General features: G+C 43.7%; 57 protein-coding genes (1 of these 57 only partly in view). 34 read left to right on the top strand and 23 right to left on the bottom strand.

Annotated elements, in window-relative coordinates:
• From atpF to HGT73_RS10635, 10 genes are all read left to right on the top strand, one after another.
• Positions 1-147, top strand: partial view of a F0F1 ATP synthase subunit B gene (gene atpF, locus HGT73_RS10680; protein ID WP_071432987.1) — the 3' portion only. Its footprint begins 324 nt before the window's first position; only the last 147 of its 471 coding nucleotides appear in the window; the start codon falls outside the window, past its left edge; its stop codon occupies positions 145-147.
• 14 nt (positions 148-161) lie between these two features.
• Complete coding sequence (gene atpH / locus HGT73_RS10675) at positions 162-695, top strand: F0F1 ATP synthase subunit delta (protein ID WP_214214662.1); 534 nt, start codon at positions 162-164, stop codon at positions 693-695.
• 14 nt (positions 696-709) lie between these two features.
• Entirely contained in the window at positions 710-2,251 is a 1,542-nt protein-coding gene (gene atpA / locus HGT73_RS10670; protein WP_214214660.1) for a F0F1 ATP synthase subunit alpha, read from the top strand.
• Positions 2,252-2,302: 51 nt separating this feature from the next.
• Positions 2,303-3,169, top strand: coding sequence for a F0F1 ATP synthase subunit gamma (gene atpG / locus HGT73_RS10665; RefSeq protein WP_214214658.1), 867 nt, complete (start codon positions 2,303-2,305; stop codon positions 3,167-3,169).
• A 30-nt stretch (positions 3,170-3,199) separates the two neighbouring features.
• On the top strand, positions 3,200-4,597 hold the full coding sequence (gene atpD, locus HGT73_RS10660) for a F0F1 ATP synthase subunit beta (RefSeq protein WP_214214657.1): 1,398 nt from the start codon (positions 3,200-3,202) through the stop codon (positions 4,595-4,597).
• A 23-nt stretch (positions 4,598-4,620) separates the two neighbouring features.
• Positions 4,621-5,040 carry a F0F1 ATP synthase subunit epsilon gene (locus tag HGT73_RS10655; RefSeq protein ID WP_214214655.1) on the top strand — a complete coding sequence of 140 codons (420 nt, stop codon included), beginning with the start codon at positions 4,621-4,623 and terminating at the stop codon, positions 5,038-5,040.
• Between the two features lie 154 nt (positions 5,041-5,194).
• Positions 5,195-6,571: a bifunctional UDP-N-acetylglucosamine diphosphorylase/glucosamine-1-phosphate N-acetyltransferase GlmU gene (gene glmU, locus HGT73_RS10650; RefSeq protein WP_214214654.1), complete on the top strand. Its 1,377-nt coding sequence runs from the start codon at positions 5,195-5,197 to the stop codon at positions 6,569-6,571.
• A gap of 35 nt (positions 6,572-6,606) precedes the next feature.
• The gene (gene glmS / locus HGT73_RS10645; RefSeq protein WP_214214653.1) at positions 6,607-8,439 is read left to right on the top strand and encodes a glutamine--fructose-6-phosphate transaminase (isomerizing); all 1,833 of its coding nucleotides are present in this window, start codon (positions 6,607-6,609) and stop codon (positions 8,437-8,439) included.
• Between the two features lie 316 nt (positions 8,440-8,755).
• The gene (locus HGT73_RS10640) at positions 8,756-9,190 is read left to right on the top strand and encodes an AAA family ATPase (protein WP_338110777.1); all 435 of its coding nucleotides are present in this window, start codon (positions 8,756-8,758) and stop codon (positions 9,188-9,190) included.
• 157 nt (positions 9,191-9,347) lie between these two features.
• Positions 9,348-10,178: an alpha/beta fold hydrolase gene (locus tag HGT73_RS10635; RefSeq protein WP_214214645.1), complete on the top strand. Its 831-nt coding sequence runs from the start codon at positions 9,348-9,350 to the stop codon at positions 10,176-10,178.
• A gap of 779 nt (positions 10,179-10,957) precedes the next feature.
• Here HGT73_RS10635 and HGT73_RS10630 read toward each other — a convergent pair.
• The 5 genes from HGT73_RS10630 to HGT73_RS10610 are packed head-to-tail and all read right to left on the bottom strand — an operon-like array spanning position 10,958 to position 16,401.
• The gene (locus HGT73_RS10630) at positions 10,958-11,485 is read right to left on the bottom strand and encodes a fimbrial protein (RefSeq protein WP_214214643.1); all 528 of its coding nucleotides are present in this window, start codon (positions 11,483-11,485) and stop codon (positions 10,958-10,960) included.
• Between the two features lie 13 nt (positions 11,486-11,498).
• Positions 11,499-12,575: a fimbrial protein gene (locus HGT73_RS10625; RefSeq protein ID WP_214214641.1), complete on the bottom strand. Its 1,077-nt coding sequence runs from the start codon at positions 12,573-12,575 to the stop codon at positions 11,499-11,501.
• A 10-nt stretch (positions 12,576-12,585) separates the two neighbouring features.
• Positions 12,586-13,326: a fimbrial biogenesis chaperone gene (locus HGT73_RS10620; RefSeq protein WP_214214639.1), complete on the bottom strand. Its 741-nt coding sequence runs from the start codon at positions 13,324-13,326 to the stop codon at positions 12,586-12,588.
• A gap of 15 nt (positions 13,327-13,341) precedes the next feature.
• Positions 13,342-15,792, bottom strand: a complete 2,451-nt coding sequence (locus HGT73_RS10615; protein WP_214214637.1) for a fimbria/pilus outer membrane usher protein — start codon at positions 15,790-15,792, stop codon at positions 13,342-13,344.
• 51 nt (positions 15,793-15,843) lie between these two features.
• Entirely contained in the window at positions 15,844-16,401 is a 558-nt protein-coding gene (locus HGT73_RS10610; RefSeq protein WP_214214635.1) for a fimbrial protein, read from the bottom strand.
• A 798-nt stretch (positions 16,402-17,199) separates the two neighbouring features.
• Here HGT73_RS10610 and HGT73_RS10605 point away from each other — a divergent pair.
• The 4 genes from HGT73_RS10605 (at position 17,200) to HGT73_RS10590 (ending at position 21,368) form a co-directional block, all read left to right on the top strand.
• Positions 17,200-17,706: a phenolic acid decarboxylase gene (locus HGT73_RS10605; RefSeq protein ID WP_214214633.1), complete on the top strand. Its 507-nt coding sequence runs from the start codon at positions 17,200-17,202 to the stop codon at positions 17,704-17,706.
• A gap of 343 nt (positions 17,707-18,049) precedes the next feature.
• Positions 18,050-19,642, top strand: a complete 1,593-nt coding sequence (locus HGT73_RS10600; RefSeq protein WP_214214631.1) for a carboxylesterase/lipase family protein — start codon at positions 18,050-18,052, stop codon at positions 19,640-19,642.
• A 209-nt stretch (positions 19,643-19,851) separates the two neighbouring features.
• Positions 19,852-20,526 (top strand): hypothetical protein, encoded by a 675-nt coding sequence (locus HGT73_RS10595; protein ID WP_214214629.1) that lies wholly within the window; start codon positions 19,852-19,854, stop codon positions 20,524-20,526.
• A gap of 344 nt (positions 20,527-20,870) precedes the next feature.
• Positions 20,871-21,368, top strand: coding sequence for a DUF1543 domain-containing protein (locus tag HGT73_RS10590; protein ID WP_214214628.1), 498 nt, complete (start codon positions 20,871-20,873; stop codon positions 21,366-21,368).
• 217 nt (positions 21,369-21,585) lie between these two features.
• Here HGT73_RS10590 and HGT73_RS10585 read toward each other — a convergent pair whose 3' ends face one another.
• Positions 21,586-21,807, bottom strand: a complete 222-nt coding sequence (locus tag HGT73_RS10585) for a hypothetical protein (RefSeq protein WP_214214625.1) — start codon at positions 21,805-21,807, stop codon at positions 21,586-21,588.
• 272 nt (positions 21,808-22,079) lie between these two features.
• Between HGT73_RS10585 and HGT73_RS10580 the strand changes: the two genes are divergently transcribed.
• The 3 genes from HGT73_RS10580 (at position 22,080) to HGT73_RS10570 (ending at position 24,394) form a co-directional block, all read left to right on the top strand.
• Positions 22,080-22,529: a DUF4385 domain-containing protein gene (locus tag HGT73_RS10580; RefSeq protein WP_214214624.1), complete on the top strand. Its 450-nt coding sequence runs from the start codon at positions 22,080-22,082 to the stop codon at positions 22,527-22,529.
• Positions 22,530-22,625: 96 nt separating this feature from the next.
• Entirely contained in the window at positions 22,626-23,480 is an 855-nt protein-coding gene (locus HGT73_RS10575) for an alpha/beta hydrolase (RefSeq protein ID WP_214214623.1), read from the top strand.
• A gap of 113 nt (positions 23,481-23,593) precedes the next feature.
• Positions 23,594-24,394 (top strand): glucose 1-dehydrogenase, encoded by an 801-nt coding sequence (locus HGT73_RS10570; RefSeq protein WP_214214622.1) that lies wholly within the window; start codon positions 23,594-23,596, stop codon positions 24,392-24,394.
• A gap of 45 nt (positions 24,395-24,439) precedes the next feature.
• Here HGT73_RS10570 and HGT73_RS10565 read toward each other — a convergent pair whose 3' ends face one another.
• The 3 genes from HGT73_RS10565 to HGT73_RS10555 all read right to left on the bottom strand — a co-directional run bounded on the left by HGT73_RS10565 (position 24,440) and on the right by HGT73_RS10555 (position 27,249).
• Entirely contained in the window at positions 24,440-24,703 is a 264-nt protein-coding gene (locus HGT73_RS10565; protein WP_214214621.1) for a hypothetical protein, read from the bottom strand.
• 89 nt (positions 24,704-24,792) lie between these two features.
• Entirely contained in the window at positions 24,793-26,028 is a 1,236-nt protein-coding gene (locus HGT73_RS10560) for an MFS transporter (protein ID WP_241608511.1), read from the bottom strand.
• A 210-nt stretch (positions 26,029-26,238) separates the two neighbouring features.
• Entirely contained in the window at positions 26,239-27,249 is a 1,011-nt protein-coding gene (locus tag HGT73_RS10555; RefSeq protein ID WP_214214618.1) for a CorA family divalent cation transporter, read from the bottom strand.
• 143 nt (positions 27,250-27,392) lie between these two features.
• Between HGT73_RS10555 and HGT73_RS10550 the strand changes: the two genes are divergently transcribed.
• Both HGT73_RS10550 and ppk2 read left to right on the top strand, forming a co-directional pair.
• Complete coding sequence (locus HGT73_RS10550; protein ID WP_214214616.1) at positions 27,393-29,003, top strand: inorganic phosphate transporter; 1,611 nt, start codon at positions 27,393-27,395, stop codon at positions 29,001-29,003.
• 8 nt (positions 29,004-29,011) lie between these two features.
• Positions 29,012-29,932, top strand: a complete 921-nt coding sequence (gene ppk2, locus HGT73_RS10545; protein ID WP_214214614.1) for a polyphosphate kinase 2 — start codon at positions 29,012-29,014, stop codon at positions 29,930-29,932.
• Between the two features lie 48 nt (positions 29,933-29,980).
• Here the strand turns inward: ppk2 and HGT73_RS10540 are convergent, their stop codons facing one another.
• Positions 29,981-30,166, bottom strand: coding sequence for a hypothetical protein (locus tag HGT73_RS10540; RefSeq protein WP_214214612.1), 186 nt, complete (start codon positions 30,164-30,166; stop codon positions 29,981-29,983).
• Positions 30,167-30,833: 667 nt separating this feature from the next.
• Between HGT73_RS10540 and HGT73_RS10535 the strand changes: the two genes are divergently transcribed.
• Together HGT73_RS10535 and HGT73_RS10530 are read left to right on the top strand one after the other, a co-directional pair.
• Positions 30,834-32,309: a phosphoethanolamine transferase gene (locus HGT73_RS10535; RefSeq protein ID WP_214214610.1), complete on the top strand. Its 1,476-nt coding sequence runs from the start codon at positions 30,834-30,836 to the stop codon at positions 32,307-32,309.
• 4 nt (positions 32,310-32,313) lie between these two features.
• Positions 32,314-32,568 carry a hypothetical protein gene (locus HGT73_RS10530; RefSeq protein WP_214214608.1) on the top strand — a complete coding sequence of 85 codons (255 nt, stop codon included), beginning with the start codon at positions 32,314-32,316 and terminating at the stop codon, positions 32,566-32,568.
• Between the two features lie 144 nt (positions 32,569-32,712).
• Here HGT73_RS10530 and HGT73_RS10525 read toward each other — a convergent pair whose 3' ends face one another.
• Both HGT73_RS10525 and HGT73_RS10520 read right to left on the bottom strand, forming a co-directional pair.
• A complete protein-coding gene (locus tag HGT73_RS10525; protein ID WP_214214606.1) occupies positions 32,713-33,987 on the bottom strand; it encodes an O-antigen ligase family protein in 1,275 nt (424 codons plus the stop codon).
• A complete protein-coding gene (locus tag HGT73_RS10520; protein ID WP_214214604.1) occupies positions 33,971-34,642 on the bottom strand; it encodes a hypothetical protein in 672 nt (223 codons plus the stop codon). Before HGT73_RS10520 ends, HGT73_RS10525 begins: the two co-directional genes overlap by 17 nt.
• Before the next feature lie 387 nt (positions 34,643-35,029).
• Here HGT73_RS10520 and HGT73_RS10515 point away from each other — a divergent pair, with 387 nt between their 5' ends.
• From HGT73_RS10515 to HGT73_RS10500, 4 genes are read left to right on the top strand one after another with little or no spacing between them, the layout of a single operon-like run.
• On the top strand, positions 35,030-35,590 hold the full coding sequence (locus HGT73_RS10515) for a peroxiredoxin (RefSeq protein ID WP_214214602.1): 561 nt from the start codon (positions 35,030-35,032) through the stop codon (positions 35,588-35,590).
• Positions 35,591-35,601: 11 nt separating this feature from the next.
• Positions 35,602-36,822: a protein-disulfide reductase DsbD family protein gene (locus tag HGT73_RS10510; protein WP_214214600.1), complete on the top strand. Its 1,221-nt coding sequence runs from the start codon at positions 35,602-35,604 to the stop codon at positions 36,820-36,822.
• Positions 36,812-37,357: a sigma-70 family RNA polymerase sigma factor gene (locus HGT73_RS10505; RefSeq protein WP_214214599.1), complete on the top strand. Its 546-nt coding sequence runs from the start codon at positions 36,812-36,814 to the stop codon at positions 37,355-37,357. Before HGT73_RS10510 ends, HGT73_RS10505 begins: the two co-directional genes overlap by 11 nt.
• Positions 37,350-37,976 (top strand): NrsF family protein, encoded by a 627-nt coding sequence (locus tag HGT73_RS10500; RefSeq protein ID WP_214214593.1) that lies wholly within the window; start codon positions 37,350-37,352, stop codon positions 37,974-37,976. The genes HGT73_RS10505 and HGT73_RS10500 overlap by 8 nt, the downstream gene beginning before the upstream one ends.
• A gap of 44 nt (positions 37,977-38,020) precedes the next feature.
• Here the strand turns inward: HGT73_RS10500 and HGT73_RS10495 are convergent, their stop codons facing one another.
• Complete coding sequence (locus HGT73_RS10495; protein ID WP_214214587.1) at positions 38,021-38,209, bottom strand: YqaE/Pmp3 family membrane protein; 189 nt, start codon at positions 38,207-38,209, stop codon at positions 38,021-38,023.
• A gap of 247 nt (positions 38,210-38,456) precedes the next feature.
• Between HGT73_RS10495 and HGT73_RS10490 the strand changes: the two genes are divergently transcribed.
• Positions 38,457-39,695 (top strand): MFS transporter, encoded by a 1,239-nt coding sequence (locus tag HGT73_RS10490; RefSeq protein WP_214214586.1) that lies wholly within the window; start codon positions 38,457-38,459, stop codon positions 39,693-39,695.
• A 42-nt stretch (positions 39,696-39,737) separates the two neighbouring features.
• On the opposite strand, the gene HGT73_RS10485 is transcribed toward HGT73_RS10490, so the two are convergent.
• The 4 genes from HGT73_RS10485 to HGT73_RS10470 form a co-directional block, all read right to left on the bottom strand.
• Complete coding sequence (locus tag HGT73_RS10485) at positions 39,738-40,847, bottom strand: L-dopachrome tautomerase-related protein (RefSeq protein WP_214214584.1); 1,110 nt, start codon at positions 40,845-40,847, stop codon at positions 39,738-39,740.
• A gap of 49 nt (positions 40,848-40,896) precedes the next feature.
• Complete coding sequence (locus HGT73_RS10480) at positions 40,897-42,198, bottom strand: cation:dicarboxylate symporter family transporter (RefSeq protein ID WP_214214582.1); 1,302 nt, start codon at positions 42,196-42,198, stop codon at positions 40,897-40,899.
• A 134-nt stretch (positions 42,199-42,332) separates the two neighbouring features.
• The gene (locus HGT73_RS10475; RefSeq protein WP_214214580.1) at positions 42,333-43,049 is read right to left on the bottom strand and encodes a PDC sensor domain-containing protein; all 717 of its coding nucleotides are present in this window, start codon (positions 43,047-43,049) and stop codon (positions 42,333-42,335) included.
• Positions 43,050-43,082: 33 nt separating this feature from the next.
• Positions 43,083-43,802, bottom strand: coding sequence for a FadR/GntR family transcriptional regulator (locus HGT73_RS10470; protein ID WP_214214576.1), 720 nt, complete (start codon positions 43,800-43,802; stop codon positions 43,083-43,085).
• Positions 43,803-44,154: 352 nt separating this feature from the next.
• Here HGT73_RS10470 and HGT73_RS10465 point away from each other — a divergent pair, with 352 nt between their 5' ends.
• Entirely contained in the window at positions 44,155-45,342 is a 1,188-nt protein-coding gene (locus HGT73_RS10465) for an aminotransferase-like domain-containing protein (RefSeq protein WP_214214574.1), read from the top strand.
• 95 nt (positions 45,343-45,437) lie between these two features.
• On the top strand, positions 45,438-46,307 hold the full coding sequence (gene rluF, locus HGT73_RS10460) for a 23S rRNA pseudouridine(2604) synthase RluF (protein ID WP_214214572.1): 870 nt from the start codon (positions 45,438-45,440) through the stop codon (positions 46,305-46,307).
• A 196-nt stretch (positions 46,308-46,503) separates the two neighbouring features.
• Here rluF and HGT73_RS10455 read toward each other — a convergent pair whose 3' ends face one another.
• Positions 46,504-46,842 (bottom strand): hypothetical protein, encoded by a 339-nt coding sequence (locus HGT73_RS10455; RefSeq protein WP_214214570.1) that lies wholly within the window; start codon positions 46,840-46,842, stop codon positions 46,504-46,506.
• A gap of 166 nt (positions 46,843-47,008) precedes the next feature.
• Here HGT73_RS10455 and HGT73_RS10450 point away from each other — a divergent pair, with 166 nt between their 5' ends.
• Entirely contained in the window at positions 47,009-47,776 is a 768-nt protein-coding gene (locus tag HGT73_RS10450; protein WP_407073159.1) for a MetQ/NlpA family ABC transporter substrate-binding protein, read from the top strand.
• 58 nt (positions 47,777-47,834) lie between these two features.
• Here the strand turns inward: HGT73_RS10450 and HGT73_RS10445 are convergent, their stop codons facing one another.
• Positions 47,835-48,032, bottom strand: a complete 198-nt coding sequence (locus HGT73_RS10445) for a hypothetical protein (protein ID WP_214214566.1) — start codon at positions 48,030-48,032, stop codon at positions 47,835-47,837.
• Between the two features lie 139 nt (positions 48,033-48,171).
• Here HGT73_RS10445 and HGT73_RS10440 point away from each other — a divergent pair, with 139 nt between their 5' ends.
• The 4 genes from HGT73_RS10440 to ssuD all read left to right on the top strand — a co-directional run bounded on the left by HGT73_RS10440 (position 48,172) and on the right by ssuD (position 51,796).
• Complete coding sequence (locus tag HGT73_RS10440; RefSeq protein ID WP_214214564.1) at positions 48,172-48,891, top strand: dienelactone hydrolase family protein; 720 nt, start codon at positions 48,172-48,174, stop codon at positions 48,889-48,891.
• Between the two features lie 163 nt (positions 48,892-49,054).
• Positions 49,055-49,843, top strand: a complete 789-nt coding sequence (gene ssuC / locus HGT73_RS10435) for an aliphatic sulfonate ABC transporter permease SsuC (protein ID WP_214214562.1) — start codon at positions 49,055-49,057, stop codon at positions 49,841-49,843.
• A gap of 5 nt (positions 49,844-49,848) precedes the next feature.
• Positions 49,849-50,619, top strand: a complete 771-nt coding sequence (locus HGT73_RS10430) for an ATP-binding cassette domain-containing protein (RefSeq protein WP_407073158.1) — start codon at positions 49,849-49,851, stop codon at positions 50,617-50,619.
• A 28-nt stretch (positions 50,620-50,647) separates the two neighbouring features.
• On the top strand, positions 50,648-51,796 hold the full coding sequence (gene ssuD, locus HGT73_RS10425) for an FMNH2-dependent alkanesulfonate monooxygenase (protein WP_214214558.1): 1,149 nt from the start codon (positions 50,648-50,650) through the stop codon (positions 51,794-51,796).
• 468 nt (positions 51,797-52,264) lie between these two features.
• On the opposite strand, the gene HGT73_RS10420 is transcribed toward ssuD, so the two are convergent.
• From HGT73_RS10420 to yihA, 4 genes are all read right to left on the bottom strand, one after another.
• On the bottom strand, positions 52,265-53,209 hold the full coding sequence (locus tag HGT73_RS10420; protein WP_214214553.1) for a sulfonate ABC transporter substrate-binding protein: 945 nt from the start codon (positions 53,207-53,209) through the stop codon (positions 52,265-52,267).
• Positions 53,210-53,561: 352 nt separating this feature from the next.
• Entirely contained in the window at positions 53,562-54,158 is a 597-nt protein-coding gene (locus tag HGT73_RS10415) for an NUDIX domain-containing protein (RefSeq protein WP_214214551.1), read from the bottom strand.
• A gap of 101 nt (positions 54,159-54,259) precedes the next feature.
• Positions 54,260-55,600: a carbohydrate porin gene (locus HGT73_RS10410; protein ID WP_214214545.1), complete on the bottom strand. Its 1,341-nt coding sequence runs from the start codon at positions 55,598-55,600 to the stop codon at positions 54,260-54,262.
• 490 nt (positions 55,601-56,090) lie between these two features.
• Positions 56,091-56,720, bottom strand: coding sequence for a ribosome biogenesis GTP-binding protein YihA/YsxC (gene yihA, locus HGT73_RS10405; protein WP_214214536.1), 630 nt, complete (start codon positions 56,718-56,720; stop codon positions 56,091-56,093).
• Between the two features lie 444 nt (positions 56,721-57,164).
• Between yihA and yihI the strand changes: the two genes are divergently transcribed.
• A complete protein-coding gene (yihI, locus tag HGT73_RS10400; protein ID WP_214214534.1) occupies positions 57,165-57,668 on the top strand; it encodes a Der GTPase-activating protein YihI in 504 nt (167 codons plus the stop codon).
• Positions 57,669-57,671: the final 3 nt, after the last annotated feature.

Here is a 57,671-nt window from a genome sequence, read left to right as displayed (position 1 = left end):
ATTGATGCTGAGCGTAAACGTGCCCGTGAAGAGCTACGTAAGCAAGTTGCGTTACTGGCTATCGCGGGAGCTGAGAAAATCATCGAGCGTTCCGTAGATGAAGCTGCTAATAGCGACATCGTTGATAAACTGGTCGCTGAACTGTAAGGAGGAAGGGGCTGATGTCTGAACTTATTACTGTAGCTCGCCCCTACGCCAAAGCAGCTTTTGACTTTGCTGTTGAGCACCAAGCTATTGATCGCTGGCAGAGCATGCTAGCATTTGCCGCAGAAGTCGTTCGTACGCCGCAGCTCGCTGACTTACTTTCAGGTGCAACCGCTCCTGAAAAAGCAGCTGCTACGGTGAACGCTGTGTGTGGTGATCAGCTTGATGCCCATGGTCAGAACCTGGTGAAGGTAATGGCTACAAATGGTCGTTTGACCGCGCTTCCTGCAGTTTTGGAAAGCTTTATTCAATTACGTGATGCGTATGAAGCAACGGCGGAAGTCGACGTTATCTCTGCAAGCGCATTGAATGAAGCGCAACTGGCTAAAATCAGTGCTGCGATGGAAAAACGTTTATCACGCAAAGTTAAGCTGAATTGCAAAATCGATAAGTCTGTAATGGCAGGCGTCATCATCCGTGCGGGTGATACGGTCATTGACGGAAGTATCCGTGGCCGTCTAGATCGTCTGACAGACGTCTTGCAGTCTTAAGGGGACTGGAGCATATGCAACTGAATTCCACCGAAATCAGCGAACTGATCAAGCAGCGTATTGCTCAGTTCGATGTAGTGAGCGAAGCTCACAATGAAGGTACTATTGTTTCTGTAAGTGACGGGATTATCCGTGTTCATGGCATTACTGATGTCATGCAGGGTGAGATGATTGCCCTACCGGGTAACCGTTATGCTATCGCACTGAACTTAGAGCGCGACTCTGTTGGTGCAGTAGTAATGGGTCCTTACGCTGATCTTGCCGAAGGCATGAAAGTGAAGTGTACTGGCCGTATTTTAGAAGTTCCTGTTGGACGTGGCCTGCTAGGCCGTGTTGTTAACACCCTAGGCGCACCTATCGATGGTAAAGGACCTGTTGAAAACGACGGTTTCTCTCCAGTTGAAATGATTGCACCAGGCGTTATCGACCGTCAATCTGTTGATGAGCCTGTACAAACAGGTTACAAAGCAGTTGATGCGATGATTCCAATCGGCCGTGGCCAGCGTGAGCTGATCATCGGTGACCGTCAAACCGGTAAAACGGCAATGGCGATCGATGCAATCATCAACCAACGTGACTCAGGCATCAAATGTGTGTATGTCGCTATCGGTCAAAAAGCCTCTACTATCTCGAACGTTGTTCGTAAATTAGAAGAGCACGGTGCGCTGTCTAACACTATCGTTGTTGTCGCTTCTGCTTCAGAATCAGCAGCACTGCAATATCTTGCGCCTTATGCAGGATGTGCGATGGGTGAATACTTCCGTGACCGTGGTGAAGACGCACTGATCGTTTATGATGATCTGTCTAAGCAAGCTGTTGCTTACCGTCAAATTTCACTGTTGCTACGTCGTCCACCAGGACGTGAAGCATTCCCTGGTGATGTTTTCTATCTCCACTCTCGTCTGCTAGAGCGTGCTTCACGTGTTAGCGCTGAGTATGTTGAAAACTTCACTAAAGGTGCAGTGAAAGGTAAGACCGGTTCATTAACCGCGCTGCCAATCATCGAGACTCAAGCGGGTGACGTTTCTGCGTTCGTTCCGACTAACGTAATTTCTATTACCGATGGTCAGATCTTCTTAGAATCGAACTTGTTCAACTCCGGTATCCGTCCTGCCGTTAACCCAGGGATCTCTGTATCTCGTGTGGGTGGTGCAGCGCAGACCAAAATCATCAAGAAACTGTCTGGTGGTATTCGTACCGCACTAGCACAGTATCGTGAATTGGCAGCATTCTCCCAATTCGCCTCAGATCTTGATGAAGCGACACGCAAGCAATTAGATCACGGTCAGAAAGTGACTGAATTGCTGAAGCAAAAGCAATACGAGCCAATGTCTGTTTCTCAACAGGGTCTGGTTCTGTTTGCGGCTGAGCGTGGCTTCTTGGGTGATGTTGAACTGTCTAAGATCGGCAGTTTTGAATCTGCTCTGTTAGCCTATGCCGCTCGTGAGCATGCGGAACTGATGCAGGAAATCAACCAATCTGGTAATTACAACGGCGAAATCGAAGAGAAGTTTAAAGCTCTCCTCGAAACGTTCAAGAAAACCCAGTCCTGGTAATGTCTTGCGGCTTGCTGATAAAGCAGGCCGCCTGACTTTGAGGAGAAGCTCATGGCCGGCGCAAAAGAGATACGTAGTAAGATTGGAAGCGTAAAAAATACGCAGAAAATCACCAAAGCGATGGAAATGGTAGCCGCCTCCAAAATGCGTAAATCGCAGGAACGCATGGCTGCCAGCCGTCCGTATGCAGAGACTATTCGCAAAGTGATCGGTCACTTAGCGTTAGGAAATCTGGAATACAAGCACCCTTACCTGGATGAGCGTGACGTTAAGCGCGTCGGCTATTTGGTCGTTTCTACTGACCGCGGGCTTTGTGGTGGCTTGAACATTAACTTGTTCAAAAAGTTAATGACTGAAATGAAAGCATGGTCTGATAAAGGTGTTCAGAGTGATCTGGCGATTATCGGATCGAAAGGGCTGTCATTTTTTAAAGCTGTCGGCGGTAATATCGTCGCTCAAGCGAGTGGTTTAGGTGATAAACCTGCATTGGCCGATATCATTGGTCCAGTACAGGTCATGTTGCAGGCCTTCGACGAAGGTCGTATCGATAAGCTTTATGTCGTTAGCAATAAATTTAACAACACGATGTCCCAGACCCCAACCGTTACCCAGATGCTGCCGTTACCGCCAGCTGAAGGCGAAGCAGAGTTGAAGGCGAAAACGTGGGACTACCTGTACGAACCCGATCCGAAAGCGTTGCTGGATACTTTGCTGCGCCGTTATGTCGAATCTCAGGTTTATCAGGGTGTCGTGGAAAACCTGGCCAGCGAGCAGGCCGCACGTATGGTGGCGATGAAAGCTGCAACCGATAACGGCGGAGAGCTGATCAAAGAGCTCCAGTTGGTTTACAACAAAGCTCGTCAGGCCAGCATCACCCAGGAACTTACCGAGATCGTCTCGGGGGCCTCCGCGGTTTAACCAGGTAACGAATTAGGTAGAGGATTCAAGATGGCAACTGGAAAGATTGTCCAGATTATCGGCGCGGTCGTTGACGTCGAGTTCCCTCAAGATGCAGTACCGAAGGTATATAATGCTCTTGAGGTTAAAAATGGTGACGCTCGCTTAGTGCTGGAAGTTCAACAGCAGCTGGGTGGTGGTGTCGTTCGTACCATTGCAATGGGTACTTCTGATGGCCTGAAGCGTGGTCTTCAGGTGACTGACTTGGCTAAACCTATTCAGGTTCCAGTCGGTAAAGCAACTCTCGGACGTATCATGAACGTTCTTGGCGAACCTATCGATATGAAAGGTGACATCAAGAACGAAGACGGTAGCACTGTGGAAGTTAACGCTATCCACCGCGCTGCACCAAGCTACGAAGAGCTGGCGAACTCCACTGAGCTTCTGGAAACGGGTATCAAGGTTATTGACTTGATCTGTCCGTTTGCGAAGGGGGGTAAAGTTGGTCTGTTCGGTGGTGCGGGTGTAGGTAAAACCGTAAACATGATGGAACTGATCCGTAACATCGCGATCGAGCACTCAGGTTACTCAGTGTTTGCCGGTGTGGGTGAGCGTACTCGTGAAGGTAACGACTTCTATCACGAAATGACTGACTCTAACGTTATCGATAAAGTAGCGCTAGTATACGGTCAGATGAATGAGCCACCAGGAAACCGTCTGCGCGTTGCGCTGACCGGACTGACTATGGCTGAGAAGTTCCGTGACGAAGGTCGTGACGTGCTGTTGTTTGTTGACAACATCTACCGTTACACCCTAGCCGGTACCGAAGTTTCAGCACTGTTAGGTCGTATGCCTTCAGCAGTAGGTTACCAGCCAACCTTGGCAGAAGAGATGGGTGTTCTTCAAGAACGTATCACTTCGACTAAAGCGGGTTCAATCACCTCTGTTCAAGCGGTCTACGTTCCTGCGGATGACTTGACTGACCCATCACCTGCGACCACCTTTGCTCACTTAGATTCAACAGTGACACTGAGCCGTCAAATCGCATCTCTGGGTATCTACCCAGCGGTTGACCCACTGGATTCTACCAGTCGTCAGCTGGATCCATTAATCGTGGGTCAAGATCACTATGATACGGCACGTGGTGTTCAGTCATTACTGCAACGTTACCAAGAGCTGAAAGATATCATTGCTATCCTTGGGATGGACGAGCTGTCTGAAGACGACAAACTGCTAGTTTCTCGTGCTCGTAAGATTCAGCGCTTCCTGTCTCAGCCGTTCTTCGTTGCGGAAGTCTTTACTGGCGCACCAGGTAAGTATGTTTCTCTGAAAGATACTATCCGTGGCTTTAAAGGCATCATGGAAGGTGAATTCGATCACCTGCCAGAACAAGCTTTCTATATGGTCGGTGCCATTGAAGAAGCTGTTGAGCGTGCGAAGAAACTGTAATCACAGTTTCCAGGAGAATAGTTATGGCTAAAAGTTATCACCTGACTGTTGTTAGCGCAGAGAAAGAGATGTTCTCGGGTGCTGTACAACATATCCAGGTGTCAGGTAGCGAAGGTGAGCTGGGTATTTTTCACGGCCATACTCCGTTACTGACCGCCATTAAGCCTGGTTTGGTTCGTATCGTTAAACAAGATAACAGCGAAGAGATCATTTATCTCTCCGGCGGCATCTTGGAAGTTCAGCCTAATGACGTTAACGTGATGGCGGATACCGCTATCCGTGGTGAAGATTTAGATGAAGCGCAAGCGCTTGAAGCGAAGCGTCACGCTGAAGAGTCAATGAGCAAAAACAACACCGATGTTGATTATGCTCTAGCGTCTGCGGAACTGGCGAAAGCGATTGCCAAGCTGCGGGTCATTGAACTGACCAAAAAAGCGATGTAATCAGGCCTAGTGCTCTGAATCATGCCAGCCCTTACCGGCTGGCATTTTTTTTGTCGTTTTTCTTAACAATATCTAATTTTAGTCAGCGTCATATGGTGTATTCTGTCCCGCAAAGCGAATAACCTTTCAAGTGAACAAAAGAATTAGGATCTGTATGTTTAATGAAGCGATGAGTGTCGTGATCCTTGCTGCTGGCAAGGGGACCCGGATGTACTCCGACCTACCCAAAGTGTTACATAGCTTGGCAGGAAAGCCGATGGTGCAACACGTCATTGATACAGCCAAAGTTCTTGAGGCGAAAAATATCCATCTTGTTTATGGTCATGGTGGGGAGTTACTTAAAGCGCGCTTAACCGATCCGGCACTGCACTGGGTATTGCAAGCAGAACAGCTAGGAACAGGGCATGCCATGCAGCAGGCCGCTCCAGCTTTTGGGGATGATGAAGATATCCTTATGCTGTATGGAGATGTTCCCCTAATTGCCGAAGAGACCTTACGTCGGTTACGGGAAGCTAAACCGCAAGGCGGCATTGCCCTACTTACGGTTATTACCGATAATCCTACCGGCTATGGCCGCATTCTGCGTGACAATACGACGATCACCGGCATTGTTGAACAGAAAGATGCCTCATCGCAACAGCTCACAATCAAAGAAGTGAATACCGGTATATTACTTGCCAACGGCGCCGATCTTAAACGATGGTTAAGCCAGCTGAACAATAACAATGCCCAAGGTGAATACTATATTACCGATATTATTGAGCTTGCTTACCGTGAAGGCCGAGACATTTGTGCAGTACACCCGACTAAACAGAGTGAAACGGAAGGTGTGAATAATCGTTTACAGCTTTCACAATTGGAGCGTATCTATCAACGAGATCGTGCGGAACAGTTATTATTAGCCGGGGTGATGCTACGCGACGCCGCGCGGTTCGACCTGCGCGGTAATTTGACTCATGGCCGCGATATCGATATCGATTGTAATGTAATTATCGAAGGTGATGTCGTGCTGGGCAACAACGTCAAGATTGGTGCTGGCTGTATCATCCGTAACAGCGTGATCGGTGATAACTGTGAAATTAGCCCTTACAGCGTGATTGATGGCGCTGAGTTATCAGCGCAATGTACTGTCGGGCCTTTTGCTCGCTTACGTCCAGGGTCTGAACTCGCGGAGCAGGTTCATGTTGGAAATTTCGTTGAAGTTAAAAAGTCGAAGTTAGGCAAAGGCACAAAAGCGGGCCATTTAAGCTATCTCGGCGATGCGACGATTGGCAGTGATGTGAATATCGGCGCAGGGACTATCACCTGTAATTATGATGGTAAATATAAGTACCAAACGGTAATTGGTGACCAGGTGTTTGTGGGATCAGATACTCAACTTATTGCACCGGTTACGGTCGGTGACGGCGTGACTATTGCTGCGGGAACTACGGTGATGCGTGATATTGCCCCAGCATCGTTAGCCTATAACGCTAAAGAGCAGTTAAGCAAAGCCGGTTGGCAGCCCTCAAGAAAGAAAAGCCATTCGTGAAAACGGCTTATATTCAAACAGTTTAGGATAATGCTATGTGTGGAATAGTGGGTGCGGTAGCACAACGTGATATTGCTGAAATTTTAGTAGAAGGTCTGCGTCGTCTCGAATATCGCGGTTATGATTCTTCTGGCTTGGCAGTGGCTGACCAACAGGGCCATTTAACCCGAGTGCGTCGTTTAGGTAAGGTACAAGCGCTGGTGGATGCTCTTGAGCAACAACCGGTGGCAGGTGGCACAGGAATTGCCCATACGCGTTGGGCGACACATGGGGTTCCCTCCGAAGTAAATGCTCACCCTCATGTATCCCATAATATTGTATTGGTCCATAACGGTATCATTGAAAACCACGATGAGCTACGCCCGCAGCTTCTCGCTGAAGGTTATACCTTTACCTCCCAAACAGATACCGAAGTGGTTGCTCACTTAGTCCACCAGCAGCAGAAACTTCATGGTGGTTCGTTACGGGAAGTGGTTCAGCGTGTGATAAAACTCCTGCGCGGTGCGTATGGCATGGTCATTATGGATAGCAACGACCCCTCAGTACTAGTAGCTGCCCGTTCAGGTAGCCCGTTAGTGATTGGTTTGGGGGTTGGTGAGAATTTTGTGGCATCCGACCAGCTGGCGTTACTACCGGTCACGCGTCGCTTTATCTTTTTAGAAGAAGGTGATGTGGCTGAGGTCACTCGCCGTACCGTCTCTCTATTTCAACGTGATGAAACGCCGGTTACCCGTGCGGTGATTGAGTCTTCTGCGCAATATGATGCGGGAGATAAAGGCCTTTATCGTCACTATATGCAAAAAGAGATCTACGAGCAGCCGATTGCCATTAAAAATACCTTACAAGGGCGTTTTCACGATGGGCAGATCGATCTTAGCGAATTAGGTGAAGCCGGCCTAGCCTTACTTGCGCGTGCCAAGCATATTCAAATTGTTGCCTGTGGGACCTCTTATAATTCAGGATTAGTGTCGCGTTATTGGTTTGAAGCGATCGCCTGCGTGCCTTGTGACGTCGAGATTGCGTCAGAATTTCGTTATCGCAAATCGGTCGTCCGCCCAGACAGCCTACTGATCACATTATCGCAGTCTGGCGAAACGGCGGACACCCTTGCAGCACTGCGCTTATCTAAAGAGATTGGTTACTTAGGGTCATTGGCTATTTGTAACGTTAACGGTTCTTCATTAGTTCGCGAATCGGATATGGCGTTAATGACCAAAGCGGGTACTGAGATTGGTGTTGCCTCGACCAAAGCTTTTACTACGCAATTAACCGTGCTGTTGATGCTGGTGGCACAAATGGCACGTCTAAACGGCAAGCCAGAAACGGTCGAGCATGAGATTATCCATGCACTTCAAGCCTTACCCGGACGTATTGAACAGTTTTTATCAAAAGATAAAAATATCGAAAGCCTGGCGGAAGACTTCTCAGATAAACACCATGCGCTGTTTTTAGGCCGTGGTGATCAATATCCTATCGCGATGGAAGGAGCATTGAAGCTTAAAGAGATCTCCTATATCCATGCGGAGGCTTATGCCGCAGGCGAGTTAAAACACGGCCCGCTGGCGCTAGTCGATGCCGATATGCCGGTGATTATCGTTGCGCCGAATAACGAGCTACTGGAAAAGCTGAAGTCAAACATTGAAGAAGTGCGTGCACGGGGTGGTTTACTCTATGTTTTCGCCGATCAAGATGCTGGGTTCAACGATAGCCCGAATATGAAAATCATTCCTCTACCGCATGTCGAAGATGTTCTTGCACCCATTATTTATACTATCCCGCTGCAATTACTTTCTTACTATATTGCACTAATTAAAGGGACGGATGTCGATCAACCGCGTAATTTAGCGAAATCGGTGACGGTGGAGTAGCGGTAAGGACAAATGCAGCTTTAAAGATGGGATGACAGAAGAGTTATAAAATGAAAAAAGCTCAGTTTTGCTGGTTGAAAAGCATACTGGGCTTTTTTTATAGATAGATCTTAGCAGTCCCTTTCCGAACATTAAATTGTGCGCTGCATTAAAGAAGGCTATGTACGGTGAAATTATAGTTTTATAAAAAATTAAAGTTTGATGAAACTCATTAGAGCTCAATATTTTTATCAAGCTGCGCAATCAATAATCAATAATCAATAATCAATAATCAATAATCAATAATCAATAATCAATAATCAATAATCAATAATCAATAATCAGAGATCAGACAATCATCGCCGGAAACGCTTTGCCATGGCGAGACAAGGTGGCTTTTTCAGAATTAATGCTCAGCTGGGAATTGCGCTCTTGGCATCTAGCCGTAGATAGTAAGCACCCTTATTTCTTCGATAGGCGGATTCCTGATATTGCTGGCTATCTCACAACCTGTGACATCCCTATCCCTAAGCATATAGAAAAAGCCATCAGTCTATTTCGTTATGCCAGAACTGTATTTATAGCCCCTCCTTGGAAAGGTATATTCGTACAGGACGCGGAAAGGAAACAGTCCTATAGGGAGTCAGTCAAAACATTTGATGCAATGGTTGAATGCTACAATCGATACAAATACGAGCTTATAGAATTACCACGTACTCGAGTAGAGGAACGAGCTGAATTTATTTTATCTAGTTTGGATGACCGTATCTAAAAAATGGCAATATCGTGATCAGTATGTTGCCGAATGATTTAACATAACCCATTAAAGTGGACGCTTACAGCCGTAGCTATAAATGGGTATCTCATGTTGCAATCTTTTCTATACTTACTACGTTTATAATAAACATACTAAGATGAAGGGGTAACAGATGAGTTACGTAACAACTAACGATGGCGTGGAAATTTACTATAAAGACTGGGGTCCGAAGGACGGGAAAGTGATTTATTTTCACCACGGATGGCCTCTAAGTAGCGATGATTGGGATGCACAAATGCTATTCTTCGTGAATAAGGGTTTCCGTGTTGTCGCGCACGATAGACGCGGGCATGGCCGCTCTAGTCAAGTTTCTGATGGCCATGACATGGATCATTATGCCGACGATGTTGCTGCGGTCGTAAAACACCTTGGGGTCGAAGGTGCAATGCATGTTGGTCACTCAACTGGTGGCGGAGAAGTCGTCCGTTACATTGCTAGACATGGCGAAGATAAAGTATCAAAGGCTGTTTTAATTAGTGCAGTACCTCCGATCATGGTCAAGACTGAAACAAACCCTCAAGGTTTAGACAAATCGGTATTTGATGGCATGCAAGCTCAGTTAGCCGCAAACCGTAGTCAGTTCTATTATGATGTACCAGCAGGACCATTTTATGGGTTCAATAGAGATGGAGCGCAACCTTCCCAAGCCGTTATCTATAACTGGTGGCGTCAAGGAATGATGGGATGTGCAAAAGCACACTATGACGGCATTGTAGCGTTCTCTCAGACGGATTTTACTGACGACCTGAAAGGTATTTCCATTCCTGTGCTCGTTATCCACGGAGATGATGATCAAGTGGTTCCTTATGATGACTCTGGCAAGTTATCCGCGTCATTAGTCAAAAACGGAAAACTGCATACTTACCAAGGTGCTCCGCATGGTATCCCTACCACTCATGCTGAGAAGGTAAATAAAGATCTCCTAGATTTTATCAATAGCTAAACTTAGTGATTAATAACCGAACGATCGTTATGAATGATAGTTCGGTTAGTTCTTTGCATGACCTATTTAACACAAGGCCTTCTTACGCATACCGCTCAAACGCCTTAGAATCGGTTAAATAAATCCTGATCCTATGAATCGTTATTCATCCAAGTGACTGACGGATTATTTCAGGTTTATTTAATGACCGAATCCACGAGATTCTGTCAGTTCACTGCTTTAAAACGGTAAAGTAATAAACCTAATCAGTAATATTATGTTGCTTGATAAAATATGAAACTTCAATGTTTTTTATTAAACTATAATGTCACTGTCCATTAGTTCTATTTACTGTATCAGTGTGGCTGATATATAGAATTTTTTCTCTATTATTACTTAAAAATTGTGAATGATTATGGTTTCACAATGAATTATCGAGTTTAGGTTAGCGTTAATAACATCCTTCCAATACCTGAAGTTCTTAGTCAGGTGTTGGGCCTCGATATCGTTATATTTGAAGAAATGGTCAATTCCTCTGAAATTATAATGACTAAGTATGGCGACCAAACACTCCATGATGTCCAAATAGTCTCTGCGGGAAACCTGACTCGAGTAATATTCTTGTCAGAAGACCTCTAGTCGTTGGCAAAAAGGAAAAATAGTACGTAAATCTACTTTAGAACCATTTTATCATTCCACCGCTTTAAAGAAAAAAGCCCAGAAAATTAAGCTGGGCTTTTTGAATACTGTCCGCAGAAGCAGAAAAGGCCGTACTCATACCGACTCTTTTTCTTGAACGGTCAAAGATACTCAATCATATAATTTAGCGTGGCATGAAATTTACCTGGCATCATTGTTTTTCCTGCGATAGGAACGACAGTCGCCTTATATTTTAGCGCCATTGTATCTTGGTTGATCTTATGGGCCTTCGTGGGCTGATTCAGGCGGATCGGGGTATCGTCACCTTCGGTAAATGTTAATCCGAGTCCTGGATCACTCTCTCCGTCATCGGATTCAGTGATGATGTGATCCGCTTGATTAGGCACTTCGTTTCCTGAAAAAACCACCGTTAAATGCTGATAAATACTGTTATCACAATTTTTTAAATGAATCGAAAAAGGAACGGTGCGACGCGAGCCTGAGGCCAACTCTTGAACAAAAAATCGCTTGAGATCAATATCGCGATCCGCATTATCAATTTCACAGGCTTGAGCAATCACTCTGCCCTTAATGGTCAGATCTCCCCCTTCGGTAGTGACCGTTTTGCCTTTAGCCATGAAAGAAAATAGGCAACAAAAACCCCATAGGGTGAGTGTGAGTAACTTCATCGATATACTCTGATTAATTAAAGTCGATAATAATGGAGGCGCTTGTTTCAAACTCACCTTCAGGAACCGCGTTGCTAGCAGGATCAGCAATCGGCGCTGCGGATAACTGCCATAGAGCGGTATGCTCGCTATATTGATTTCCCTCGTGGGTGAGCTGATAACGTTGCTCGGGAACGACAACCCCTGCAGGCTGGCGAAGAACTACCCCTAAAGCACTGTGATCCCCCGAACCTTGGGTGGCAAAATATTGGTGATTAAAAGCGGCTGTACCGGCTGCGCCAGGTTTAATCGAAGCTTGTAAAAGTAAATTCCCCGACATAAAGCTACCGCCGGCACAGCGAATTTTTACATTAAAGGGCTGGGCATAAGCGTTCCCATCTAAACGTTTACTGTTTGCGGGGATATCCCCTAAATTAACTTCGATGGGTAGTCCGTCGTTAATAACACAACGATCTTGTATCGATATTTTCCCTGCAGGTAAGACAAGTTCAGAAATCGGTTGAGGGCCAAATGCCGAAGAGGTCTTTCCCGTGCGGGCATACAGTTTCGTTAATACTGTCCGGTCGACTGACGCGCCATTCACGAAATTATCGAGCATTAAAAAAGTGAGTCGGCCTCGTGACCCTGTGGATACCGTCGTGACGGTACCGTTATCGCTAGGATGGCATTGCTGAGCAACACTTGCGCTATTCTCGACATTATTAAACGGAACGGTGACTAATCCTTTGCCAGAAATAAAGATTTCAATTTTAACGGCCAAAAATTCATTAATACGATAAAAATCTTTATAGCCGGGTACTTCGGTTAGTCCTGGCGCTATATCCGCACGAAAATATGTGTGCTGAATGCCTGCCATCTCGGTTGAACAGTAGCGTTTTGCCGAATACTGACTGCCGAGATTATATTCTTTCGGCGAAGACTGGCCGCCCTGCGTTGTACCAGGCGAAAAAATATTTTCTAAGTTTGGTAAACTGGGGCTATATGCCCCACCATCAGGGATAACTTCACCATCTATATAAGCATACGCACTGGCAGAATATAGGCCAAAACAATATAGGCTTAAAACAACTGCCTTAGTTAGAAAATTCATGGAAATACCCTTATTTCACTGCGAGGCACTGTTGACCTTGGCAATGAAAAGGGATCATCGGATGGCCGCCAAAATCGTTTACATAAAAAAGATAAAAATCGCTGACCATTGACTGATGGGTACCGAATTCAGCTTTCCCGAAAGGCGCTAATGTTAAGCCGGTAAAATCGGTGAGCATTTTATTATTATCAATGGATTTGTCTTTTGATAGCCCAAGCAGTATCACGTAATACGGTGTAGGGTTGGAGACTTGCCATTTCTTATCAGAGAGCCGGGTAAACTGTAATTTTTCCTGCCAAGGTTTAGTGTGTATCTGGGTTTTTAACGACTCAGGGCGGTAAAACACTTTAATTCTCGACTGTAATGTCATCTGCAAGGTATTAGTATGTTTAGGTTTCGGTGGGATTTCACGAACATTGAGATAAAACATCGTCTCACGATCCTGTGGTAACTGCTTGGCACCGGGTAGCACATTTATTTGAACACTCTCCTTCTCTCCAGGATCAATACGTTGGATCGGTGGTGTCACAATTAAAGGTGTGGTGATTTTTTGGTGATCGCTATTTTCCATCCAGCTTTGTGCTAAGAAGGGAAGCTCTTTATTGTTATTCACTAATTCAGCACTCGCCGATCCCTCTGCGGCATCGATAATTATACGAGTACGATCAATAGAAATACCCGCATAGGCATTGAGGGTACATAGGGTTAAAACGACGCTACCCATTAGGCGTCTACATAGAGTTAATTTCATCTTTAAATCCTAATATTATGAGAGTGGACTGACGCTGCCAGTCGGGACTGTAATAGAGTGTTTTTTATGGTTTTCGTCGGTACTGATGAGCTTTTCACCTGGGTGAACGCCGGTTAACCAGACCATACCGTTATCGTCACTGATACCGACGGTTTGACCTGCCATATTGACCAATTCCGTTCCTAAGGTCAGCGGCTGATTATTTTCATCGGTAAGCGCTAAATAGAAATTAGAACCGCCACGGACATCAAAATGTTCATAACCGATAGCGCCTTCCGTTAACGTAATACTGCGCACCGTGTGCTGGCTATGGCGCTTAGCGGTTAATGAATCGCTATCAATATGAGTATCAATCGTTTGATAGCTCATCACGCCAGGCAATACGGCTAACCCCATGCCGTTACTACGTGCTTGATGATGATTAAAGGTAATTCCACTTATATGATTGGTATCCGCCAAGATACGCGTATCATTGCCGGTATAGCTGCCACCATTAGTGCCAATACCATAGCGAGTCAGAATGGCATTGCCTCTCAAGGAGACGGCACCATAAATACCTTGTTGTTCTTGGTAATTAAGGCTGGACTCGACATCGGCTAATGACGAATGATGATGATAGATCCCATCAGCTTGTACTCTTCCTACCGATGAACGGCCAGTCCGAATTCGCCAAAAATCCTGTTCATTGATATAGCTGCTATAACTGGTCGCAAGCGTAGTGCTTTTACCGTTATGCTGCATATCATAGCCAACTCTTCCCGTCTCGCCGAATGGCACGCTAAGCGTCAGAGATAGGCTGTTCTCGGACTGTTTTTCAAAACTTGAGTGATAAAAAGAAAGCCCAGTTGTCACTGGATAATAAGTCCACAACATAAAAGTATGTCCAAGGGACACACCATAGTTTGATTGGCGTTTCTGATCCCAATAATAATTACGCTGATAATTCAGATAGAGAGATGTACGCCATTGCTGAGAGTCTTCCCAGAGGGTGGTATTCGTAATCAGCCTAATTTGTTGTTTATCACGATGATCATGCTGTCCAGGTAAATACTTTTCATTGATGTAATAACTTAAGCTACGGAAATTACCATCGCTAAAGCGGTAACCCGCCAAGGTTACTGAGCTATTTATCCACTCTATCCTTCGTGAGTAGTTAATATGAAAAGAGTGACCTTTTAAGGACTGGTTTTCTTTAGGTAAGCTGCTATTAGAATGGATGACATCAAAAGATAATGCACCCCATTGCTTAAAATCTCGACCGATACCTATTGCTGCTGCGTAATACTCGCTGCCCGCCAGTTGCCCGCCACCATAAAGTGAAAAACCATTGCTAATACCGTAAGAAAAATCCCCGGAATAAAGGTTACCGCCATAGGTTTTATGCACTTTATCCGCGAGGCCGGACGCACGACCAGTATAGACGTGGTATCGCACCTGACCGGGGCGAGTTAAGTACGGTAGACTCGACGTTGCGACTTGAAATGTCCTGACTTCACCGGTTTGCTCAGTAATTTTTACGTCTAGCACTCCACGCAGGCTTGAGGGTAACGTCGTAATATTAAATGGTCCTGCAGCAACATGTGTTTGATATAACACTTGTCCTTGGTGCATGATGGTGACCAAAGCATTCGTTTGTGCAACCCCTCTAACCTCTGGTGCATATCCCTGCAGATCGGGAGGTAACATACGTTCGTCAGACGTTAGACTCATTCCGGTCAAACGAATATTATCGAAGAGATCAGAATCTAAGGTGATCTCGCCAACATTCATTTTTGCATTTAATGCACGTACCGGTGTAAAAGCGTAGAGTTGTTGCCAGCTAAAATGATGCTGTTGCTCTTGCGTACTACTTTGATAAGCTGCGCGCAATCGCCAGCTTTGAACATTAGCGCCGACTTGTCCATAGGCAGAAATATTCTGGCGGTCATGCTGAGAATCAAGTGAATGAGTGACTTCTGCATTGGCATTATAGTCAACGATAAAGCCATTGATTCCATCATCCCAGTTTTCAGGGAGTGTCCAGTCACTGTTAGTGTATTTTAGCCATATTTGGGGGATATTAATAATTAGCTGGCCATTTTTATTTTTTATACTAACGCCTGGGATTTTCGATATATCAACGCGACCATTTTTAACTGCCATTACATAGGACAGCGCTTTTTTATTTAAGGTTAATTTTGGTAAGAAGGATGACTTAATCAACGGCGTACTTTTATTACTCTCTCCCTCCTCACTGTAATAGATAGAAGACTCTCCAATTTCTCGGCTATTGACCACAACGGTTAGATGATACTGACCCGGCGCAATATAGTTTCTGACCGTAAATCGTTCCGGATGTAACGTGCTTCGATCGCTCATATCAATCATGTCAGTATTGAACTCAAGGCCTGCTTCGGCAGCATCGGCGAGCGAGTGCATTAATGACAGTAATAATACGAGAGATAAATGATAATCGTTAATTTTCATAGTCGGCCAAGAGATAGACCAAGTGGTCTTCTCACTTGGCCTATTTTCTAATTAGTTATAATCAATTTGGAAATTGATAGTCGATTCAAACTGACCTGGTGTCGGGATGATTTCTTTTGCTACACGTTGGACGTAAGCTTTGAATGGAATACTATTATCACCGTTAACTAGGTTAGTTACCGACGTTGCCTCACCCCAAGTCACCGTTTTTCCATCATGGGCGATCAAGCCAATACCCGCACCGGATGCATCACCGGTAGTGAAAGCGGCCAAACTTGAGTTCGCCTCTTCATTTTGCGCAGGGGTATAGGTCACCGTGGCATGTTTCAGCGTTGTTGTGTCACAGCCTTGCAGTTCGATATTTTTCTCCGTTAACCCAACATGTGTATCTGGTGTAAGAGAGCCGATAGGAATTTGTCCAAATTCAACCTCGATAGGGTCTTGTCCCGGTTTTAAACCACAAGTTGAAGCGACCAATTCACCGGAGAAATGAATTTTCCCGGTAGTCGGAACATTTGTATTATCAGTCGGGGTTTCACCATCCGCTAATGCAGCATGCGAAAAAGTTAATGCCATAATTACAGCACCCAGTGTTAGCTTAAAATTCATTTAATTTTGCCTTGGTAAAAATACGTAAATAATTAACTCATCGTACTTACAGTTTTTTTAATTATTAAGTCGATGGGTCGGCTTGGGGGCGGAAATATAATGTTAGCCAATAGATTAGGCAATAGTTAATTTACGTTATTAACTACTTCGGAGCTTTGTATGAATAATGTTAAGATTATTACAGAAAAACTGGTGTTTATCTCTAGTTTTTTGGTTTAAATTGGTTTTTTATACTATTATTTCCATTAATCATAGTTCTTTATTGTTTTGTTGATGTGAATCAAGTTTTGCAGGCTCTTTTTATTATTGGGGTGCGTTTAGTTAGCGTGGAAATTATCCCATCGGTTAATATCATTGTGTATTATTTCTTATAAATTAAAATGGTGTACTTTAATCGCCGATTTTTTTTAATATTAATAATATTAATTATAAATATTTTTTTAATATTATAATTACGCTTTATAGGCATAGTTGGAGTGATTAACTCATTTCGTTTGTCGGGAGATTTGGCTACAACCGGAAATCAGATAATGTGGTAGATTTTTCAAGATCTGAGTCATCAATATGTTCCTTTGGCGCCGAATAAATCAGAATGATTTTTCTGGAAAAACGCTAAATCCGTGGCCAGTTTTTCTTGACCACTACAGATACCTCCGCGTATGGCTAAAATAGGGAAGAAATCGTTACTCCTTTTACGATATTTTTAACCTTCTGGATTTGCTGAGGAACCGAGTTTGGCTCACACTTAAGGTGTGAAGACTGATTTAACTCTCCTTCAACATTCAAGAGGTCCATCTTATGGAGTCATCGAAAGATTTATCAGCGTTTATCGGCACGCATTTTGTGTATACCTATGATAATGGCTGGAAATATGAATGGTATGCCCGTAACGAAAATAGCTGCGACTACCGGATCCATCAAGGTCTAGTGGGTGGAAGATGGGTCACTCATCAGCAAATGAATGCGGTACAGTTCGCACCTGGTATTTATAAAGTCGATTGGCATGAACCCACCGGTACTTGTGTCAGTTTACTGTTCGATATGAACCGTGAGCTTGTTCACGGCACGATATTCTTTCCTCAATGGATTGCAGGAGAAGGCCAGCACCCTGAAAAAACGATTTGTTATCAAAACGAATTTATTGATGATATGAGAAAATTTCGTGATGAAGGGCCAGCATACCCTTATGTCATTATTCCTGAGTTTGCAAAAGTCACTTATATGAAAAACGAAGGTGCTAATAATGATGAGGTTATCAATAAAGCGCCTGGTCAATTACCCGGTAACTATTTCGATAATAAATAACCTGATAGAGTGTAAGTAGATAAACATTATTGAATAATTAATTATGAATGACTTAATACACGTAAAATAGGGTTATAAGATGAGCATAGAAATTTGATTCATTTCACCATAAATAATACTACAGTCGTAGTATTATTTATCATGCAGTATTAGCTGAAACTCATCCTAAAGCGAGTCGTAGGCTGGCGATATAGGCCAGATAAATCTTACCTATCCTCCTATGCCTACCCAGTCCGCTATGCTTAAGTAGAGTATTACCGAATTAAGTAGTATGAAATTTTAGTCTTGTTTTTAATTTATCACTATGATTTTAAAAATCATTTTAAATTTTTAAGGGGGCGTTGTGCATACATATCAAAAAGTAGGGCTGTGTTTATTACTCGGTACGTCGTTATCATCAACTGCATGGGGTAGTGGCAAGGTAGACAGCCCGGTAGTCCCGATTAGCACTGGTGACGTTCAAGGTACTGAACAGGACGGGGTCGTAGCATTTCTTGGTATTCCTTATGCAAAACCACCCATTGGTTCGCTCAGATGGCGTGCTCCGCAGCCACTCACGGCGTGGACAGGGGTTAAAAAAGTAGATAGTTTTGCTTCTGATTGCATGCAAAAACCTTTTGAGGGCGATGCAGCGCCGATGGGTACTCAGCCTTCTGAAGACTGTCTCTATCTTAATGTTTGGAAGCCGGCAGCAAAAAGTGATCAAAAACGTCCAGTTATGGTTTGGATCTATGGTGGGGGCTATGTCAATGGCGGCTCTTCAACAGCGATTTATAATGGTGAGAGTTTTGCTAAATCTGGCGTGGTGATGGTCAGTTTTAATTACCGTGTCGGACGTTTTGGTTTCTTTGCCCACCCCGCACTAACCGCTGAGGCAGGAAAAGATGAACCCTTAGGTAATTATGGGTATATGGACCAAATTGCTGCACTAAAATGGGTAAAAGAGAATATCCATCAGTTTGGCGGTGATGATAACAACATCACGGTATTTGGCGAATCTGCGGGCGGAGCTTCAGTGTTAGATCTCATGGCGTCGCCTGCTGCTCAAGGACTATTCAATAAAGCTATCGTCATGTCAGGGGGCGGACGTGGAAGTCTTTTACCGATGCGTGACTTATCCTCGTCTCACAATGGGTTAGCCTCGGCTGAAACGGTCGGTATCGATTTTGCGAAATCGATGGGTATTACGGATACGGGTGCGCAAGGATTAGAAAAACTTCGCGCACTGCCTGCGAGCAAAATCGTTGACGGCCTAAACATGGGATCAATGGCCGGGAGTAACACCTATGTCGGTGGCCCAATTCGCGATGGTAAAATTGTCATTAACCCCGCAAGTCAACGATTTGCTGAAGGAAAGCAAGCTAAAATCCCACTGATCATCGGTGCGACGAATGCTGATTTAGGTTTTCCGACCACTAAAAATAAAGACGAAATCTTTAATTCATTCGGTGCAGAGAAAGAGAAAGCAAGAGCGATTTTCGATCCTAATGGTCACCTTAGTGGACAGGAATTAGCAGCAACTATCGCCCGTGAAAGAATGATGATTGAACCTGCACGTAATATCGCACGGTTAGTGAGTGCTACGAATATTCCTGTTTATGCTTATCGTTTTTCTTACGTCGCTGAGACTATGAGAAAAGAGTGGCCGGGCGCTCCTCATGCTTCAGAATTACCTTATATGTTTAAAACATTGCCGGCACGGTTTGGTAATAACGTCACGCAAAGTGATTTCGCAACCTCGAATGCCTTACATGATTATTGGGTCGACTTTGCGAAGACTGGCCACCCGACAGCCAGTAATCTTGCTGAATGGCCGGTTTATTCACCCACTAGCGATAAGCTGTTAGATTTTGGTGATCATCATATCCAGGTAGTACAAGATCCTATCAAAGCTCAGCTTGATCTCATTGCCGAAACTTCATCAGTTAAAGAGTAGATTAACTATAAAAAAAACCACCTGAAATTTTAAAGGTGGCTTTTTATAAATTAATTTTTCCTTTTTATATTGTTTTGGTTTGATTGATTTATTAATGATTAGCCTATTAGGGTTTTTATAGTAAGCCAATAAGTTGGCAATATTGTTTTTATTTAAATCAAGATAATGTATAGTAGGTTTTTTAAAAGTAGATATAAGGAATTATCTAATTGAAAAAAGTTAAAGGAATAACTATTTCATGTGTTTTATTATTGTCGGCATGTGCTTCTACACAGAAAACAGACGAAGTCTCTGCACAGAATGGTAGTAGCGTTCCAATATTTATTGGTTTTATTGATGAGGATTTAAATAATGATCGCTACGCTGATAATGTATTGCGTGAAGTAACCCCGACCCATACTGGTGTAGGGTTAGGTATTAATATATTAGCCTCTGTGTTATCCAAAGGATTATCAGTGACTACCTTTACTAAAGAAAATTTGAGAGGTAACCAAATTTCCTCACTACCTGAACCGACAAAGTTCTACTTAACACCAAAAGCTAAGCCTATCATTTCGGACTGGTTAGAGAAAAATACTCAAGGTTATCAATATAAAAATGTTCTAAATATTGGCGCAGCCAAGTGGTTATTAGTGTATCAAGATTTAAGTAGTAACAACTCTAATTATGAATTACGTTATACAGTTAAATTCTATAAAAAACCGGAAAATAGTAATATATTCTCGTCATATATTATCTCTGACTGCACACCAAAACCTGAGGTGGCAACACTGACTGACTGGCGAGCTAATAATTATATGCTTGTTCAGGAAACTACGCGAAAATATATGGATTTTTGCTTGCTACAACTCGAGAATCAGCTACCAAGGTTACTTAAGCACTGATAATTGCATTACTATCTCTTAGTCGCCTACGAATAAGCGATAGCTAGGGTCATATTATAAATATTCTTTAAGCTCGGACTTTAACACTAGCATGACCGCACCATCAGTGCCGCGGTTATGCTAGTCTCCATTATTACTCCCCGCATCCATTTAAATAAATTTATTTACCCAATAATAGCCTTAAAATATATCTATCATAAGAAATAGTGATAATTATAATGTTAAAAGAGTAACGCTAAGGGTATGTTGTTTCATATCAGTGAGTCACCAGAAAAAGTTAGTATCTATAAGTTCCATTTTAGTAATACGCTGTTATGATTATTTATTTACGCAGTGGAGTAATTATGCACTTATTTATGTTTTACGTTGGTGGTAACGCGGGTAAATCAAATATTGAGGTCCATGATATCCAATTCGTTGCGGCAAGTACCCCCGAGGAGGCTTGGCCGGCGCTGAAAGCGGTTTGGTACGGAGATAAAAATAAAATTCATATCGATGGCTATACCCGAATTACCTGGGTTGATGGTTATCGGATCACGCTTAGTGATAAGCCGAGCAGCTCAACACTGAAGCTATTTTTTGTTAATGTCGGTGCCTACCGAGCAGACTCCTTAGCAGAACTTCACGAGTTCGATCTTTTTGTCGCTGAGACCCCACAACAAGCAAAAAAACAAGCCTTGGCCCGTCTTCTAAAGGGGGCTGCTCAGCAACATAAAGATAATCTAAAGGATGTGGATAATTGCCTCTTACTGGATAAAGTGGGCGACTATTATTTACAGCTCACCCCGGATGCAAATGGAACTCCGGATCTTCCGGCATGGCAGGGCTATCAGCCGATTTAATAGGATCAATAACGTGAGCACGGGAGCACTATGGTGAGTGGTATAAATGGTATTGCCATTTTACTCGGTGCCAAAAGCCCTGGTGCGTGTTTCTTTTTCCATACTTCACATTGTGACATTACGCATCCCTCTACGGTTCGTCTTTGCTTGAACATAAACGCTGATCGGTGCAAGCGATGACAACATGGGGACTTTGCATTGCGCTAATCGTGGTCAGTCACTCACGCCATAACTGAATGACTGACGGGGCGGCAAAGCCTTCGGCTTTAATCAGTGCGATGAGTGCCGTGACCTTATTACGCAGAACGCTAGCGTCTATCACCTCTCTTCCTGCTCGACCCAGAATATCTTGATTGAAACCGGCGATAGCGAGTTTCGTCGCCGGTAATGAGCCGCTGAAAATAAGTACGCCAATAAATCCGTTTATCCACCCAGTCAAAATGGGGGAAGATTTTTTTTCTTGCCCCTCTTCGATTATTGCCCTGTCGCCGACCTAAGGTTAATGTGATGTTAATCTGTAACCTAGCATGAAATGACGGCGATAAGTCAACGAGTTGAAGGAAATAAGCGGGATAAAACCGCATAGCGTTAATTCTTACTAACCATCCACGGGTTACAGCACCATCATTGACCGGGGTATGCAGCTTGAGCTAGCGATGACAATCAACCGCTATACTCAAGGAACCATTTTGCGCGGTAGGACGTCTGGGGATGAAAAAATTCAATTATCAGCAAGATTTTTCAACTATCGATTTTCGCAAAGAGCCAGAGCGTTATCAGGTCGGGCGTGGAGAACAGGGCGTCTTGATGGTAGAGCCTTATAAAAGTGAAATTCTCCCGTATTGGCGCTTTAAAGATGTCGCAAGCGCGACGGCCTCGGCCAAAAAAATTATGCAACTGTTTGAAGAGTATCGGAAAAAAGACGATTTCGTGGGCATGGATATGGCGCGTAAATTTATCCAGATGGGCTATACCCGTGCTCGGCGCTATGCGAATCACCCCGGTGGTAAAAAATATGATGAAAATCGCGAGATATTGCCCTATCAACTTAACGAAGAGAAAGCCGCAGCGGCCAAGATTTTTAAACAGTCTTGGGATCAGCTGAGAGCCGATAGCGACTATCTGCAGCGTAAAAAAAAGCATCAACAGCAATTCGGCTGAGTTAATGACATAGTGTTAGAGGGTAATTGGCGCGGCTTGTCTTAGTTTTACCCTAGTTCGATAATCTCTATAAATCAATAACTTTCAGAGGATGCCATGCTAGGTCTTTTTAAGAAATCAGTCGTTATCGCACTGTTTGTGTTGAGCTCACCGAGTGTTTTTTCTAGGCCAAACATGGCGCCGCTTGGCCCGTCTATCGCCGATAGCGGATCGCACTACTACCGTTTTAGGTCTTATCAGATAGCGTCGGTCGATAAGCAGCGTCATTATAAAGTGTGGGTGGCGGTACCGAAGAAATCGGCTCCTCAGCAGGGCTACCCGATTCTCTATATGCTTGACGGTAATTCGAGCCTAAACCGTCTCGGTGAATCACCGCTGCAGGCGATGAGTGAGAAACATCCCGCTGTGCTGGTCTTTGTTGGCTATGATACCCCGTTACCGTTCGACCTCGCTGCGCGAGCTTTTGACTACACCCCTCCCTTAAATGATCCTCAGACACAGAACCATATGCTGGGGCGGGGTAGGGTTGGAGGGGGAAGCTCGATTTTTCGCTCATTGTTAGAGAAAGAAATTATTCCTCTCAGTGAGGCCTCCTTACCGATAAACCCCGCCCAGCGTTCGTTATGGGGTCACTCGTACGGTGGATTGTTTGTCTTAGATACTTATCTCCACTCCCATCAGTTTCGTCATTATTTTGCGGCAAGCCCCTCGCTAGACCAAGGGTACCAATGGTTATTGAATGATATTGTGGGGCAAACGGCTAATCCTGCCTCCTTAACCATTATGCTCGGGCAGACCTCGAATCGCTCACCAACCATTGATATCCGCCAGCAGAAGGCGAAATGGGCGCAACAGCGTTTGGCAATCTCGATCGTTAACTATCCAGGATTAAGTCACGGGGCCATGTTCGGGGCATCGTTACAAGATACTCTGAAAGCGGTTAGTCAGTAGCGCTTGATGTTCCGCGTGGCAACACGACTTTTTGCGAGCATGATCAAATTTCCTATCCTGTCCTATACTCATTAGCACGCTTTCCATTTGTTAAGATTCGCTCAGGAGTCATCATGCATATTTCGTTAGATAAGCAAGTCGCCCTCGTCACTGGCGCCAGTTCAGGATTAGGGTATGCTTGCGCCAAAGGTCTCGCTGCGGCTGGAGCCAGTGTGGTCATTAATTATAATAGCCAAGCGGAACCTGCCGAAAAGCTGGCTGCAGAGATTCGTCAGCAGGGGGGGCAGGCCATTGCGGTGCAAGGCGATGTCTCCTCTCAAGACGATGTTAATCATCTAATTGCTCAAGCTGTGGAGAACTTCGGTGGCTTAGATATCTTGGTCGCTAACTCCGGCCTACAAAAAGATGCACCGATTGGTGAGATGACACTGCAAGAGTGGCAAAAAGTTATTGATGTAAACTTAACCGGTCAATTTTTAACAGCCCAAGCCGCATTGCTGCAATTCAGAAAACAGAAGGGCCAGCGTCAGGTTAGCCGAGCAACCGGTAAAATTATTCATGTCAGCTCTGTCCACCAAGTCATCCCGTGGGCCGGACACGTCAATTATGCCGCCTCGAAAGGGGGTGTCGACCTATTGATGCGCAGTATCGCGCAAGAAGTTGGTGAAGAGCAGATTCGCGTAAACTCGATTGCACCTGGTGCGATTGCGACGGCGATTAATGCTGAAAATACGGAAGGCGACGCGGCGAAAAAACTCCTTGAGTTGATCCCCTATGGCCGTATTGGTGCTGCAGAGGATGTCGCCAATGCAGTGGTCTGGTTGGCGAGTGACCTCTCTGATTATGTACATGGTACCACGCTGTTTATTGATGGCGGGATGACCTTGTATCCGGAGTTTAGAGGTAACGGCTAGCGATTATCCCCGCTGACGATTTGGTCAGCGGGATCTTAGAGAGATCTACTTCGTTATTTGATCGAAATAGAGCATGCTTACGCCTAAGCTCTGTTGTGCCCCCTTCACATTATCCCGTAACCCCACTTGCTGAGCTCCTTGCAATGCGACAACGAAGGGTGAGTCCTGCATAACCGTGGCTTGGATCTCTCGGTACAGTTCGCGCCGTTTGGTGGCATCACTTGTCGCTGCGGCCTGCTTGGTCAGCTGACTGAGCTGTGGAATCGACCAGCCGACCCGCCAGGCCAAGGTCTTAGGCCCATTTGCCACGTTATTTAATTAATCGAACGATTCTTAATTGTAAGCAGATAGCCATAATCAGTGAGGGAATAGCGCAATGTATTCCCTGGTATGGGTCATTAGCCTATTGCACCTAAATTGTCACCTTCACGATCTGTGTTTTTTGGTAATAAAAAAATAGTTGCAACCACATCTAATAAGTAGAGGATGGCCAGCAAACTAATTGCGATGACAAACGACCCTTGACTGGCTAAAAATCCGATGACTACGGGGCCAAAACCGCCTACACCTCGGCCTAAATTAAACAGGACATTTTGAGCAATAGCACGGACCTCTAAGGGATAGGTATCTGAAATAAGGGCGCCATAGCCACCAACCATTCCATTCACAAACATCCCCATGATGGCGCCACCAACTAACATCCAAACAGGATCTTTTAATTGGGCATAGATAATCACCATGAGTAATGCGCCGACTTGATAAACAATAAAAACTTTCCACCGAGCGAAACGATCAGCAAGTACCCCAAATAAGGTGATTCCTATCATCATGCCGAGAACCGTAACACCTGTCCATAATCCCGATTTTGTTAACGAGAATCCAAACTGTTGCGATAAATAGGTTGGCATCCAGATCATCAGCCCGTAATAACCAAAATTTTGTACTGAACAAAGAATAAAAATCCCTAAACTTGCTTTAGTCATCGCTTTATTCTGACAGAGCATAGCAAGACTTTTTCGTAGCCCGCGCTGAGCCTTTTTTTTCTGTGCCAGTTGATAGGTCTGTGATTCATCCAACCCATGCCGGATAAAAAACGAGAGGAGTGCTGGCAGTAAACCGACCAAGAAGACGCCACGCCAACCAATTATAGGAAGAAGGAGGGGAGTGATGACAGCCGCGAGGAGTACCCCTAGCTGCCAACCCAAGCCGACCCACGCTGAGGCACGATTCCGTTTATGTGTCGGCCATGTTTCCGCAATCAAGGCCATACCTATCCCAAACTCTCCCCCTAAGCCAACGCCTGCCAAGGTTCGGTAAGTCAATAAATCCCAATAGCCTTGTGCGAGGGCACACAGTCCAGTAAATATGGCAAATACAAGAATGGTGACGGTCAACATTTTGACGCGCCCATAGCGATCACTAAGATAACCAAAAAGGATACCCCCTATCACTGCTCCTATTAGTGTCCAAGTTACCAGCGCACCACTTTGGGCTGGAGTGAGAGATAAGCTCAGGCTTATGGCCGGTAACATGAATCCTAGGATCAATAAATCGAATCCATCCATCGCGTAACCACTCACCGCGGCAAACATCGCCTTATAAGGCGTTATTGGTTTTTTACGGGACATAGGCATCTCTTTAGAAGGTAAATAATTACTATTTTCTAATCAAACCCCCTTAAAGGCCATCAATAATGCTCATAATAATGATGTGAACACTCAGTATAGAATCGTTTACCGCTTGATTCAGCGGCCTGTGTGTTAGGAGAGAAACAAAGTTTGGCCAATGATTATGAGGAAGTCGCTTTATCGCTAAGCTATTTATAGAGAAAAAGTGCGAGTAGATTACCGGGTACGTCGGTAAATGAGCACGATCAGTAATAGAGTAAAAAAGATAACGCAGGCAAGCAGATGCCAAAATCCATGCGGATCGTTAGAAAAAGGTAATCCCCCAACATTCATACCAAATAACCCTGCAATGATATTAATGGGGAGAGCCATTACGGTGACGACGGTTAACCAATAGAGAGTACGGTTATTTTCTTCGACTGCCTGCATGCTGGCTTCTTCTTGTAGTAGCCTAATACGTTCCAATAAGTTTCCCATATCGTTGAGCCCCAAAATGAATTCCTCAGTAAATTCTCGAAGTTCACGGACGCTCTCAGGGGCGAGCCATTGAGGTGGACGATTAAGCAGTCGGAACAACGCCGCGGGTTCAGGCACTAATAGACTTTGAATTCTTAATAGTTTTCGGCGAATTTTACTCAGAACGGTTCGGTTATGTCGCAAGGAGCGGTCAAAGAGCCGTTCTTCAATATCGAGCACTTGTCGACTAGTATCGCGAATAATCATTTCGACATTATCTTCTTGATTTGAAAGAAGCCATAAGAGGAGATGTTCAGGTTGCGACAACGCTAACGGCGTGAGTCCAGCCACTAACTCTTCGACCATCTTAATGGGCGTAAAACGCGCAGTAATAATCATATCCGAGCAACACCAGGCCCATAAGGTAGTATTACGGCTTACTGCCTCGGTGGTAGTCACTTCATTAAGTACCGCAAAAAGAGCATTACCTTGCAAAGATAGGCGAGTACGCGGTGAGGTGGCGGCAATTTCATCTAAAAAATAATCATCAGGTAGGAAGTACTGGCGTAGCCAACGGCCAGCCGCAGCGTGATGCAAATTAGTGTGTAACCAAATAAACCCATCTTCACACCGCTTGCCTTGATAGTAAGCCACCAACTGCTCTGCCGATAAACGAATAGGGCTCTGCTTAGGGAGAAAAAGGTAGCCGTGAATCAAACCTGAAACTTCGTTAAAAAAATTAATGGGGTGTGAGAAATGAGTTAACGGCACACAGACAGGCTCTTAATGTTGTCGAATGGCGATTAACCTAGCGATAAAACATGACACCGTGATGACAGAATATTCAGGGTTGTCATATTTACTTCACCATTTTTTTTTACGATGGGGGTAAGTTTATTACTGAGAAATGACCTATGAGTCAACATACTGCCAGCGTAGTCTCATCGCCTACCGCTTCACCGATTACAAATACCTCGAAAAGTCCTCGCACACTACTCATTGTCTGTTTATTGGCTATTGGCGGCGTTATTTTTGCCGGGATTAATGTTTTCCAAGATGTGGCGCTTTCTGGCGATCGTTTTACCAGTTTTCTCTCTTTTAGTTTGCTCGGTTTAGCATTGGTTATTGCACTTGGTTTTGAATTCGTTAATGGTTTTCACGATACCGCGAACGCGGTGGCGACCGTTATTTATACCCGTTCTATGTCACCGACTATTGCGGTAGTGTGGTCGGGGTTATGTAACTTTGCCGGAGTACTGCTTTCTAGTGGGATGGTGGCTTTTGGGATTATCTCTTTGTTGCCCGTCGATCTTATTTTACAAGCCAGTTCCGGTCATGGATTTGCGATGATATTCGCTTTACTTTGTTCGGCAATTATTTGGAACTTAGGAACATGGTATTTCGGATTACCCTCTTCATCGTCCCATACCATGATTGGCTCAATCATTGGTGTTGGTGTCGCGTATGCTATTCAAGCAGGACAGAATGGCTGGAGTGGCGTAAATTGGGTACAGGTTTCAAGTGTATTTACCGCATTACTTGTCTCACCGCTGGTGGGATTTTTCCTGTCGGCGTTTCTTCTGTTATTACTTAAACGCACAGTACAAAATCCAAAACTGTTCCGTGCCCCATCTGCAAATAGCGCCCCACCTTTGTGGGTCCGTAGTTTATTGATTATAACTTGTTCAGGTGTCTCTTTTGCCCACGGTTCTAACGATGGACAAAAAGGGATGGGCTTAATTATGTTAATTCTGGTCGGTACGATGCCGATTGCCTACTCCCTGAATCGATCTATGCCTATTAACGAAGTTCCACGGGTAGCGGCATTAGCACAAGTGACCGGACAGCAACTTATTCCAAGCAATGCTCCTATTTTAGCGCCTGCTTTAGCAAGAGATCAGTTAAAAACCTTTATCCGTATACCCTCTGCAGCACATACACAACAAGTCTTACCGGCACTCGGTACAGTATTGATGGAGATTAGTCGTGAACTCACACTGTATGGCACGATGGATAAAATCCCCGCCCATTTAGTGCCTAACGTTAGGAATGACATGTATTTGGCATCCGAGGCGATCAGTGCATTTAAACGCACACATAGCGATTTATCGGCCAGCATAAAGCCTAATCTTGCCGCCATGAAAACGGAGTTAGATCACGCCACTCGTTTTATTCCTATGTGGGTCAAAATCGTCGTCGCCCTTGCCCTCGGTTTAGGCACTATGGTTGGATGGAAACGCATTGTAGTCACCGTCGGTGAGCGGATCGGTAAAACTCACCTTACCTATGCACAGGGAGCGAGCGCTGAAGCTATTGCGATGGCGACGATTGGCGCGGCGGATCTATTTGGCCTTCCTGTCTCAACCACACACGTCCTCTCATCGGGTGTAGCAGGAACGATGGCAGCGAATGGGGGTGGGCTTCAAAAAACAACGCTACGCAATATGATCATGGCTTGGGTATTAACCCTTCCTGCCTCGATCTTACTTTCTGCACTTCTTTTTACTCTCTTTTCCCATTGTTAAGGGGCACTATGTCATTACATGACCATTTTAATACATCGGTAAAATTCAATGCGCGTTTACTACAAGAATTTTACGATAGTTATGACGAAGAGCTAGAGATAGAGCTTGATGATCTCCGGTTAGAGGCTGGGGCATCCCCCGCGACGACGGCTGAAAAACAGTGGCGCCGTGAATATTTTCGGGAACTTTTGCGTCTACAAGGCGAGTTGGTAAAGTTACAAGAATGGGTTCAACGTACCGGTTATCGACTGATTATTCTTTTTGAAGGACGTGATGCTGCGGGGAAAGGTGGTGTAATTAAGCGTATAACCCAACGCTTAAATCCACGGGTCTGTCGGGTGGCTGCCCTTCCGGCACCGAGTGACCGTGAGAAGACTCAGTGGTATTTCCAGCGCTATATTTCTCATCTACCCGCCGCCGGTGAAATGGTACTATTTGATCGGAGTTGGTATAACCGAGCGGGGGTTGAGCGGGTCATGGGCTTTTGTACCGACAAAGAGCTGGAAGAGTTCTATCGCAGCGTCCCCGAGTTTGAAAAAATGCTCAGTCGTAGCGGCATAAAGATTATTAAATATTGGTTCTCAATTACTGATGAGGAACAAGAAATTCGCTTTCTTAGCAGAATTAATGATCCGCTGAAACAATGGAAGTTGAGTCCAATGGATTTAGAGAGCCGGCGTCTGTGGGAAGATTATACGCAGGCGAAAGAAGACATGTTAGAGCGTACTCATTTTCCAGAAGCCCCTTGGTGGGTGGTACAAGGTGTCGATAAAAAGAAAGCTCGATTAAATTGTATTCGTCATTTATTGACGCAGATCCCCTATGAAAGTGTTGAGTTACCGACGGTTACTCTCCCTGCTCGTGAACATAAACCGGATTATATCCGCACCCAAGTTCCGCCACATATGATAATCCCGGAGCACTACTAGGCAGGGAATAACGAGGCGAGTAGATAAAAAGCCTCGTTATCTCGAAAATTAAGGTTTCAATTCACGTACAGCACTGCGGAAAAACTCGTCAGGGGATTCCGCCGTATCGGCATAGTTACTCTGATATTGATGTGTTGAGTGATCCGCATGACGAAATCCTGATGCGTTGGGTTGAGCTAATGAGGCAAAGGAGATGAATAACAGTAGCAACGCAGAGTAAGACTTTTTTTTCATGGCACAAACTCCTATTGTTTAACGCGCTAAGTCGTGTGTTTTGTAATGCATCTAACTGATATTAAATAATTTTATTAATGATTGGCATCAGGTATTACGGTTGTAATGATGGTTCTGAGTACGAATCATACGGCTAAAGCGCTCACAGTATATCCAGCAATTTTCGACAATAATTGTTTAATCTTGTATAGCGTTGTTTCTGCAATTTACTCTTGACGACTTTTTTTATTTCTTCAATGTTAACTTCTTATTATGGATGCTGTATCGCTAAGGATATAAAATATAAGAAACATGATTTAATTATTATTGATTTTTGAAAACGAACCGTTACGTGTACTTTCTTTATTACAATAACGTGCACAAATAGACATTATAGTTATTGAAATAATTTCTATGTAAATCAGTGATTTTTGTTACGCCATCTAACAAGTATTGCATAATAACCACTTTATCTTTTATTGCATTGTTATCTCACTGACTCTATTCGATATTCTACCAGAATGAAACCTATAATTTTTATTTATGATTTAATAAGGTCATTAATATTAATAAGTTAATGGTGTTAATTAATCTTAATGAATAAAATAGTTGATTATATTTAATATAAGGTTTTAGAGGTTGATGGCGTTCCGCTTATATTATAGAGTTAGCAATTTAGAGCTATTCTATGCTTGAATTTATTAAAAATAAGTTAATTAATGGCACGTATGTTACGCTATTTGTCTTATTATTTATTAGCGTAATGATACCTGTTTCTCTAGGCTACAATAATGTCTGGAACTGTTTTTTGACGCTAACACTTTTACAGCTAGCAAGGATTTCTAGGTTATTACAATGTGTTCTTGCTATTATTCTGTTTTTATTATCTTTTTATATACCAATAGGCATTCAATTCGGCCGTATGAACTATGGCTTCGTGATTTCGGCGATTGAAACTGACTACCATGAAACTAAAGAATTTTTAAAGGGGATTTTGGGGCTACCATTACTATTATTATTCATAAGTTGGGCAGCATTATACTATTACATTACGCTTCCCGTGTATAAACTAAGAAGAAAAATTTTATTAGTTCTTGGTGTTTTATTTTTTTCTTTAGCTATTAATTCTTATCCTAAGCGCATGATAAAAAATTTCGTGGGCTATATTATTCAGTCAAAAAAAGATTTAACGTTACTTAAGGATGAGGCATTGATTCCTGATACGTTTACTGATGTTTCCAGTCATCCTCGCTATAAAAACATTATTATTATTATTGGTGAGAGTGTCGCCGCAAATTATCTATCGCTTTATAATTACCCCCATAACAATACACCGTGGTTGAAAACAGCACCGGGATTTTTTTTAGAGAATTATATTTCAACCGCCCCTAATACCTTTCTCTCCCTACCTCGTACGTTAGCGCTGAGTGATGGTGATCAAGTAACCTTTAATAATAATGTCGTCACTCTGGCCAACAGAGCTGGTTACGACACTTATTGGATTTCTAATCAGGGATTTGTCGGAGAGTATGATACTCCTGCAACGGTGATTGCTATGCGCGCCAAGCATAGAATTTTCTTAAAAAGGGGGGATTATAATTCGGCGTTAATTGATGATTTTACCATGCTAAAATTCTTACCCGATATTTTGAGTAAAGAGCAAAAAAAAGTCATTTTTATTCATATGATCGGCTCTCATCCGGATACTTGTGAGCGAGTGATTGGATACCCACAACGTTTTACGGTGTCTGATAAACAAGAGATAAATTGCTATCTAGCATCCATTAATAAACTCGATGAGTTTGTTCATAAAGTGTACGATTATGCCAAGGATGCACAGTCTCCTTTCGTCTTAACCTATTTTTCTGATCATGGTATGACTGTAGATAGCGGCCGTCGTCCGGTCAGACATGGTGGCGATGAGAAGCAGAACTATCATGTACCGTTCTTTATTATTACGGATACCGCGACCGTACATAAAACGATTGATACCCCGGTCAGTGCTTATCAGTTCCCAAATATCTTTGCAACATTGGCCGGTATCACCTCGCGTCAAATTATACCTTTGCGTATCGCTGATATACGTCCAAGCGAGATTAAGGTTTTTAATGGGAAGGAAAAGGTTAATTATCAACAGCTCTCTGAGTCTGTCCTCATAAAGTAATACCATGAATGGTTGCGGGTTCTTTTTACAAAAATTTATTATTTTTATTCGTGTTCTGCAGCGAGGCATGAACAATGACTTTATCAATACCATGCAGATAGAAGGAGCTATTGGTCAAACAGTGTTAGAACTCCTTGAGCGTAAGCAAAGTATTACTCTGCCGTATCTGCTGGAAGCCTTGCGGGAACACTCTACGGATGACTATGCTCAACAGGCTGAAAAGCTCTTAAAAAATGCCTTCACAATACAGGCAGCTTAAGGTAGCTCTTGAACAAATATGGTGTATCTTACCCTTAGAGAGGGGACGCTATGGAAAATATTCATTGATACCGAAAGCCATATTTTCACTGTTGTGTGCTGCACCCTTGCCCCGCACGACGGGGCAAGAGAATGATTTTGACATCTAGGACACTTTTTTTGCTACTGTTACAGTCTTAACTTCTTGAAATCCGGATGCTTTACGAGGAAAGAGTTGATATAACAGTAATTGCGCACCAAAAACAATTACAAATCGTTTATCAATAAATAATGTGTCGACAGAACCATATAACAGTATGGGAAGTAAAAACAAAATTAAGCTATCGACTAGCATACCTTGTTTAAACGCTGAGTAGATAATTGAAATAATGAGTAGAATATAGATAAAACCACCTAATATTCCACGCAGTGATAGACTTTCAATTAAATCACTATGTAAATGGTAGATGGAATTTCTTTTTGCTTCAGGATTTCCCGATTCTGCTTTATCGATGTAATAAGACACCTCTTTGTATCTGGTTGCTGCACTTTGACCTATAGGGTGTTGCTCGAAAGCGTAGATGCCTGCTTTCCACATACTTACACGTGCGCCAATCGAACTATCGTTATCAACACCAATATCTGCGACTTCAGTATAACTACTATTTAGCCTATCAAGGGTTGAAGGGAAAAAAATCTTTATAGCAAAAGGTGCAGCGATAATAAATAGTAGTGCTACCGTCAGTATTTTCTTTCTCGCATAGGCTCTTGTGGTTAAAAAATAGAGAACGACGAGAGCGGGGAAAACAAGGATTGCGGAACGCGTTTCAGTCAATGCAAGTGTAATTAAGCTAACAGCTATAATTATAGGTAAGAATAGTTTTTTTAATTTACTGTTTAATATATCGACTAAGTATAGGGTGAAAAGGCCCTGTAATGTAATGATGTATCCGCTTATGGTTGCAGCACTATTAATCCTAAGTCTTTCTCCTGGGTTTTCATAACAGTAAACCAGCCCTACTGCGCACATGTACAAAAAACCAGCGAAAAAGAATGCTGTTAATAACTCTTTGTTAATATTGATTATTTTATTTTTCTTCAGGTTATTAATAAATAGCAGGGATAAGCCTATGACTAGTAGATATCGCGAAACTATGCCATAGTTTTCGTTGGCTAAGAAAATGTTGTCACCCTCATGGCCATAAAAGAATGCCCAGATCCCCTGAGATAATCCCATCAATATTATGGCTATTGTTAGGAGTTTATTTTCTTTATTTATCGTTACTTTTTTCTTCTGTATTAAACTGATAAAAATCATCAGTGATATGGCTAGGAAAAAAGCGTTTCTACCCATTATTCTATCTGAAAGTGCAGTAAATGAACTAAAACAAAGTAATAGTAAAGATAAGAGAGAAAAAGGGATTTTATTTAGAAAAGTCATGGCTACCTTTCTCTTTTTCAAGTTGTAAGCTGGGAACCCACTTTTCACCGCTATTCCAAGGTCTTGGTTTTCCATGAAAAAATACAATTCTTATATCATCTGGTAGTTTTCCATTCCCCACTGATAAAGAGTATTTTTTTGATTTTTTTACTACATGTTTCTTATAGCTACAAATTTTACCCGGGAATAAATGTTGCCAATTTTTTGCATGAGGTAAAATTCGACTAATAAATTCTTGGTCACCCCCTTTCTTATACCGAGTCATAAACTGTTCAGGGTATTTATTAAAGGTTTTCCATACTTTCATTTTTTCATTATGAGGAATGAACATCATGGCAGAGTTATACATTTCTTGTGAGAAAAAATCCTCTAGCATCATCAATTCACGCTGCTCAGTTAACTCAGTGATATCTCCGACGACAACAACGTCTAAATCGATATAAAAAATATCATCATCAATCAAATCGGGATTGAAAAGCTCTATTTTTGACCACCAGCCGGGGAAATTAGTACGTAGTTTTATGGTTTTTATATCGGGGATATCGAGATCGGTCAAACATATTTTTTCATAGTTATCAGGAAGTTGACGGTGAATCCATCTGACATGATTTTCATCATAATCTCCACCCGACCGTAAAACGGTAACAATTTTCATACCAGACTCTACTTTTATTGAAAAGGGGTATGATACTCCAATCAAATATCTAAAAACAGTCGTGTAGAGGTCGAGAGAATGTCGACAACATGCGTGCATTTCATCATTGTTTTACTCGCCCCGACTCCTTTGTGAAGATAAGTTTACGACGAGTAAGTCGTATAAGCAGGGATGTAAATGGGCGTATCTTCAATGGCGGATGATGACATTAGAACCGGGTAGGGCAACAAGTAGATTAAAAAAATAGCCCGTTACTCATCCTCGCGATTTTGAGTCTGTGAATTATTTAAAAAATATTTTCTGTTAAGCGCAACTTTTTGCTTTGCGCAGCGAATTGATCATAAAGCTTAACTAAACTTAAAACGTCAATTATTCAGGAGAGTGTTTATGAAATTATTCAAACAGCGTGTTTCTCAGGTTATCGTCGGTATGGGCTTTGCGTTAGCGGCTACCGCCTTCTCTGCACAAGCTGCATTACCGGTCGGTGCCTCCGCACCCGATTTTCAACTGCATGCAGCCTTAGGGGGAAAACCGCTCGATTTTTCTCTACAGCAAGCGCTTAAGAAAGGGCCTGTCGTCCTTTATTTCTTCCCTGCTGCTTTTACCGCGGGTTGTACGTTAGAAGCCCATGATTTTGCTGCAGCAACGGATACTTTCAACCAACTTGGCGCGACGGTTATTGGTGTTACTGCAGGGAACACCGATCAAATTAGTCAGTTCTCTAAAGTGGAATGCCGTGACAAATTCGCCGTCGCTGCTGATCCTGGCGCAAAAGTGGCTGCTGAATACCATACGGCAGTACAAATGCAGGGAAAAGCGATGTCAGAGCGTACTTCTTTCGTGATTGCACCCGATGGAAAGATTTTGATGAGCTATACGGATCGAAATCCTGATCAGCATATTCAAAAAGCCCTTGATGCTGTTAAAAAATATCATTCAGCGCATTAAGTGGTGAGACGATGCTAACCGCACTATTAGCCGCCTTTTTAGGCGGCATTATTCTCAATTTAATGCCTTGTGTGTTTCCCGTTATTTCGTTAAAAGCGCTTGGCTTGATCAGGCACCAAGCCGATCCGGGGCAAGCGCGTCGTGAAGGGCTCGGTTTTTTAGTGGGTGTTGTGGCGACGATGTTACTGCTGGCAGGAATATTATTGGCTGCTCGCGCAGGAGGTGCAGCGGTAGGCTGGGGTTTTCAGCTTCAATCGCCTTTAGTCATCGCGCTATTAGCGTTAATTATGTTGGCAGCAGCATTAAATTTATTCGGTATTTTTGAAGTTGGCCTTTCGGTACAAAATGTCGGCGCAGTACAGATGGATCGCGGCGTTTTTGCACGTTCTGCGCTTACCGGTGCACTGGCGATTATTGTTGCGACCCCTTGTGCGGCACCCTTCATGGCCAGTGCTATTGGCTATGCGCTAGTGCAGCCCCCTCTTATCGCGTTATGGGTATTTTTCTCATTAGCGCTCGGCTTTGCGGCGCCATTTTCGTTAATTTGTTGGTTTCCTAGGCTTTCCCGTTGTTTACCTAAGCCTGGTGCATGGATGCAAACGTTGAAACACTGTTTGGCATTCCCTATGTTAGGCGCTTATGCTTGGTTGCTATGGGTGTTTTCGCAGCAGACAGAGAGTCAATCCTTAGGTCTGCTCTTAGCCATTTCTGTGCTTTTCGGTTTTACGGCATGGATGTATGGCATTGTACAACGGCGACGGATGATGGCGCGTTCTTACCGTGGCCTAGCGATATTCACTTTATTACTTTTCGTCGGGGTTATTGCGCCAGTGGTTGGAATGGTTCCTAAACAAAGCCAAGCCTCATCTGCCAGTACAGTGAGTGAGGAAACCTGGTCCCCAGCTGCCGTGGCACAATTGCGTGGAAAGGGGAAACCGATCTTTGTCGATTTTACCGCCTCTTGGTGCATCACCTGCCAAGTTAACCAGCGAACGACGCTTTCTCGTGCAGCGGTAAAGCAAGCTATAGTTTCGACAGGTACCCATTATATGGTTGCCGATTCCACCAAGTTTAATCCGGATGTTGAGGATGCGTTAGCTGAGTTTGGTCAAGGGGGACTACCCATGTATCTTGTTTATCCTGCCGATGGGGGTAAACCGACGGTCTTACCGCAGGTTCTTACTCCACAGATTGTGACTCAAGCCTTACAGAAAGCAACGCATGCCCAATAGTGATAGTGATAAGCAGCATTGGCCATCACTTATGTTGCAAGCACAGCAAGGTTCCCAGTACGCTTACGAGCGTTTACTGCGAGCCTTGCTGCCGGTTATTCGGGTACAGGTCAATAAACATGTTTTTGATCGCGGATTGAGTGAGGATGTTATTCAAGATGTATTACTGACTCTTCATCGCGTAAGGCATACCTATGACAGCCATTACCCCTTTATGCCTTGGTTACTAGCGATCGTTCGGGCACGCAGTATTGATGCCCTACGTCGACAGGGCTATCGGCACTATGAAATTACCGAAGAAGATAGCTACGATAATGTGGTCATGGAAGATGAAAGTCTCCATTTACATCCACCCATTACACACTATTTACAGCAATTACCCGAGCGACAGCGGCAAATGGTTGAGTTCGTTCATCTAGGCGAAAACAGCCTAGCGGAAGCCGCTTCTCATCATCAATTATCTCTTTCGGCGGTAAAGTCTCTTTTACATCGTGCGCTGACTAATTTACGGCGCATCGGAGAGAAACATGATTGACCATCATCAATTGATTAAAAAACTGGCAAACGATGCTTTACCCGTAAGACCATTACCCAGTACAGGGCGGCGTTTTTTTAAATGGTTAGTAATGGCTTTACCCCTAGCCATTATCTTTAGTGTGTTTGTTCATCGAGGATTAACTGATTGGCATCAGCCCGGTGCAGGCTTAGCGTTATTGCAACTCCTCGTTGCCGTGTCAATCGCGATCGCTGCGGTATGGAACGCGCTCATACTTGTTATTCCAGGCCGTGAAGGGATTCCAATTGTTCGCTTTATTCTCGGCGGAGGGCTGTGGCTGTTACTCAATATTATCAGTATTCCCCAAGCATCAACGCCTGTTGTGCATGAGCACGGTACTTTTTGCTATCTCTTTTTATTAGTTGTTAGTCTGCCGATGATCGTCACGTTATTGTGGACATTACATAAAAGTGGCGGGCTGCGCTCAACGAATAGTCTGTTGATGGCAGGAATTGGCGCTTCAGCTTGGGCGATGAGCTTACTTTCGCTCTGTCACTCGGTACAGCAAGATCGTTTTGATTTATTAATGCACGTTGCTGCTGTTGTGACCATCATTAGCCTCACACTTCTTATCGGACGTATCGTCAAATTAAAATAGTATAATGGCTACATGGGCAAGCGATAATCTTGCCCATGGGGTGATTAGGGGCGTAACGAGTTTTCGATTTTTTTATCGGTATTGTACTGGCTCAATGCATAAACTGCCCAAATGGTTGCCGGTAACCAACCAATCAGTGTGATTTGTAGAATTAGGCAAATTATTCCTGCAATCGGCCGACTGATTGTAAAAAAGGTTAGCCAAGGTAACAGTAACGCGATAAGTAGTCTCATGATCACTCCTATTATCATTCTCTGACCTAAGTGTAGACGAGAAACCCATCACGTTAGAGTGCTATCGGTCTGAATTTTATGCTAACGATAAGAATGGGTATGGCTGAACAGATAAGGCGAAGCATAGGGGGGCTGCTTACTTGTCGTCGACGATAGGGTAAGATAGAGCTATAAAATCTATAATGAACAAAAACCAACCACAATAGTGTTATCGGTTTACTATCCCTCTTCTTTCTAGGTTGTATTTATGAGATCAATACCTCGCTACCGTCACCGAGCTACAGGGTCATGGTTGTTTCCTTTCTCTTTAGTCCTTTTTGAGTTCACGACTTATATTGCACACGATATGGTGCAGCCAGGGATGTTGCTTGTCACCCGCGATCTACAGGTGGGGCCAGAATGGGTTCCTTTTTCATTGACGGCGTATCTAGTGGGTGGTTTGGTATTACAGTGGCTGCTTGGACCACTTTCTGACAAATGGGGCCGGCGCCCGGTATTATTATCAGGTGTGGTACTTTTTTCCCTGACAAGTGGCCTAACGTTTTGGGTGACATCGATTGAGCAATTTATGTTACTGCGTTTTCTACAAGGAACAAGCCTCTGTTTTATTGGTGCGGTGGGGTATACGGCGGTACAAGAAGCCTTTGAGGAGCGAGCGAGTATTCGGTTAATGGCATGGATGGCAAATGTTGCTTTGCTTGCTCCATTGATCGGTCCATTAGCCGGCAGTGCGCTACTTTTGGTAACGGGATGGCGAATGCTGTTTATAATTTTTGCTGGCTTGTCACTGATAGCACTAGTTGGTCTTTATTGGCGTATGCCAGAAACAGCAGGCAATCGTACGCTAATTTTAACGCCAAAGCGTTTGGTTGGGGGATACTGGCAATTGCTCAAGCAGCCAGCGTTGATTGCAGGGTGTTTGGCCTTAGGGCTTTCAGCGGTTCCTGTGCTGAGTTGGGTTGCACTTTCACCGGTTTATTTAATTCACGATCATCAGTTAAGTGAAATGCGTTATGCCCTATTACAGCTTCCAGTATTTGTTTCAATGATCTTAGGTAATAGCGTCTTAAGCCGGTTGTCTCATCATTCCGCCCTAACTCGCCCTTTGGTAATGGGGGCTTGGCCATTGGTCAGTGGGCTGTTAATCGCCTTATTGGCGACTTTCAGCGACGCTCATCAGGTAGCACTACTAGTGACCGGACTAAGTATCTATGCGTTTGGGGCAGGATTAAGCACGGCGGTCCTTTATCGGCTAACTTTATTTTCAGTCAGCGATGCAAAAGGGCAAGTAGCAGCCATGATGGGTATGTTAAGTATTTTAATGTACTCGATAGGTCTTGAGTTAGCACGTGAAGGTTATTTTCGTCATGGCTTGTTCGGTTTCTCACTGATTAATTTACTCAGTGGAGTCATCTGGTTGTTATTAATCGTTCTATTTATAAAGCGTCTCGCACTGACGCGCGGTGTATCAATGCCTCAGTCGTAAGTCTGCAAAGACAATCGCCGCATACGCGGCGATTCAACGCTATTATTCTACGGCGGTACGAATGACTAAAAAAGGTCGTTGTCGCAGATCATGATTATTGTTGAGATCCGCAGTACGGTTCCATTGACCCAACGTCGTATAAAGATAACCATTGCGATAAGCCAATCCATCTGGCCAGCCTAAATTGCGGACATCGTGATCAAGCAAATAAAACTGACCGTTTTTATCACGCTTAACTAAAGATTGCTGTTCGTAAGCGCCGAAATAAAGGTTGCCTTTCTCGTCTTCTGCCATACCGTCGTTAGCCGGGTGTTCACCCTCGAATTTAACTGCTTTTTCTAATGTTGCTTCGGGAATAGAAAAGTTGCTCAGGAGTGCTGTCGGTAAACTATAGAGATTACGACCACTTAATACCGTCCAGTAAAAAGTCCGACTATCGGGCGAAAGGGCAACACCATCGACTCCTCCTTGAGGAAGTTTTGGGTTATTGGGATTGAAGACGACGGGTTTATTTTCGATAAAAGCCATAAAACCGGGATCAGGGGAGGTAGAGGGCTGATTGACCAGTACCTCGCGCTGTTGATTACTTGCCACATCGATGACAATTAATGAATAACGTTGTTTGAAGCCAGAGTTAGCAATATAAAGTGTTCCTTCCTTACCATGAGACAAATCGATGCGTAAATCATTGTAGTGGGAACTATTATTCAATATGGGGGGCTTGATCAGCAGTGTTTTTATAATACAATTTGTCTGCGTGTTTATTGCTACAACTTTAGCCGCTCCCAGAGGAATATCTGATTCGCCCTGAATTTTCCCATCATCCAACACCCACAACACATCATGCTTATCGATAAACATTCCATGCGGTGAGACTAGCCAATCGGTATCACTTCCCTTATGGGGGATCCCAAAAGTGCTATTGGGGTAGGGATTCAGTCGACCCTGCACTAATTCCATTAGGGCTGGCTGATTATGATTATCTGAATGACGAGGAAAGCCAAGGAATACTCTGTTTTCGTGATTAACCGCAATACCAGATATATCAGGGTAAGGAGCTTCGATTTTGGCAATCACCTCGGAGGCGGCTTGGCTTATTTCCGGGGTGATTGCCGCGATAATAACCGCGGTGATAAGGGAGAATAATTTCACTAGCCCTCCTAGACGATAAAATGTGTCTTGAAAGTGTAGTGAATTTTCGCTATTTAGCGGCTAAAGAAGCCTCTTTTTGTCCACTTTGGTAGGGGATTTCTTGGTTAAGCACTTGACGGGCACGTGTCAGATCTAAATCTTTTTCCCATTTTGCAATCACTAACGTTGCCACACAGTTACCCAGTACGTTAGTTAACGCTCGTGGTATACCGATTAACCAATCAATAGGCAGCAAGAAGGCCAACGCTGAGAGCGGTAATGAAGGAATGGCAGAAAGGGTGGCCGCCAAAATAACAATCGCTGCACCCGGCACACCGTGAGCGCCTTTCGATGTGAAGATTGCAACACTCAGAATTAAAGCTATTTCCCCCCAACTAAGATGAACACCGGTTGCATTAGCAATAAAGACGACGGCAAGTGTCAGATAAATCGAAAAGCCATCCAGATTAAAGGAGTAACCCGTTGGAATCACTAATCCGACTGTGGATTTACTGATCCCCAACCATTCCAATTTTTTCATTAATTGTGGTAAGACGACATCAGAGGCTGTTGTGCCTAGGACGATGGTCAGTTCTTCGCGTAAATAGAGCAGCAGAGCGATAAAACTGATACCGGTAAATCGTGTTATCCCACCCAAGACTAATGCCACGAATAGAACGCAAATAACGCTGTAAAGAAGAAGGAAGCCTAAAAGGCTACTTAGAGATTGAACGCCGTAATGGCCGACCATATAGGCTACTGCGCCGAGTACGCCAAGCGGGGCAACCTTAACCAGTATTGCCATCAGACGAAACAGGATATGGCTGAGGCTATTAATGACGGTGATCACGGGTTTTCCGGCTTCTCCACTTATATTTAATGAGACGCCAAATAAGATGGAAATAAGTAGAACTTGCAGGGTATCACCCCGTGCAAATGCACCGATAAAGGTATCGGGGATCAAATTAAGGAAAAAATCACCAAAACTCTGCAGCGAAGAGAGGTGGCTAAGTTTATCGCTCGATCCATTATCCATCATGGAAAGATGAATACCCTGCCCAATATGGGTGACCTGTGCACCAACTATACCCAACACTAAGGCAAATAACGTGATCACCTCAAAATAGAGGAGGGTTTTACCCACAATTCGACCCACGTGTTTGAGTTCACTGTGCGAGGCGATGCCCTGAACAATAATCACGAACACCAAGGGGGCAGTCACCATTTTGATGAGTTTAATAAAACTATCGCCAAGAGGTTTTAGTGAATCAGCAATCGCGGGATAAAGACAACCTAATGCGGTACCTATCGCAAGGGCGATAAGCACCTGGATAAAGATAGAATGGCGTATCTGGGTAAAAGTCTGTGTCATAGCCGTAGCCCTTTTCACTCTAACTGAAAAAACTTATGTTTCAGTTAAGCAATTATTGGGCCAAACGTTACATAAGGGCGCGACAGCTATTGTCTGCAATCGCATCCCCGTGAACGATAAATTATTGCGCTAATTTAGGGAGGATGCGGCAATACTGCACCATCTTTGTCATTGATCAACCAAAGCGTAAAATAATCACTCGTGAGGTATTGTGGCGATAGGTGAGCTGCGGCGAGCTCTGCTACCCGATGATGAGGATGGTTAGAAAATAGGATTCGGCCACTGATGGTCGTCATCACTAACGGTACAAGAGTATTGACGAGTGTGTGACGTATCTCTTGTTCTAATCGGCCCACAGCAATATCTATAGTGGTAACGCCTACGCATTGTTTGCCGAGATGCACCGGATAAATATAGGTTAGTATATATGTCGAATCGTAGACATAGTCGACGTAAGGTCCATATAGATACCCTTTATTATCCTCACTGATGCGAGACAACCACGAAAATATCTGACCATCAAGTAACGGCTGTGAGACTTTCTTCAAACATTTTTTTTCGGGTCGATGCGTATATTTAGGTTGGTAAAACCAGACCATTTTCCATAAATTATCTGAGAAATCATTATGGTGATAGAATCCGGCACCAGAAATAAAATCATTCCTAATTAATAAATTTTCTATGGAAAATAGTATTTTTTCTTTTATTTTGTTCTCTAATCTTACATTTACTATAGATGTTTTTTTTGAGTCTGAAATTATCTTTTTTATAGTGATTGATAATTCCTTACTGATTTCCTCAATTAATAAAAATGATTCTTCAGCCTTTTCTTTAACTGTCCTTAACGGCATTTTTCTGACTTCATCCTGAATTTACGTTATCGATTAACTAAGTCTCATTTTATATTCAATTAATGAAGAGATAAAAAACTCAATTAAAGCATGAGCTTGAGTAGTTGCAAGCGATTCATCTCTCATCATTAATGCATTAATGAGCTGTTTATAATGAAATAGGCTGGCCGGATGAAACTTATCATCTTTATAAAGAAGAGAAATAAGAGGTGCCCATTCGGTCAGTATAATTAATTCCTGTCCTGCTAATCTTGATGATTGCGAGTTTGCAGCCAGCGTAAGCAGGCAGCGCATATCTGACTGGGTCTTTAGCTGTGGAGTGTCAGACTTTGCTAATGTTTCAACAAGGTTATTGAGTAGCGCGAGATCTTCTTCAGTCATTCGTCTAACGGAAAGACGTGCACTATGAATAATGAGAGCGCTTTGCATTTCACCAAGGTCAGCTAAAAAATCAGAACTCACATTATTAAAGGGGTGAAAATATGTGATGTAATCCTCAATATTATCGCTAATGAAACTTCCGCCGTTACGACCGCGAACAGTATATATTAACGATTTATTTCTCAATGTATTTAATGCATCCCTAATAGTTATATGGGAAACCCCCATCATTCGTGCTAGCTCTGATTCATTAGGGAGCTGTTCTCCTTTTTCTAATAAACCAGAAATAATAGCATTAGAAAGTCTCTGGGTGATTTGTTCTGTTCTACTTGCTTCTCCAATTGGAGCAAAAATAACAGTGTGGGTAATCATAGAAATCTCTATGTAAATAATCCATTACGAATTTTATTTATAACATAAATCCGAAAAATTTTAAAGAAAACTAGTGATGATACTGATTTGTTTTTTAAATAATTAGATTTTATCTTTTATTTTTTAATAAAAAACAATCCACTTAATATTATGTTAATTATTATATATTCTATTTTTATAAATATAATTTAATAACGATATAATTGAAGTATTCTTAAAAGGGTTTGCGGATGGGATAAGAGTAATTTATCTGTTATTCGTGCCACGAGATGTTCATGACTCTACGGCGTTATTTTGCTAAGGTTGAGAAAATCTTATCAACGTTTATCACGTAAGGGCGACAGGTTAATCCATGCTTTCTAAGAAATCTGCAGCGATACATTCTTCACCGGTTCGAGAACTACTTAAATTTAGTAAAGAGCCAGGCTTTATCTCCTTAGCAGGGGGAATTCCTGCCACCGATATGATCGATGTTGAGGGAATTGACAGTGTGATTAAAGAGATTCTTGCTGAAGATCACCGCGATGTCTTTCAATACTCAGTGACAGAAGGTGAGCAACCGTTACGTGAAAGTATCGCCGTATGGAGCAAAAAATCAGGATTAACGTTAGATCCCCAGCAAATTTTGATTACTAACGGTTCACAGCAGGGTATTGATCTCTTAAACCGTGTTTTTCTGGAAAAGGACGATGTGGTACTGGTCGAGCGGCCCACCTATTTAGCGGCACTACAGCTCTTCGATTATACGGAAGCTATTGTTGAAGAGTTGGTTTATCAAGACGAGAATATCGATTTAGCTGTTTTAGAAACGCGCCTCGCTGCCGGCGGAGTGAAGATGCTCTATCTTATCCCGACGTTTGGTAATCCTACTGGGCGAGTCATAGAGAATGCAGAGCGTGCTGAAATTGTAAAACTTGCTCACCGTTATCAGGTTGTGATTGTTGAAGATGATCCCTACGGTCATTTAGCCTTTACGACAGAGCGTCGCGAGAGCTTTTTCTCATTAGCACAGAAACTTTATGGGGATGACCATAATGTGTGCTACATGTCGAGTTTCTCGAAAATTTTCTCGCCAGGGTTACGTTTAGGCTGGTTAGCGCTGCCAGAAAAATTTTTGATGGCCATTATCGTTGCGAAGCAGGCTTTAGATTTACACACCTCAACGCTCAATCAGCATATTGCTGCTCGCTATATTTCTTCAGGTCGCATCGATGAACGTATTGCGTTGTTGAAAGAGACGTATGAGCAACGCCGTGACTGGTTAATTGAATCGTTACAGCGTCATCTGGGTGATGCGATAACCTTTAATCGTCCAGAAGGCGGTATGTTTTTATGGTGTCATCTTAAATCCGGTATTAATGCGAGTCGCTTGCTTGAAGCCTGTGTTATGGAAAAAGTGGTGTTTGTGCCAGGAGAAGTGTTTTTTGCTGAGAACCCAGAGCTTAATTCGTTGCGCCTTTCTTACTCAATGCTTACACAAGAGCGTGCAAATGAAGCGGGTGTCCGTATCGCGCGCGCATTACAGGCTATTTCTTCTTAGTAGATAGCAGGGGGCGATATTGCCCCCTCGACTTTCATCATTCTCTCTCCAAACCTTCGAGAAAATCAGGTATAGTCCGTTTTTTCGGAGGAACCATGCTGACTAATACATCTGTACGTCTCAACAAATATATCAGCGAGAGCGGTATCTGTTCTCGTCGCGATGCCGATCGTTACATTGAACAAGGTAATGTTTTTATCAATGGTCGCCGCGCAGCCGTTGGGGCTCAGGTTTATCCAGGCGATGAAGTCATGGTAAATGGTCAGTTGATTGAACCACGTAATGACGACGATCTCGTGTTAATTGCCTTAAATAAACCTGTTGGCATCGTCACCACGATGGAAGAGACAGAACGCGATAATATCGGCGACTTTGTGAATCACAGTAAGCGTGTTTTTCCGATTGGGCGTCTCGATAAAGATTCTCAAGGGTTAATTTTTTTAACTAACCACGGTGATTTGGTTAATAAAATTCTACGTGCGGGGAATAATCACGAAAAAGAGTATATCGTGACGGTCGATAAGCCGATTACGGACGAATTTATTCGTGGTATGGGTGCAGGTGTACCCATGCTCGGGACGGTAACGAAAAAATGCAAAGTCAAAAAACTCGATACCCACGTATTTCGTATTATCCTTGTTCAAGGATTAAATCGTCAAATCCGTCGGATGTGTACGCATTTCGGTTTTGAGGTAACGAAACTCGAACGTACTCGCATTATGAATGTAAAACTCACGGGGATTCCTCTAGGTGAGTGGCGTGATCTTACTGATGATGAGCTGATTGAGCTGTTTAACTTAATCGAAGATTCTTCTTCAGAAGACAAACCCGTTGAAAAAAAACCGGTAAAAAAAGCCCTGAAGAGGCCCGATATTGCGCCCCCAGTCGTGGCTGTTCGAGCCACAAAGAAACCCGCCGCTCGTCAGAAATTTACTAAACCTGGTCGTCAAAAGAAAGGGCGCTAAAAAGGGTGCAGGAAAAGGACGACTAAAACCGTGCAAGATTCAATGATGGGCAAGGATGCTCACTCTTCCCTATACCCATCGCGTGTCTTATCAAGTAGTCAGTAGAGCAACATTGGAGAATTTCGTCAGTTGCTCTTATCGCTTAATGCTCTTTAGTTTGTATTTCCTTATTACAGTGCTGCCTGCCATCACATCATTATTGTGCTGTAATATGGAGTCTTTCTAAGAGGAGTTGGGAACAGGCTTCCGACTGTTGTGCACGTTGTTGCTCTACCGGAGTGAGATGATGCGAAGTTTCTATTACATAGTGTGCCAGCTCGGGAATAAAGTGACGCTTTTTCAATGCATAGTCTTGATTATTATTTTCAACCGTTTGTTGCATCCTAGCCAAGATTTGCTGATCAGACCCGGTAGGTTGTAAGCAGTAAAGCGAAACATAATATGCCTTTTCTTGGTTACTATAATGAGGCATAAACCACCAGACAGCCGCACACACTACAGCCACTACTGGAACAATTACTTTTAGTTTTATCATCACAACACTCAATAAAATTTTACTATTTCTGTAATTATAGAGAAAGTGCTCATATTAACCTAATTTAGTGGATGTACAGACGTCTAAATGTCTAATATAATCTCTGAAAATCTGACATGTTGAGGTAGATGTGGTGAAAAAAATTTTAGTCTCTTCGCTATTAGCCATCTGTGCATTTGGCTTAATAGGCTGTAAGCAAGAAGATTCACATACAGTAAAAGTGGCCATCAACACGGGTCCTGATCAAGCGGTATGGGATACAGTGAAGCAAGTCGCTAAAGATAAATATCAATTGAACGTTGAGGTCGTAAGTTTCAACGATTATGTTCAGCCGAATGAAGCCTTGGCTAATAAAGATGTTGACGCTAACGCATTTCAAAGTGTGCCTTATCTTGAAATGCAGGCCAAAGAGCGCGGCTATAAGTTTGCCATACTAGGCAATAGCTTTATCTTCCCGATTGCGGCATATTCCTCAAAAATTAAGCATATAGACCAATTACCGGATGGCGCGACAGTCACGCTGTCCAATGAAGCCACCACATTAGGTCGTAGTCTTCTGTTATTACAAGCACAAGGGCTTATCACTGTTGATCCGAGTAAGGGGCTACTGCCAACATTGCTCGATATCAAAGCGAATCCGAAAAATTTAAAATTCGTTTTAGTTGATACCCCACAATTAACGCGTTCTTTGGACGATCCCAAAGTCTGGTTATCAATTATTAACAATAACTTTGCTTCACAAGCAGGACTTTCGGCGGCGCGAGACGGTTTATTTATGGAAGGGAAAGCCTCTCCTTACCTGAATGTTTTAGTTGTCCGTCAAGGTGATCAAGACAGCACGAAGCTACAGCAGTTAAAGCAAGCATTCCAATCACCTGAAGTTGAAGCAAAAGCCAATGAGGTGTATCACGGAGATGTGATCCGCGCTTGGTAAGCACTGAAAATAGCAAAAAGCCCATGCTAAAAACATGGGCTTTTTTTATGGATAAAGGTTAGTAAAAGAGAAAGCCAAAACCTGCGGTGATAAGCGCATCAAAACCCGCATAAAAGCGGTTAAAAAAGCGATGCGTATACGCTAACGTAGCTTGGGCGATTGCGAAATATAGCGGATAGAGGCCAAAAACTATTGTTCCCAGTTTTGCCAAGATGCAGAGTGTTTGCCAACCGTTATCTATCAGCTTTCCCTCCATCAACAGCCTCTACAAAGGCTCGGGTTATTCCATCATAACTTAACCTACTGGAAATACTGGCTTACAGCCTAGTGATGGTCAATAGGCGTAAATGTTGGCTATAGTAGTGTCACGATGATAATGGAAATATTGAGGAATTATGAGCCAGATAACGACACAAACAATCACTTATCAAGCGGGTGAAACCGCGTTAGCGGGGATATTGGTTTTTCCTGCTGAAGTATCACATCCCTTACCCGGTTTAGTGATGGCGCCGAACTGGTTGGGCGTAACGGAAAATGCGGCAAAATTAGCGAAAAAAGTGGCCGCTGAGGGATACGTTGTGTTGGTCGCAGATCTCTACGGTGAAACAGTTTGCCCAGCAGATCCTGATGCGGCTGGTGCGGCGATGATGGACGTAAAAAATACGCCGGCAGAAGTTGGACGAATGAATGCGGCCATTGATGCGTTGAAAAGCCAATCCTCGGCAGCGGTAGACGCTCAAAAGATCTCTGTATTTGGTTTCTGCTTCGGTGGGCACTGCGCATTAGAATTAGCTCGCAGTGGTGCGGATATTCGTGCTGCTATCTCTTTCCACGGTGGGTTAGACACCTGTGGTGACTATGACTCCACACAGATCAAAGCGGAAATATTAGTGTTAGATGGTGCTAAAGACCCACTTGTTCCACGTGAACAACTCGCAGAATTTGCCCGCGAAATGACAACGGTTAACGTCGATTGGCAACTCATTAGTTACCATGATGCCGTGCACTCCTTTACCGATGAAACAGCAAATAAACCAGGCGTGGCTGAATACCATCCACAGGTGAGTGAGCGCGCCTTTACCCAGATGTTTGAACTGCTAAAACGCGTAAATTAACCCGCGTCTTTTTTTAGCCAGCCTTCTTGTGCTGGCTAAAGCAAAAATTCTGCTTTAGTAAGTACATATCCTTATTTTTCATCTCACCCTAAATCCGTTTTACTAGGTTTTTGGCTTAGAACGTTAAGCCGGACGAATACCTGTGATCGATTTGGAGTTGAGAATGAAACAACCAACGCGGGCAGTACGAACGGTTTTACCTTGGGTTCTCCCGATTATTCTACTGATTATTTGGCAATTGGGGTCTGCGAGTGGATGGATCTCAGATCGGGTATTACCTGCACCTCTGCATATTATCACCGCAGCTTGGGCACTCATCAAAAGCGGTGATCTCTGGAGTAACTTGTCGATTAGCGCTTGGCGTGCAGTGGTGGGTTTTGCTATCGGTGCCAGTGCTGGGTTAATCATGGGGCTAATTACTGGATTGTCGCGGTTAGGTGAGCTTTTTTTCGACAGCACATTGCAAATGTTACGGAATATCCCCCACTTAGCGCTGATCCCACTGGTTATTTTGTGGTTTGGTATTGATGAACGGGCAAAAATCTTTTTAGTCGCATTAGGGACTTTTTTTCCTCTTTACCTCAATACGGCTCACGGTATACGTCAGATAGATAAACAGTTAATCGAAATGTCGCGTAGCTATGGTTTACGCGGATTTGCGCTATTTTGGCAAGTGATTTTGCCCGGAGCGATGTCATCGATTTTAGTTGGTGTTCGTTTTTCACTTGGATTGATGTGGTTAACCCTAATTGTTGCTGAAACAATTTCAGCCAATGCGGGAATTGGCTACTTAGCAATGAATGCACGGGAGTTTTTACAAACGGATGTCGTGGTATTTGCCATCCTCCTTTATGCCTTACTCGGCAAACTCTCTGATCTCCTAACCACTGTGTTAGAAAAACGATTATTACGGTGGCATCCCCAATGGCGTAAAGAAGAGGTTTCTGTATGAGAAATATTCGTTTAATTAAACGTACTGAGTCACTCGCACTTTCTCTAAGGGGAGTAACCAAGCGATTTGGCTCTCATTCGGTACTTCAATCATTAGATTTAGCAATTCCTGCGGGACAGTTTGTCGCTATTGTCGGGCGCAGTGGCTGTGGAAAAAGTACCTTATTAAGGCTTTTAGCAGGCTTAGAGACGGCATCTTCCGGGGAGTTGCAGGCAAATCGTCTACCGTTAAGTCAGTCGAGTTCAGCAGTTCGTTTAATGTTTCAAGAACCTCGTCTATTACCTTGGAAAACGGTGATCGAAAATGTCGGTTTAGGACTAAAAGGGAAATGGCGTGAAGAGGCACAAGCCGTATTGGCCGCCGTGGGATTGGCAGATAAAGCAGAACAGTGGCCTGAAACACTATCAGGAGGACAAAAGCAGCGAGTTGCCTTAGCGCGAGCGCTTATTCATCGTCCGGGCTTACTGTTATTGGACGAGCCTCTCGGTGCGCTAGATGCTTTAACACGTCTGGAAATGCAGCAATTGTTAATCGATCTGTGGCAAACCTGGAAGTTTACCGTTGTACTTGTTACGCATGATGTGAGTGAAGCCGTGACCACTGCACAACGTGTTTTGATGCTAGATAGCGGTGTGGTTGGGATGGACGTTGATGTCGCAGTGCCTTACCCACGTACAACCACTCAGCCTGCAATAGCTCAGTTAGAACAACATATTTTACAGGCAATTATGCAGCCTGAAGCCTTGCCTACTGAGTATGCGCGTAGAGCGATTTAACCGAACTAATGTATTAAGGTGATAAGTAATGAAGAAGATAACGCACGCTCCCGAATTTTTTTGGTTTCTTCCCACACACGGCGATGGCCATTATCTTGGCACACAACAAGGTGGTCGTACGGTAGATTTACCCTATTTACAACAAATTGCATTAGCTGCTGATAACTTAGGTTATACCGGTGTCTTAATACCAACGGGGAAGAGTTGCGAAGATTCTTGGCTTGTTGCTTCTGCCTTAGCGCCTTTAACGCGAAAGCTAAAATTTCTTGTGGCTGTTCGCCCTGGTTTACAACCGCCTTCACTCGCCGCAAGAATGACCAGTACATTGGATAGAATATCTAATGGCCGTCTATTGATTAATGTTGTGACTGGCGGAGATCCGGAAGAAAATAAAGGCGATGGTATTTACCTCGATCATGCACAACGGTATCAAGTTACCCGCGAATTTTTACATGTATATCGCCGCTTATTAGCCGGTGAAAAAGTCAGTTTTCAGGGAGAGCAGTTGCAGGTTGATAATGCAGAACTCCTCTTCCCAACCCAGCAAGAGAATGGGCCACCGATCTATTTTGGAGGTTCATCCGACCCTGCCGTCGATGTTGCTGCAGAACATGTTGATACTTATTTAACGTGGGGAGAGCCCCCTGAGCAGGTAGCAGAAAAGGTCGCCAAGGTAAAAGCAAAGGCCGCAGAACGCGGCAGAGATGTAGAATTTGGTATTCGTTTACATGTGATCGTTCGCGATACTGCACAGCAAGCCTGGGATGCTGCAGAGCAATTAATTTCACATCTCGATGATGATATTATTGCCCGTGCTCAAGCTATTTTTTCGCGTATGGATTCCACAGGCCAAGCCAGAATGCGTGAGCTTCATAGTGGCTCTCGGGATAATTTAGAGATTTCCCCTAATCTTTGGGCCGGGATTGGTCTTGTCCGTGGCGGCGCCGGAACGGCATTAGTGGGGGATGCCCAACAAGTTGCTGAGAGGATCCGCGAATATCAAGCGATCGGCATCAGTAAGTTTATCCTATCAGGTTATCCGCACTTAGAAGAAGCCTGGTCTTTTGCAGAACGAGTCATGCCGTTATTCGCGACAAATACGGCGAGTAATCGTTACGGGCCACATGGCGAAACAATTGGTAATACCGAGCTACCACGACAAGTCAGTGCCAGTTAAGCTCGAAAAACCCTTCTCTTATTCGCCGAGTAGATTGCTGACGAACCCCTCTTTTCACGAGGGGTTTTTTTGAACCATCGAAGGCTGCGATTGCGCTATTTTTTTACTGCTTCTAGTCGGTTAGCGGCTGTTTTCAATACGTCATTCACAGTGGTATTGAGCATGTTAATCTCAGCGCTGGGTTTTACAGAGGGTTTTCACCTTTACCACTTTGCTTGGATTGGCATTCGCGTTAAGGCATCGTGAATTGTATCGGCTAACCTGATAGCTAGGCGTGAGCGATAAGTCATATTGACTTAAATTTTGGGATAGAAAGGATTCTTTAGGGCGCCGAGAAGAGGATGATTTATGGGTATTGACGTATGAGTTAACTCATTCTAGTCGATCAACGTCCTGGCCAAGAGGCGAGGACGTTGTCGGTAATCTAGCCCTTCAAATTATCGAAGGGTTTTTTATCGAGTCATTTTCTTAGTTCTTCTTATCCAAAGACCAAGTCGCGTTGCTGACATCAACCTGCTTAGGAATAAGGTGAATCTGGCTGAAAGTATCAGCTAAATTTTGTTGTTGCTTAAAAACATCCGGTGTCATACGTTGCGTCGTATAATCAATACGCGCTAGGGTTGTATGCCAATAATTAATTCCGAGACCGGTTGCAGCGGAGAGAAGTTGTGCTGTTTCCTGTTTATGATTATTAGCCCACTGGCCGTTTTCTTCTAAGGCCTTTTCGACTTGTAAAGCGAGCTTAGGCGAGCCTTCAGCAAATTTACGACTCGCTAAATAAAATGAGTAATGTGGGACTAATCCTTCTGCAGTTGTGATCGTGCGGGCGTGAGTCGTAGCGCTGACTTCGGCGAGGTAAGGATCCCAAATTGCCCAAGCATCGACGGCACCTTTCTGGAAGGCCGCCCGAGCATCTGCAGGGGGGAGATAAACGGGTTGTATATCTTTATAGCTGAGCCCGGCCTTTTGCAGTGCAGCAACTAATAAATAGTTCACATCCGAGCCTTTATTAAGTGCTACCCGCTTACCTTTAAGATCGGCAATGGTATGAATCGATGAGTTTTCAGGGACAACGATTGCCTCGCTGTTTGGATTTGGTACCGAATGGGCGAGGTAGATCAAATCAGCTTGTGCTGCTTGTGCAAAAATAGGTGGGGCATCGCCTGTTGCAGCCAGATCAATAGCGCCAATATTTAATCCCTCAAGCATCTGCGGACCTGCAGGAAATTCAACCCAACGAACGGTCACACCTTGTGGTGAAAACTGCTTTTCAAGGGATTGGCGTGATTTGATGATAGTAAATAGGCTCGCTTTCTGAAAGCCGATAGTGACCACTGATTGTTCGGCAGTGGCCGCGAAGGAGGCGGTCAGTAAACTGCTAATCACCAAAGTTAAAGGTAGAATTTTTTTCACGGGTACTCCAACGGTTGACCATTATTGTTATACCAATAGCTATAGCAATTTTTAGCAGGCATACAAACTATGAAAATTAACAAAGGATATCTCTTTTTTTGCTAAGTCAGCGGTGGGTAAAAAATTCTATAACCCTATAAAACAGTCGGATAGATGATTGATCTGGTTAAGTGTGAAACAGCGTTTTAGCCGGTTATTCAGGACCGTATGTGGTGTAATCAGAATGATTTTACAGTGATGGGTAAGGGATTAAATGGGTGAAGGGGCTGATCAGCAGTGAGAGTTATTTTGCGTCGTTGGCGTTATAGGCGGAATCATCCAGTAGGTCACTCTCCGCCTTATAAGTATGATTTTATTCTTTATCATCGAATAACTTGTTGATCATTGCATACTGCAGCAACATGATTGTTTTGGCATCTTTAATATCCCCATGAGTCATCATGGTGAAGGCCTGCTGAAAAGGCATCTCAATCACTTCAATATCCTCTCCTTCAGTTATCAGTCCGCCGCCTGAATTTACTTTGTCCTGATGGGAATATTCAGCAGTGAAGAAATGTAGTTTTTCCGTGACTGCTCCAGGGCTCATCCACGCATCAAAAATTTTAGTCACATGATTAATACGATAACCTGTTTCTTCTTCTACTTCTGCTCGGATCCGAGTGATCGGATCCTCTCCCTCAAGTAATCCTGCAGCTGTTTCGATCAATAAACCAGATTCTCCTTGGATCATGAGAGGTAAGCGAAACTGTCGGGTCAGGATAATGGATTGAAGTGGGCGGTTGTAAAGAAATATGGTGACACCATCACCCTTATTATAGACTTCACGGCTGTAAGTCTGATGGGTACCATCTGCACGTCGATAGTCAACCGTATATTTTTTCAGGGAATACCAATCCTCAGAGAGGATTTGTTCGTCAATAATGGATGCTGTACGTGGGGATTGAGACATAGGTTCTCCTTGGTAGAAACAAGAAAGTAACCGTAGCGGCGAAGGCTAGCAAGGGAAGAATATCCGTACCAGATAATTTCCGGTACGGATTATTAAGCGTATTAGAAGCTGAGGTTGGCGCTAATACCACCGACTAATGCATTTTTCACACCGCTTTCTGCACCCGGTGCGACAACATATTGTAGGTTAGGGCGGACTTGTAACCAGTTGGTCGCGTGAATATTGTAATATACCTCATAGTCATATTCTGAACCGTGCTGGATAGGGATCCAGACCGGGTTGCTTTCATAATAAGCACCATTAGCATTATTTTCACGGCGTTGCATCGTTGAATAGCTAGAATTGACGTGAATACGTGAAGCACCTACTCCAATTTCATCTTCAGGGCGTGCATCCGCCAAGCCTTTCCATACTAAAGTCAACGATTGGTAATTATCAATTTTCGCTGTTTTATGGTCATTCATCACTGCTTGAGCGGTGAGCGTTAAGCCACGATTACTTCCACCAGGCTGTGCATAAAGTTGTTGTTGTGCCAGTAAGTAGCCACCGTAGGCATGGGCAGTGTCACTATTACCATTACGCCATGAGCCGTATACCTCATCCTGAACAGAGGAGTAGTAACCACCTAAACGGTAATTACCTTTTAAGTTGTCTGGGCCAAAGGTAGGGTGCCACACTAATTCTGCGGGAACTAGATTTCCAACGGTTTGGCTAACTTCAAAGCGGAAACCATCACCCCGATCATAGTTGTAAGGGGTTTGGTTATAGAAACCGACTTGAAAGAAAACCTCTGGGGTTACGTTGATAGCAACACGACCGCCCCATTGAGATATTGGCCAGTTATACCAGTGATCGCCACGCCAGTTTCCGGCTTGACCGCCACCGAAGGCTAAGTTTTGGAATTTACTATCGATCGTATCGAAGTCTTCGCCAACGGTAACACGGCCGGCTTTAATATCTACCAAGTTATCGAATAGATGCTTGCGTACCCAAAATTGAGTCAGACGCCAAGTTTGCCCACGACCATAGACTTCTTGTACTGAGGAGAGCATACCGTTACGGCTTACCGCATCATCTGAAAGATTACGTCCGTTACGGTCGGTAATGGTCATTTGAAACTCGGTGTTATCCCAGCCTAGAAGTTTTTCAAGGTCAAGATCAATACCAAATGCGAGTTGGTCAGCATAACGCATGGTGGTCGAAGAGTTATACCCACCCGCTAAGTTTGAGGCTGTTTCCATCGTGTAATTGAGCTGGAAATCGACACCGTCTTCTTTGAGTTGGCTACGCGTCCCCCCCCAGTCACCGAGCATCCACGGCGAATCATAACTAAAAGGAGCCGCAGCTTGTGCTGCAGGTAAGGCCGCAGCGCAGCTTGCTGCAACTAATGAAAGAGCGAAAATAGAAGGTGCATTTAAAAAAAATTTATTTTTTATTTTCATTATTTTTATCCCGAAAAAGGTGTTAACTCTTTTTAAGAGGTTACTGCAGAATAACGTGTAAATTAGTACTAATTTTATTAAAATTTTGTAATTTAAGACGCTGATCACGAAAAAATAGTTTCCCAAAAAAGTCAGCCTTTATGCACCTTTCAGGCTATTTTTTTATCACTTTGACGTCTCCAAAATCGGGGGCAGAGCATACGCCTTTTTTGATTATTGAGAAACATATTTTTAACATTGTTGCGAGACTTAAGCGTTATTTATATGATCTACTCGACATTATTGGTCTGAGAGCGCTGTTTTTGGACAAAAAAAGCGCTTCCCCGCTTATAAAAATTGGGGTACATTTTCAGACGTAGGGTACAGAGGTAAGATGTTCTATCTTTAAGACCTTTTACTTCACGTAATCGGATTGGGCTACACGTTAGCCGCCCCAGCGATCTTGTTTATCTCTGGGGCGTTTTTTCGTTTTAGGAGGGGTAAATCGTGTTTATTCGTCCAGCGTACTCATCTCTTCAAGATGTTCAGTAAACCACTCATCCAGCTTCTGACTTAATTTATCAATTCCCATCTTTTTTAATGATGAAAAGAGTTCGACTTGTACTTCACCCATAAACGCTAGGCTTGCTTCACGTACTGTGGCTAATTGTTTTTTACGTGCACCCGAAGCGAGTTTATCCGCTTTCGTTAGGAGTACTAAAACGGGAATTTCGCTGGCGACAGCCCAAGTTACCATTTGTTGATCGAGCTCTTTCATCGGATGGCGAATATCCATTAATACCACCAACCCTTTGAGTGCTTGGCGAACTTCTAAATACTCACCGAGAGATTTTTGCCATTTGCGTTTAACTTCTTCGGGGACTTCGGCATAACCATAACCGGGTAGATCGACTAAACGAATTCCATCAGTGACTTCAAATAAGTTAATGAGTTGCGTTCGGCCCGGAGTCTTACTGGTTCGTGCAAGGCTTTTTTGTTGGGTTAGGGCATTCAACGCACTCGACTTTCCGGCATTAGAGCGGCCCGCAAAGGCGACTTCCGCGCCAGTGTCGTCAGGGAGATGACGAACATCCGGTGCACTAGTTACAAAATGAGTGACGTGATAATTCCAGCTCGGCACAGCAAACTCCAGATAATTTTAATCGCATAATGCGCGAGTATACCTCCCTTTTGCCTAGATTTCGCGCATTGTTATACGATAGCCGAGCATACGTGGGCTGTCCGATGGGCGTTATTATCGTAATCTTACCTATTTTTATCCATAAAGTTATTAGTGAGTCGTCCGATAATCGGTAAAAAATAATAAAAATCAAAAGGATGAATAAATAGTAAAATTTATCGTTAATGTTTCCTTGTGCTATTGGATTCTTCGACTACAGTTAATCCGCTAAGGAAAGCCTCAAGGAACCTTGTTCACGGATAGGGATGCGAACATTACCGTAATGGAAGACGAAAAAAGGACGAAAGGGCGGTAACCTTAGTGTTACCGCTTTTTTATTGTCCAGGTTTCTGCTAGATTCCCGTTCAGAACCTATCGATGTAATCCTCCTTGAGACCTGACACTATGAAGCAACCTTCCAGACCTACCAAAAGCAAGTCTACGGAACGCCGTAAAACCCGCGCTGAACTTAATCTTGAAGGCAGAGAGCGCAAGCGTAAAAGTAAACTTAAAGGCAATGTGGCGGGTAATCGTAGCCATCCTAAAGTGGCCCAGAATCAAGGGGGCACCGCACCGCAAAAAACGGACCCACGTTTAGGGAGCAAAACTCCAGTTCCATTGATTGCTGAAGGTAAGGTAGCCGCCGCTCCGGTTATTCATGCCACTGCTGAGCCGGAAAAAATGAGCCGCCAGCAAGAACTCCGTATGTTGGAAAATGATCCGCGTTTAGACCAGTTATTAGATCGCCTAGAAGCGGGTGAAACGTTAAGTAGTGAAGATCAAACCTGGTTAGAAGCTCGCTTAGATCGTATTGAAGAATTGATGGTCTTACTCGGTATCGAAATTGATGATGACGAAAAAGACGACGAAGCAGAAGAAGATATGTATCGTTTGTTAAAAGGCCAATGATGG

Source organism: Rosenbergiella australiborealis (assembly GCF_018494035.1).
Classification (GTDB): Bacteria; Pseudomonadota; Gammaproteobacteria; order Enterobacterales; family Enterobacteriaceae; genus Rosenbergiella; species Rosenbergiella australiborealis.
The sequence above is the reverse complement of the archived record's forward strand: the minus strand, read 5'-3'. Positions and strand labels throughout refer to the sequence as shown.

Coding starts and splice junctions, on each gene's coding strand:
- atpH (WP_214214662.1), top strand. CDS start 162: ATGTCTGAACTTATTACTGTAGCTCGCCCCTACGCCAAAGCAGCTTTT.
- atpA (WP_214214660.1), top strand. CDS start 710: ATGCAACTGAATTCCACCGAAATCAGCGAACTGATCAAGCAGCGTATT.
- atpG (WP_214214658.1), top strand. CDS start 2,303: ATGGCCGGCGCAAAAGAGATACGTAGTAAGATTGGAAGCGTAAAAAAT.
- atpD (WP_214214657.1), top strand. CDS start 3,200: ATGGCAACTGGAAAGATTGTCCAGATTATCGGCGCGGTCGTTGACGTC.
- HGT73_RS10655 (WP_214214655.1), top strand. CDS start 4,621: ATGGCTAAAAGTTATCACCTGACTGTTGTTAGCGCAGAGAAAGAGATG.
- glmU (WP_214214654.1), top strand. CDS start 5,195: ATGTTTAATGAAGCGATGAGTGTCGTGATCCTTGCTGCTGGCAAGGGG.
- glmS (WP_214214653.1), top strand. CDS start 6,607: ATGTGTGGAATAGTGGGTGCGGTAGCACAACGTGATATTGCTGAAATT.
- HGT73_RS10635 (WP_214214645.1), top strand. CDS start 9,348: ATGAGTTACGTAACAACTAACGATGGCGTGGAAATTTACTATAAAGAC.
- HGT73_RS10630 (WP_214214643.1), bottom strand. CDS start 11,485: ATGAAGTTACTCACACTCACCCTATGGGGTTTTTGTTGCCTATTTTCT.
- HGT73_RS10625 (WP_214214641.1), bottom strand. CDS start 12,575: ATGAATTTTCTAACTAAGGCAGTTGTTTTAAGCCTATATTGTTTTGGC.
- HGT73_RS10620 (WP_214214639.1), bottom strand. CDS start 13,326: ATGAAATTAACTCTATGTAGACGCCTAATGGGTAGCGTCGTTTTAACC.
- HGT73_RS10615 (WP_214214637.1), bottom strand. CDS start 15,792: ATGAAAATTAACGATTATCATTTATCTCTCGTATTATTACTGTCATTA.
- HGT73_RS10610 (WP_214214635.1), bottom strand. CDS start 16,401: ATGAATTTTAAGCTAACACTGGGTGCTGTAATTATGGCATTAACTTTT.
- HGT73_RS10605 (WP_214214633.1), top strand. CDS start 17,200: ATGGAGTCATCGAAAGATTTATCAGCGTTTATCGGCACGCATTTTGTG.
- HGT73_RS10590 (WP_214214628.1), top strand. CDS start 20,871: ATGCACTTATTTATGTTTTACGTTGGTGGTAACGCGGGTAAATCAAAT.
- HGT73_RS10580 (WP_214214624.1), top strand. CDS start 22,080: ATGAAAAAATTCAATTATCAGCAAGATTTTTCAACTATCGATTTTCGC.
- HGT73_RS10575 (WP_214214623.1), top strand. CDS start 22,626: ATGCTAGGTCTTTTTAAGAAATCAGTCGTTATCGCACTGTTTGTGTTG.
- HGT73_RS10570 (WP_214214622.1), top strand. CDS start 23,594: ATGCATATTTCGTTAGATAAGCAAGTCGCCCTCGTCACTGGCGCCAGT.
- HGT73_RS10560 (WP_241608511.1), bottom strand. CDS start 26,028: ATGCCTATGTCCCGTAAAAAACCAATAACGCCTTATAAGGCGATGTTT.
- HGT73_RS10550 (WP_214214616.1), top strand. CDS start 27,393: ATGAGTCAACATACTGCCAGCGTAGTCTCATCGCCTACCGCTTCACCG.
- ppk2 (WP_214214614.1), top strand. CDS start 29,012: ATGTCATTACATGACCATTTTAATACATCGGTAAAATTCAATGCGCGT.
- HGT73_RS10540 (WP_214214612.1), bottom strand. CDS start 30,166: ATGAAAAAAAAGTCTTACTCTGCGTTGCTACTGTTATTCATCTCCTTT.
- HGT73_RS10535 (WP_214214610.1), top strand. CDS start 30,834: ATGCTTGAATTTATTAAAAATAAGTTAATTAATGGCACGTATGTTACG.
- HGT73_RS10530 (WP_214214608.1), top strand. CDS start 32,314: ATGAATGGTTGCGGGTTCTTTTTACAAAAATTTATTATTTTTATTCGT.
- HGT73_RS10525 (WP_214214606.1), bottom strand. CDS start 33,987: ATGACTTTTCTAAATAAAATCCCTTTTTCTCTCTTATCTTTACTATTA.
- HGT73_RS10520 (WP_214214604.1), bottom strand. CDS start 34,642: ATGAAAATTGTTACCGTTTTACGGTCGGGTGGAGATTATGATGAAAAT.
- HGT73_RS10515 (WP_214214602.1), top strand. CDS start 35,030: ATGAAATTATTCAAACAGCGTGTTTCTCAGGTTATCGTCGGTATGGGC.
- HGT73_RS10510 (WP_214214600.1), top strand. CDS start 35,602: ATGCTAACCGCACTATTAGCCGCCTTTTTAGGCGGCATTATTCTCAAT.
- HGT73_RS10505 (WP_214214599.1), top strand. CDS start 36,812: ATGCCCAATAGTGATAGTGATAAGCAGCATTGGCCATCACTTATGTTG.
- HGT73_RS10500 (WP_214214593.1), top strand. CDS start 37,350: ATGATTGACCATCATCAATTGATTAAAAAACTGGCAAACGATGCTTTA.
- HGT73_RS10495 (WP_214214587.1), bottom strand. CDS start 38,209: ATGAGACTACTTATCGCGTTACTGTTACCTTGGCTAACCTTTTTTACA.
- HGT73_RS10490 (WP_214214586.1), top strand. CDS start 38,457: ATGAGATCAATACCTCGCTACCGTCACCGAGCTACAGGGTCATGGTTG.
- HGT73_RS10480 (WP_214214582.1), bottom strand. CDS start 42,198: ATGACACAGACTTTTACCCAGATACGCCATTCTATCTTTATCCAGGTG.
- HGT73_RS10475 (WP_214214580.1), bottom strand. CDS start 43,049: ATGCCGTTAAGGACAGTTAAAGAAAAGGCTGAAGAATCATTTTTATTA.
- HGT73_RS10470 (WP_214214576.1), bottom strand. CDS start 43,802: ATGATTACCCACACTGTTATTTTTGCTCCAATTGGAGAAGCAAGTAGA.
- HGT73_RS10465 (WP_214214574.1), top strand. CDS start 44,155: ATGCTTTCTAAGAAATCTGCAGCGATACATTCTTCACCGGTTCGAGAA.
- rluF (WP_214214572.1), top strand. CDS start 45,438: ATGCTGACTAATACATCTGTACGTCTCAACAAATATATCAGCGAGAGC.
- HGT73_RS10455 (WP_214214570.1), bottom strand. CDS start 46,842: ATGATAAAACTAAAAGTAATTGTTCCAGTAGTGGCTGTAGTGTGTGCG.
- HGT73_RS10445 (WP_214214566.1), bottom strand. CDS start 48,032: ATGGAGGGAAAGCTGATAGATAACGGTTGGCAAACACTCTGCATCTTG.
- HGT73_RS10440 (WP_214214564.1), top strand. CDS start 48,172: ATGAGCCAGATAACGACACAAACAATCACTTATCAAGCGGGTGAAACC.
- ssuC (WP_214214562.1), top strand. CDS start 49,055: ATGAAACAACCAACGCGGGCAGTACGAACGGTTTTACCTTGGGTTCTC.
- ssuD (WP_214214558.1), top strand. CDS start 50,648: ATGAAGAAGATAACGCACGCTCCCGAATTTTTTTGGTTTCTTCCCACA.
- HGT73_RS10415 (WP_214214551.1), bottom strand. CDS start 54,158: ATGTCTCAATCCCCACGTACAGCATCCATTATTGACGAACAAATCCTC.
- HGT73_RS10410 (WP_214214545.1), bottom strand. CDS start 55,600: ATGAAAATAAAAAATAAATTTTTTTTAAATGCACCTTCTATTTTCGCT.
- yihI (WP_214214534.1), top strand. CDS start 57,165: ATGAAGCAACCTTCCAGACCTACCAAAAGCAAGTCTACGGAACGCCGT.